The organism is Enhygromyxa salina (assembly GCF_000737335.2).
GTDB lineage: Bacteria > Myxococcota_A > Polyangia > Nannocystales > Nannocystaceae > Plesiocystis > Plesiocystis salina_C.
In genome coordinates, this window is record NZ_JMCC02000009.1 from 1 (window position 1) to 57,671 (window position 57,671).

At 65.8% G+C, this 57,671-nt stretch carries 47 protein-coding genes and 1 pseudogene (1 of these 48 running past the window's edge); 24 read left to right on the forward strand and 24 right to left on the reverse strand.

Annotated elements, in window-relative coordinates; genetic code table 11:
- A partial coding sequence (locus DB30_RS41215; RefSeq protein WP_205632907.1) for a hypothetical protein occupies positions 1 to 200 on the reverse strand: 200 nt, incomplete at its 3' end.
- Positions 201 to 567: 367 nt separating this feature from the next.
- A complete protein-coding gene (locus tag DB30_RS04230; RefSeq protein ID WP_052546682.1) occupies positions 568 to 1,770 on the reverse strand; it encodes a tetratricopeptide repeat protein in 1,203 nt (400 codons plus the stop codon).
- A gap of 102 nt (positions 1,771 to 1,872) precedes the next feature.
- Between DB30_RS04230 and DB30_RS04235 the strand changes: the two genes are divergently transcribed.
- Positions 1,873 to 2,598: a YebC/PmpR family DNA-binding transcriptional regulator gene (locus DB30_RS04235; RefSeq protein WP_052546683.1), complete on the forward strand. Its 726-nt coding sequence runs from the start codon at positions 1,873 to 1,875 to the stop codon at positions 2,596 to 2,598.
- A gap of 263 nt (positions 2,599 to 2,861) precedes the next feature.
- Complete coding sequence (locus tag DB30_RS04240) at positions 2,862 to 3,830, forward strand: formylglycine-generating enzyme family protein (protein ID WP_165703618.1); 969 nt, start codon at positions 2,862 to 2,864, stop codon at positions 3,828 to 3,830.
- 189 nt (positions 3,831 to 4,019) lie between these two features.
- Here the strand turns inward: DB30_RS04240 and DB30_RS04245 are convergent, their stop codons facing one another.
- Positions 4,020 to 5,213 carry a hypothetical protein gene (locus DB30_RS04245; protein WP_146658012.1) on the reverse strand — a complete coding sequence of 398 codons (1,194 nt, stop codon included), beginning with the start codon at positions 5,211 to 5,213 and terminating at the stop codon, positions 4,020 to 4,022.
- A 263-nt stretch (positions 5,214 to 5,476) separates the two neighbouring features.
- Between DB30_RS04245 and DB30_RS04250 the strand changes: the two genes are divergently transcribed.
- Positions 5,477 to 6,967 (forward strand): serine/threonine protein kinase, encoded by a 1,491-nt coding sequence (locus DB30_RS04250; protein ID WP_165703619.1) that lies wholly within the window; start codon positions 5,477 to 5,479, stop codon positions 6,965 to 6,967.
- Between the two features lie 8 nt (positions 6,968 to 6,975).
- Positions 6,976 to 8,247 (forward strand): PEGA domain-containing protein, encoded by a 1,272-nt coding sequence (locus DB30_RS04255; RefSeq protein WP_146658013.1) that lies wholly within the window; start codon positions 6,976 to 6,978, stop codon positions 8,245 to 8,247.
- A gap of 8 nt (positions 8,248 to 8,255) precedes the next feature.
- Here the strand turns inward: DB30_RS04255 and DB30_RS04260 are convergent, their stop codons facing one another.
- Positions 8,256 to 11,279: a hypothetical protein gene (locus DB30_RS04260; RefSeq protein WP_146658014.1), complete on the reverse strand. Its 3,024-nt coding sequence runs from the start codon at positions 11,277 to 11,279 to the stop codon at positions 8,256 to 8,258.
- Positions 11,280 to 11,284: 5 nt separating this feature from the next.
- Positions 11,285 to 12,133 (reverse strand): formylglycine-generating enzyme family protein, encoded by an 849-nt coding sequence (locus DB30_RS04265; RefSeq protein ID WP_052546689.1) that lies wholly within the window; start codon positions 12,131 to 12,133, stop codon positions 11,285 to 11,287.
- Positions 12,134 to 12,287: 154 nt separating this feature from the next.
- Between DB30_RS04265 and DB30_RS04270 the strand changes: the two genes are divergently transcribed.
- The 3 genes from DB30_RS04270 to DB30_RS04280 all read left to right on the forward strand — a co-directional run bounded on the left by DB30_RS04270 (position 12,288) and on the right by DB30_RS04280 (position 19,067).
- Positions 12,288 to 14,447: a M3 family metallopeptidase gene (locus DB30_RS04270; RefSeq protein WP_052546690.1), complete on the forward strand. Its 2,160-nt coding sequence runs from the start codon at positions 12,288 to 12,290 to the stop codon at positions 14,445 to 14,447.
- A 32-nt stretch (positions 14,448 to 14,479) separates the two neighbouring features.
- Complete coding sequence (locus tag DB30_RS04275) at positions 14,480 to 18,049, forward strand: DEAD/DEAH box helicase family protein (RefSeq protein ID WP_052546691.1); 3,570 nt, start codon at positions 14,480 to 14,482, stop codon at positions 18,047 to 18,049.
- 70 nt (positions 18,050 to 18,119) lie between these two features.
- Complete coding sequence (locus tag DB30_RS04280) at positions 18,120 to 19,067, forward strand: glycosyltransferase (protein ID WP_165703620.1); 948 nt, start codon at positions 18,120 to 18,122, stop codon at positions 19,065 to 19,067.
- On the opposite strand, the gene DB30_RS04285 is transcribed toward DB30_RS04280, so the two are convergent.
- Entirely contained in the window at positions 19,068 to 19,382 is a 315-nt protein-coding gene (locus DB30_RS04285) for a hypothetical protein (protein ID WP_052546692.1), read from the reverse strand.
- A gap of 92 nt (positions 19,383 to 19,474) precedes the next feature.
- Here DB30_RS04285 and DB30_RS04290 point away from each other — a divergent pair, with 92 nt between their 5' ends.
- The 5 genes from DB30_RS04290 to DB30_RS04310 all read left to right on the forward strand — a co-directional run bounded on the left by DB30_RS04290 (position 19,475) and on the right by DB30_RS04310 (position 24,330).
- Entirely contained in the window at positions 19,475 to 20,248 is a 774-nt protein-coding gene (locus tag DB30_RS04290) for a glycosyltransferase family 2 protein (protein WP_052546693.1), read from the forward strand.
- 201 nt (positions 20,249 to 20,449) lie between these two features.
- A complete protein-coding gene (locus tag DB30_RS04295) occupies positions 20,450 to 21,598 on the forward strand; it encodes a choice-of-anchor L domain-containing protein (protein WP_052546694.1) in 1,149 nt (382 codons plus the stop codon).
- A 55-nt stretch (positions 21,599 to 21,653) separates the two neighbouring features.
- On the forward strand, positions 21,654 to 22,169 hold the full coding sequence (locus tag DB30_RS04300) for a class I SAM-dependent methyltransferase (protein ID WP_052546695.1): 516 nt from the start codon (positions 21,654 to 21,656) through the stop codon (positions 22,167 to 22,169).
- Between the two features lie 91 nt (positions 22,170 to 22,260).
- Positions 22,261 to 23,886, forward strand: a complete 1,626-nt coding sequence (locus DB30_RS04305; protein ID WP_052546696.1) for a protein kinase domain-containing protein — start codon at positions 22,261 to 22,263, stop codon at positions 23,884 to 23,886.
- Positions 23,887 to 23,946: 60 nt separating this feature from the next.
- The gene (locus DB30_RS04310; RefSeq protein ID WP_146658017.1) at positions 23,947 to 24,330 is read left to right on the forward strand and encodes a hypothetical protein; all 384 of its coding nucleotides are present in this window, start codon (positions 23,947 to 23,949) and stop codon (positions 24,328 to 24,330) included.
- Here the strand turns inward: DB30_RS04310 and DB30_RS04315 are convergent.
- Complete coding sequence (locus tag DB30_RS04315) at positions 24,275 to 25,489, reverse strand: glycosyltransferase (RefSeq protein WP_052546698.1); 1,215 nt, start codon at positions 25,487 to 25,489, stop codon at positions 24,275 to 24,277. The two genes, DB30_RS04310 and DB30_RS04315, sit on opposite strands and share 56 nt — an antisense overlap.
- Before the next feature lie 281 nt (positions 25,490 to 25,770).
- Here DB30_RS04315 and DB30_RS04320 point away from each other — a divergent pair, with 281 nt between their 5' ends.
- The 7 genes from DB30_RS04320 (at position 25,771) to DB30_RS04350 (ending at position 34,216) form a co-directional block, all read left to right on the forward strand.
- Positions 25,771 to 27,285 (forward strand): efflux RND transporter periplasmic adaptor subunit, encoded by a 1,515-nt coding sequence (locus DB30_RS04320; protein ID WP_052546699.1) that lies wholly within the window; start codon positions 25,771 to 25,773, stop codon positions 27,283 to 27,285.
- Positions 27,282 to 30,383 (forward strand): efflux RND transporter permease subunit, encoded by a 3,102-nt coding sequence (locus DB30_RS04325; protein WP_052546700.1) that lies wholly within the window; start codon positions 27,282 to 27,284, stop codon positions 30,381 to 30,383. The genes DB30_RS04320 and DB30_RS04325 overlap by 4 nt, the downstream gene beginning before the upstream one ends.
- 74 nt (positions 30,384 to 30,457) lie before the next feature.
- Positions 30,458 to 30,742: a hypothetical protein gene (locus DB30_RS04330; RefSeq protein WP_052546701.1), complete on the forward strand. Its 285-nt coding sequence runs from the start codon at positions 30,458 to 30,460 to the stop codon at positions 30,740 to 30,742.
- Positions 30,739 to 30,996 (forward strand): hypothetical protein, encoded by a 258-nt coding sequence (locus DB30_RS04335; protein WP_052546702.1) that lies wholly within the window; start codon positions 30,739 to 30,741, stop codon positions 30,994 to 30,996. The genes DB30_RS04330 and DB30_RS04335 overlap by 4 nt, the downstream gene beginning before the upstream one ends.
- Positions 30,984 to 31,409, forward strand: a complete 426-nt coding sequence (locus tag DB30_RS04340) for a hypothetical protein (RefSeq protein ID WP_052546703.1) — start codon at positions 30,984 to 30,986, stop codon at positions 31,407 to 31,409. Before DB30_RS04335 ends, DB30_RS04340 begins: the two co-directional genes overlap by 13 nt.
- A gap of 31 nt (positions 31,410 to 31,440) precedes the next feature.
- Positions 31,441 to 32,994 carry a sodium/proline symporter gene (locus DB30_RS04345; RefSeq protein ID WP_205632908.1) on the forward strand — a complete coding sequence of 518 codons (1,554 nt, stop codon included), beginning with the start codon at positions 31,441 to 31,443 and terminating at the stop codon, positions 32,992 to 32,994.
- Positions 32,995 to 33,061: 67 nt separating this feature from the next.
- Positions 33,062 to 34,216, forward strand: a complete 1,155-nt coding sequence (locus tag DB30_RS04350; protein ID WP_146658019.1) for a hypothetical protein — start codon at positions 33,062 to 33,064, stop codon at positions 34,214 to 34,216.
- 7 nt (positions 34,217 to 34,223) lie between these two features.
- Here DB30_RS04350 and DB30_RS04355 read toward each other — a convergent pair whose 3' ends face one another.
- Entirely contained in the window at positions 34,224 to 34,628 is a 405-nt protein-coding gene (locus DB30_RS04355; RefSeq protein WP_052546705.1) for an FHA domain-containing protein, read from the reverse strand.
- Positions 34,629 to 34,728: 100 nt separating this feature from the next.
- On the opposite strand from DB30_RS04355, the gene DB30_RS04360 reads away from it, so the two are divergent.
- Positions 34,729 to 35,013, forward strand: a complete 285-nt coding sequence (locus DB30_RS04360; protein WP_052546706.1) for a hypothetical protein — start codon at positions 34,729 to 34,731, stop codon at positions 35,011 to 35,013.
- Here the strand turns inward: DB30_RS04360 and DB30_RS42965 are convergent.
- The 4 genes from DB30_RS42965 to DB30_RS04380 all read right to left on the reverse strand — a co-directional run bounded on the left by DB30_RS42965 (position 34,961) and on the right by DB30_RS04380 (position 39,380).
- Positions 34,961 to 35,485 carry a DUF4215 domain-containing protein gene (locus DB30_RS42965; RefSeq protein WP_338082182.1) on the reverse strand — a complete coding sequence of 175 codons (525 nt, stop codon included), beginning with the start codon at positions 35,483 to 35,485 and terminating at the stop codon, positions 34,961 to 34,963. The two genes, DB30_RS04360 and DB30_RS42965, sit on opposite strands and share 53 nt — an antisense overlap.
- 122 nt (positions 35,486 to 35,607) lie before the next feature.
- Positions 35,608 to 36,924: a VCBS domain-containing protein gene (locus tag DB30_RS04370; protein WP_146658020.1), complete on the reverse strand. Its 1,317-nt coding sequence runs from the start codon at positions 36,922 to 36,924 to the stop codon at positions 35,608 to 35,610.
- Positions 36,925 to 36,950: 26 nt separating this feature from the next.
- The gene (locus tag DB30_RS04375) at positions 36,951 to 38,270 is read right to left on the reverse strand and encodes a DUF4215 domain-containing protein (protein WP_146658021.1); all 1,320 of its coding nucleotides are present in this window, start codon (positions 38,268 to 38,270) and stop codon (positions 36,951 to 36,953) included.
- A 147-nt stretch (positions 38,271 to 38,417) separates the two neighbouring features.
- The gene (locus tag DB30_RS04380) at positions 38,418 to 39,380 is read right to left on the reverse strand and encodes a hypothetical protein (RefSeq protein ID WP_165703621.1); all 963 of its coding nucleotides are present in this window, start codon (positions 39,378 to 39,380) and stop codon (positions 38,418 to 38,420) included.
- A gap of 79 nt (positions 39,381 to 39,459) precedes the next feature.
- Between DB30_RS04380 and DB30_RS04385 the strand changes: the two genes are divergently transcribed.
- Positions 39,460 to 40,053 carry a hypothetical protein gene (locus tag DB30_RS04385; protein ID WP_146658022.1) on the forward strand — a complete coding sequence of 198 codons (594 nt, stop codon included), beginning with the start codon at positions 39,460 to 39,462 and terminating at the stop codon, positions 40,051 to 40,053.
- A gap of 79 nt (positions 40,054 to 40,132) precedes the next feature.
- Here the strand turns inward: DB30_RS04385 and DB30_RS04390 are convergent, their stop codons facing one another.
- Genes DB30_RS04390 through DB30_RS04410 form a run of 5 tightly spaced genes read right to left on the reverse strand, consistent with a single transcriptional unit; the run spans position 40,133 to position 44,988 of the window.
- Entirely contained in the window at positions 40,133 to 40,978 is an 846-nt protein-coding gene (locus tag DB30_RS04390; protein ID WP_146658023.1) for a hypothetical protein, read from the reverse strand.
- A 26-nt stretch (positions 40,979 to 41,004) separates the two neighbouring features.
- A complete protein-coding gene (locus tag DB30_RS04395; RefSeq protein WP_146658024.1) occupies positions 41,005 to 41,847 on the reverse strand; it encodes a hypothetical protein in 843 nt (280 codons plus the stop codon).
- Positions 41,848 to 41,852: 5 nt separating this feature from the next.
- A complete protein-coding gene (locus DB30_RS04400) occupies positions 41,853 to 42,869 on the reverse strand; it encodes a PAAR-like domain-containing protein (protein ID WP_052546713.1) in 1,017 nt (338 codons plus the stop codon).
- Entirely contained in the window at positions 42,866 to 43,882 is a 1,017-nt protein-coding gene (locus DB30_RS04405; RefSeq protein WP_146658025.1) for a hypothetical protein, read from the reverse strand. The genes DB30_RS04400 and DB30_RS04405 overlap by 4 nt, the downstream gene beginning before the upstream one ends.
- On the reverse strand, positions 43,879 to 44,988 hold the full coding sequence (locus DB30_RS04410) for a DUF2169 family type VI secretion system accessory protein (RefSeq protein ID WP_052546715.1): 1,110 nt from the start codon (positions 44,986 to 44,988) through the stop codon (positions 43,879 to 43,881). The genes DB30_RS04405 and DB30_RS04410 overlap by 4 nt, the downstream gene beginning before the upstream one ends.
- Before the next feature lie 379 nt (positions 44,989 to 45,367).
- Here DB30_RS04410 and DB30_RS04415 point away from each other — a divergent pair, with 379 nt between their 5' ends.
- Positions 45,368 to 45,505, forward strand: coding sequence for a hypothetical protein (locus tag DB30_RS04415; protein ID WP_153258221.1), 138 nt, complete (start codon positions 45,368 to 45,370; stop codon positions 45,503 to 45,505).
- A gap of 20 nt (positions 45,506 to 45,525) precedes the next feature.
- Here the strand turns inward: DB30_RS04415 and DB30_RS04420 are convergent, their stop codons facing one another.
- The 7 genes and pseudogenes from DB30_RS04420 to DB30_RS04445 form a co-directional block, all read right to left on the reverse strand.
- On the reverse strand, positions 45,526 to 46,614 hold the full coding sequence (locus tag DB30_RS04420; RefSeq protein ID WP_052546716.1) for a DUF4238 domain-containing protein: 1,089 nt from the start codon (positions 46,612 to 46,614) through the stop codon (positions 45,526 to 45,528).
- A gap of 125 nt (positions 46,615 to 46,739) precedes the next feature.
- The gene (locus DB30_RS04425) at positions 46,740 to 47,609 is read right to left on the reverse strand and encodes an ImmA/IrrE family metallo-endopeptidase (RefSeq protein WP_240480163.1); all 870 of its coding nucleotides are present in this window, start codon (positions 47,607 to 47,609) and stop codon (positions 46,740 to 46,742) included.
- A gap of 75 nt (positions 47,610 to 47,684) precedes the next feature.
- Positions 47,685 to 47,870 (reverse strand): annotated as a pseudogene (locus DB30_RS43015) (helix-turn-helix domain-containing protein); the annotation flags it as partial.
- Positions 47,857 to 48,489, reverse strand: a complete 633-nt coding sequence (locus DB30_RS04430) for a hypothetical protein (protein WP_052546718.1) — start codon at positions 48,487 to 48,489, stop codon at positions 47,857 to 47,859. The gene DB30_RS04430 and the pseudogene DB30_RS43015, both read right to left, overlap by 14 nt.
- A 443-nt stretch (positions 48,490 to 48,932) precedes the next feature.
- Positions 48,933 to 50,237, reverse strand: a complete 1,305-nt coding sequence (locus DB30_RS43020) for an RCC1 domain-containing protein (RefSeq protein WP_146658027.1) — start codon at positions 50,235 to 50,237, stop codon at positions 48,933 to 48,935.
- 83 nt (positions 50,238 to 50,320) lie between these two features.
- Complete coding sequence (locus DB30_RS04440) at positions 50,321 to 52,162, reverse strand: 2-hydroxyglutaryl-CoA dehydratase (RefSeq protein WP_205632909.1); 1,842 nt, start codon at positions 52,160 to 52,162, stop codon at positions 50,321 to 50,323.
- 86 nt (positions 52,163 to 52,248) lie between these two features.
- Positions 52,249 to 55,869, reverse strand: coding sequence for a BadF/BadG/BcrA/BcrD ATPase family protein (locus tag DB30_RS04445; protein ID WP_146658028.1), 3,621 nt, complete (start codon positions 55,867 to 55,869; stop codon positions 52,249 to 52,251).
- 291 nt (positions 55,870 to 56,160) lie between these two features.
- On the opposite strand from DB30_RS04445, the gene DB30_RS04450 reads away from it, so the two are divergent.
- Positions 56,161 to 56,523 (forward strand): hypothetical protein, encoded by a 363-nt coding sequence (locus DB30_RS04450; protein ID WP_052546720.1) that lies wholly within the window; start codon positions 56,161 to 56,163, stop codon positions 56,521 to 56,523.
- Positions 56,524 to 56,760: 237 nt separating this feature from the next.
- Positions 56,761 to 57,671, forward strand: the beginning of a protein-coding gene (locus DB30_RS04455) for a putative inorganic carbon transporter subunit DabA (RefSeq protein WP_052546721.1). 2,215 nt of this gene lie beyond the right edge of the window; 911 of the gene's 3,126 nt are visible here — the first part of the coding sequence; the start codon lies at positions 56,761 to 56,763; the stop codon falls past the right edge of the window.

Consider the following 57,671-nt stretch of genomic DNA (forward strand, 5'->3'; position numbering starts at 1 on the left):
GACGCGACGCGACGCGACGCGACGCCACGCGACGCCACGACGGGCCGTTGCACGCCACGCCACGCCTCGCCGGGCCGTTGCACGCCGCTCGGATGCTCGCGTGCGGCAGCGCCCAGGTCGACGTCGTACTCGGGGAGACGGGCCGGAGCACTCGGACGCGCGCTGTCGCTGCACCAGCTCGACCGCTCGAAGGCGTACAATCGACCACCGCAAGCATCGAGTGCAACCACCACGACCCGCATTGGTGGACCCCAAGACGCCCCTCGATCCCGAGCGCGTCGCTGCCCTCTCGAACGACGAGAAGCGCACAAGAGACCCGTGAGGGTCGCTCCGGGCACAATAAGAGGGCGTTGCGAGTGCCCCACCGAAGCCACAGCCCGACCTCGCCGACAGCGATCCATGACAACGCAAATTAGCGTCTTGAGCCCTCCGTGCCCGGAGCGACCCTCACGGGTCGTGCGCGCTGCCCCATCAGCACATCGACCCCCGCACCCGCACCCCACCGACGCGATGTCCATGCAGAGGTCTACATGCTCGACGGTCCGAGGCGGAGCCTCGCCAAAGGTCTCAGCGGCTTGCCGCGGCCTGTTCTGCGCCCTGCTTGTTGCCAATTAGCAAGGTTGCGCGGCACTGCGCCTGCATCGTCGCCGGCACCTTCTTCATGATCTTTTCAACGCAAGCCGCGACCTGCTCCGAGGGATCATCAACATGCAGCACGTGGGTCTTGCCGCCATCAAAGTCCCAGCGCACGATCGGCGCGGCGCCCTTGGGCGCGCACTTGTCGAATGCCTTCTTCTTCTCGGCCAAGGTCCCGGCCAGCGCCATCGACCCAAACAACCCGCCGCCGCCCGACAGCCGGCACTGAAGGTCCATGATCGTCATGCCGTTGACATCCATTGAACCAACGTTGAGGTTCGCGCCCACGACGGCGTTTGGATCTTGGGCGGCCGCGAGCTTGTCCGCGCCCGCGCAGCCGTCTTTGTCGCCAAGCTCGCAGGCCTTGCGCATCCACTGCTCGCCAGCCGCGAGGTCCTGCGCCGCCCCATACAGCCCTTCGCCGTGGACCGCCCCGAGGTTGTAGCAAGCCTCCGCGTCACGCTCTGCGCAGGCGCGCTCGAACAGCCCGAGCGCGAGCTGAACCTCGCCAAGCTTGGACAGGTAGATCACGCCCGCGTTCTTGCAGCTGTCCACGTCTCCAAGTTCGCAGCCGCGCGCGAACACCTTGGCCGCGGCCGACAGATCTTGGTGGTCCGTGACGAGGATGTTCCCCAACAGCGAGCAGGCCTGGCGCTCGTCTTGTTCACACGCCCCCGCGAGCAGCTTGGCGGCCTTGGTGATGTCCCGCTCGACGGCCTCTCCTTCGTAGTAGTCGGCGCCCAACAACCCGCAGCTGCGAGCCGAGCCCGCGCTGCACCCACGCACGTTGAGATCGTGAACCACGCCTTGGGCGGGCGGGGGCAGGTGCTCGGCGCGGTAGCTGGTCGCCAAGTTGGCGCAGGCTTCCGCGTGGTCCATGGCGCAGGCCCAGGTGAGCAGTGGGATCGCGTCCGCGGGCGTGGGGCTGAGCAGCAGCAGCGTGCCCTGCTCGGCGCATGCCTCGAGCTCGAGCTCTTCGCAGGCCGGGGGCGGCGGAGCGGTCTGGGGCTCGACTGGCTTGGTCTCGGCCGTTGGCGTAGGGTCTGGCGGTGGCGGCGGCGGGGTGTCGGCGCGCTTGCAAGCGCTGGCGAGCACGAGCAGGAGTGCCGAGAGTGGGAGGCCGAGCCGACGCATCCCCCATGGTACCCGAGCGAAGCAGCCGTCGGAGCCCAATCGGGGCTAGCCGGGCTCGTGACGCTGGTGTAGAAGCCGGCCAGGAGCGAACAGGACAGCGATATGGGCCGCACCTTCGAGAACCGAAAGCTAGCGATGTTGAAACGCGGGGACCGCGACGCGAAAGCGTTCACCCGCGCCGGCCGGCAGATCAGCATGGCCGTGAAGGCCGGTGGTCCCGACGCCGACAACAACCCGGGCCTGCGCCGCGCGATCCAAAACGCGCGAGCGGTCAACATGCCCAAGGACAGGATCCAAGGCGCGATCGAGAAGGCCGCCGGGCTCGGCGATGTCGACGAGTACAAGACCGTGTTCTACGAGGGCTACGGGCCCCACGGGATCGCCATGATGGTCGAAACCGCGACCGACAACCCGACCCGCACGGTGGCCAACGTTCGGTTCGCGTTCAAGAAGGAAGACGGGAACCTGGGCAGCACGGGCAGCGTCGCGTTCATGTTCGACCAGTTCGGCGTGTTCCGCCTCGACCCCGAGGGCCTCGACCGCGATGAGCTCGAGCTCTTGCTGATCGACCACGGGCTCGAGCAGCTCGACGACGGCATCAACGACGACGGCGACCCGGTGTTGGTGCTGCGCTGCGCTCGTGAGGACTTTGGCAACCTGCAGGCGGGCCTCGACGCCAACAAGATCGCCGTTGCGTCGTCTGGCTTCGAGTGGGTGCCGAAGACGACCACCGAGCTGTCGGACGACGAGACTGACGCGGTGCTCAAGCTGATTGATCGGCTCGAGCAGGACGACGACGTCCAGGTTGTGTTTCACAATCTGGGCTGAGCGATCGAGCTCGCGTCGGTCGCGGCCGAAGTTGATGGGTGTGGACCGCCACGCGCGCTCGCGAGATCCGCGAGCGCGGGCTGGCGGCCGTCGCACATGGGTGCGTTGGCGGGGCGCAAACAAAACGGGGTTCAAGTATGGGCGAACTCGTGCGTGCTTCGCTGATGAGTGCTACGCCGCGCCATGGTTCGTGCTTGCTACGCGCAGATCGTCGAAGACACTCAGGAGACAATGGCACAATGCGTCATCAGAGCTTGGGAGCAATGGGTGCAGGGGGGGCGTGGCTCGTCGCGCTCGCGCTGACATCCTGTGGGCCCAATGTGCCCAAGGGGTCGCAGGATACCAATGTGCAAGGTGACGGCGATGGGGAACCCGGTGACGGCGACGGCGACCCTGGAGACGGCGACCTCGGCGACGGTGACGGTGACGGTCACGAGCCGCCCTGCGAGTCCATGCACGAGGGAATGGTCTGTATCCCCGCGGGGCCATTCATCATGGGCTCGAATGGGCTGGGGTTACTCAAAGAGCGCGAGATTCCCGAGCAGGTCGTGTATCTGTCGCAGTTTCATATCGACCGACACGAGGTGACCTTTGGTGAGTATCGGCTCTGCGTAGAGGCGGGGAACTGCTCGCCGCCTGTGGCGGAGGACCCGAACGATATTCGGACCTCTGGCTGTCGCTGGGGGACCGAGGGCATCGACGCCTATCCAGTCGCCTGCGTGGACTGGCTGCAAGCGCTGGAGTACTGCAACGCACGGGGCGCTGAGTTGCCCACCGAGGCACAGTGGGAAAAGGCCGGGCGCGGCACCGACGGCCGCCACTACGCTTGGGGGAACGAAGGGCCTACTTGTTTCTACGCCAGCATGGCGAATGAGACGATCGGGGACCAGGACCCGTACGAAGGGTGGGGATGCGACACCGGGATGCCGCAGCGACCGGGGAGCCACTCGCCGCAGGGTGACAGCCCGTATGGCGTACAAGACATGGTCGGAAACGTGAGCGAGGTCGTCGCCGACTGGCTTGGGCCTGGGCAGCTCAACCTCGGGACGGATCCCTCCGGTCCCGAGAGCGGCCCATTCAAAGTGCGGAAGGGAGGATCCTACATCGCCACCCAACTGTACGACTCCAATGGCGGCTATTTGCATTTGGCTTGGCGGGGTCAGGGCGGTGGACCCCACCCGGGAGCCCATTTGGGAGCGAGCACCGGATTTCGCTGCGCCATGTTCGAGTGACCGATCAGCGCCAACACCGAATCAGTCGGCCTGGAATCTCACGACAATCACGGCGATGGCCTCGAGCACTCGAGTCTCACCGCACAGGTCGCGGCCGCAGGGCCGGGGTGGCTTCGAATTTTGCTTCACCACGCCCAGGCCACGATCGCCGAGAACCAAGACAACGAGCCGTGAAGGCTCACCCAAGCGTCACGGGTTCGCAGCGCTCGCAGGGGTCGCGAACACGACCCCCTTGCCTTTGACATTGGCGGCGAGCCACAGCTCGCTGCGATCCGACAGCATCGCCGCGCTGATCGACCCTGCCCCCTCGGGCAGCGCGACGGTGTACCACACCCCCTGCCCATCGCGGTGCAGCAGCTTGCCGTTGCCGATCACCCACAGCCCACCGTCGTCGGCCGGCCACAGCCCTGTCGGTGGATGCAGCAACGACTCGAGCTTCCAGTTGCCGCGCTCGTAGTGCAGCAAGTGCTGACCCACGGCGCCGTCACGATCGACCGTCGCGACCACCGACACGGCGTTTTGCTGGCGCACGACCTGGGTCGAGAAGCTCCACAGGCTGCCGTGCGGGAGCTTCTTGGCGTTGTCGTCCACGCACTTGCGATCGTCACAGTTAATCTGGACATAGATCCCGTTGGGCCGCTCGCTGATGTTGTAGAGGCCGCCGCCGCGGGTCTCGACCACGTCGACGATCACCTTGCCCATGCGCGGCCCAGTCTTGGGGTTGTCCTTGCCGCCGATCCGCGTGAGCCGGGAGCCCTCGCGCACGAGCACGGTCCCGAGCGAGCCCTTGCGCACGACGTGGGCCCCGGCGATCCAGCGTGGTTGGCCACGAAAGTCGCGGGGGATCCACTTGCGGTCCGCGTCGAGCTGCAGCAGCTCGTGCTCGAAGCTCAGCGGCTGGCCGGGGGTGATCGGCTGCTGGGTGCTCGTGACCAACCATGCATCTTGGGGCCAGTCGCCAAGCAGCTCGCCAGTGGGGAGCTCGAGCCCGGCGCGGGGTCGCAGCTGCCCGCTGTCGTCGAGGTCGTAGTAGCCGTTGGCTCCGCGCGCGAGCACGCCAGTCTGGATGTAGACGAACTCGAGCGGGGTCGGAAACTCAGCGACCTCGCGCCAGCTCAGCGTGATCGGGGTTGGTGTCGCGGGCGTGGCCGGGACGGTGTTGGGCGCGGTCGTGGGGCCGTCGATCTCGATCACCGCCTCGATCGCGAGCTCGCCGTCATCCGACTCCGAGTCGGTCCCGTCGGACTCCGTGCCGACCAAGCTGGGATCGTCGCTCGCGGCCGAGCTGTTTGGCACTAGCGGCTTGCCTGGATCTTTCGCGGCCTGCTCGTCCGCGTTCGCGGAGCAGCCCAGCGAGAGCGACGTGAGTACGACGGCCAGCATCGGTGAGCAGAGCTTCCACATCGCGTCGCGTAGCTTACCAAGGTCAGCGCCGCAGCTGGTCCCAACGGGTTTTGGGCGGTCCTTCGTGGCGGTGAGGGGGCTGTCGACGCAACAGCGAGACGGGCAACGCGCGATATCGCCGCTGCGCGTGGTGGGTTATGCTGGGCGGCCAGTCTCGACGACGAAGCGATGAACCAAAGCTGCAACGCCGAAGGCTCCGCGAGCCCGCTCGCCAGGCTGGGACCGATCCCGATCGGGAGGCCGTGGGATTGAACGCGGACATCTCGGATGCGCCAACGGAAGCAGCGGTCGACAGCGCCGAGCTTGCCGGAATGGTCGAGACCAACCCCGAGCTCGAGGGCATGGCCGAGCGGCTCGAGGAAGGCCGGGAGATCGCGGGTCGCTATCGGATCATCCGGCACCTTGGCTCGGGGGGCATGGGCAACGTGTACCTGGCCGAGCAAACCACGATCGGCAAGCTGGTCGCGGTCAAGACCCTCAGCGTCGAGCTCAGCCGCCGCAAGGTGCTGCGCGAGCGGTTCTTGCGGGAGGCCCGATCCGCGTCGCAGATCCGCCACGTCAACGTTGTCGACATCACCGACTACGGCAGCACCGAAGAGGGCGCGCCGTTCATCGCGATGGAGTACCTCGAGGGCGAGGATCTCAAGCAGATCCTGCACCGCGAAGGCCGGCTGAGCTTCGAGCGAGCCCGCCGGTTCATCGTGCAGATCTGCAACGCGCTTCAGGCCGCGCACGATCAGGGCATCGTGCATCGCGACGTGAAGCCGGCGAATTGCTTTTGCGTCGAGCAAAGCGGCACCAGCGATCTGATCAAGGTCGTCGATTTTGGCATCGCCAAGACCACCACAGAGGGCGACAGCTCGGAGCTGACCAAGACCGGCGTGATCGTGGGCACCGCGGCGTACATGGCCCCCGAGCAGGCCCGGGGCGACGCCAACGTGGACTCGCGGGCCGATGTCTATGCCGTTGGCGTGATGCTGTTTCGCATGCTCACGGGCAAGCTGCCGTACTCGTCCAATCATCCGCTTGGCATGATCACCAAGCACCTGACGGAGCCGATCCCCTCGCTGCGAGAGTTCGCGCCAGAGGCCAAGCTGTCGGCGGCCGTCGAGCGGATCGTGCACAAGGCGTTGGCCAAAGATCGCGAGCTGCGCTGGCAGAGCGCCGGGGAGCTGGCGCGGGCGCTCGAGCAGATCGAAGAGCCAACCGCGACCACGGGCCGGCGCGACGTGTGGGTGGGGGTGGCGTTGGCTGGGGTGTTGGCGGTCGCCGGGCTCGTGTTTGCGGTCTCGCAGGGGCACCTGACAGCCAGCGCCAGCCTGACGAAGACCGAGCCGCCAGGGACCCAAGTTGTCGCGCCAGCCAAGCCGGAGCCGGTGAACGAGCCAACGCAACCGGAGCCGGTGGACGAGCCGGTGGACGAGCCGCCCAGCGCCACTGTTGTCGTCACCCTCGAGGGGGCGCCTGCGGGCGCGCAGGTGTTGATTGACGACCGGGTGGTTGGATTGGCGGATCAGCCCTTTACCCTCGACAGGAGCGAGGCAACGGTGAGCCTGCAGATCGTCGCCGAAGGTTACGAGCCCTCGGCCGTCGTCGTGGTGCCGGTCGCGGATCTGACGGTGCCGGTTGCTCTGGAGGCGGAGCCCGAGAAGGCCGAGAAGAGGGTCAAGAAGATTAAGAAGACCAAGCAAGAGTCGGACGCCGGCAAGGTCGACAAGGAATTGGGTTATTGACCGGGCCATTGACCGGGCCATTGGGGGGCGTGGGCTTGCTGGCGTGGCTCGCGTTCGCGCCACCTGGCGATCCGGCCGAGCGGAGCGCCGACACCTCGGACTTGCTTGGGCCAGCGGCGGCGCCATCAAAGCACTCGGGGCCCGCCTACGTGGACGTGCTCGAGCCCTTGCCCGAGGAACTGCGCAGCGAGGACGACGCGCGCTTGCTCAAGGAGTCGGCCAAGACCGCGTTTCGAGACGAGCGCTTCGAAGACGCGATCGAGTTTCTGGCCGAGGCGTACCGAACCTTCCCGTATGTGACGCTTCTGTACTCGCTGGGCTCGGCCCACCGCCGCGCATACGAGCGCGACGGCGACACGGAGCATCGGCGTCTGGCGATTCGTCGCTATCAACAATACCTGTCGGCCGCGCCGGACGCCGAGAGCGCTGATCTGGCGCAGAACTATCTGACCTCGCTGCTGGCAGATCGCGACCTTGGCGACATGGAGCTCGAGGTCGTGACGCGGATCCTGGTCTCGACCACGGTTGAAGAGGCCAGCATGCAGATCGACGGGGGCCCGCCGCTGCCCGCTCCGGGGGTGATCAGCGTCGAGCCGGGGCATCACGAGATCCTGGTGCGCGCGGCGGGCTACCACGACTTCGTGCGCGGCTTCGACGTGCCCGAGGGCACCACATTCCAGGTTCAGGCGGAGCTCGAAGACAAGCCGGCGGCGCTCGCTGTGCAGGGGCCCAAGGGGGCCCTGGTGTTGCTAGATGGTCGGGCGATGGGGGAGCTGCCGCTCTCGCACCCGCTCGAGGTGGAGTCTGGGCCGCACGTGGTGAGCGTGACCAAGAACGGGTACCGGGCGTACTCGAAAGACGTCACGTTGGAGCGCGACGGAAATAGCTTGGTGCGGGCGTCGCTGGATGTGTCCAATCAGCGGTTTACGTCGTATTTCTTCATGGGGCTTGGGGGCGTGGCGTTGGTGAGCAGCGGTGTGCTGGCTGGGCTGAGCGTCGAGCGGCAAGGGCGGGCGTTGACGCTGGAGCGGCAGCGCATGAATGGCCAGGTCTCAAACCCACAGTACGACGCGTACTTGGAGCTGGTGCACTCGCGTAATTCGTTGCGAACGGGGGCGGTGTTCACGGGGTTGGGCGGGGCCGCGCTGCTGGTGACGGGGGTGATGTTGTACGTGTTTGATCGGCCGCAGCTGGGCGCAACGCGGGGCGTGGCGCGGGTGACCGGGGCCCCGGTGATCGGCGCGGGGACAGCCGGGTTCACGGCTGTGGTGCAATTCTGAGCGCGAGCTCAATCATTGACCGGCTGGCCAAACAACACCCGGCTAGCGATCGCCACGTCGTCCACCCCGTCCCCATCAAAGTCGCCCACGTGGCCAATGCTACGCGGGTCCAAGTCAGCGATCTCAATCACCCCCCGCGGGTCCAAGGTCTCCGAGCTAAACCCCACGTTCAGCCCCCAGATCATGTTGGTGCCGACGAGGTCCCCGGTCACGACCTCCCGGCCCGCGGAACCGTCGAGCTCGACCCACCGCGCCCAGTCCATCCGATTGGGGCGATCGCCCTCATCAGCCTCATCGCCCGGCTCGAACAGCGGAAAGGTCGACAGCGCGTCCAACGACAGGGTGCCGGTTCCGGTGCCCCGCAGCAGCTTGATCTCGTTGTTGAGCGTCACCCAGGTCAGATCGAGCATGCCGTCGCCGTCAGCGTCGGCGACCTCGATGAAGGGATCCTCGCCGTCGCCGAGCCCACGGACGGCGCCCTCTGCCACGAGCAGATCAACGACCTCGAAGCACAGCGTCCGCGACTCGAATTTGTTGGCGCCAACGTGGGCCAAGAACACCCCGCTGCACAATGACGTGGTTGGCGTGGTCTCGATGCGTGGTCGCAGCACCGCGATCTCGAGCGCCGTGTCGGTTCGCCCGATCACCAGCGCTTCTTCTACTTCTGGCGTGCCCTTGTCCTGCTCTAATTGGCCAAGCTCGATCGCCACCACGGTCGTGTGATCCGGCGTGGCGCTGGGCAACACGCTTGACAGCTGAATCAGGGGACCCACGGAGTCGTAGGCCGGGCCAAGATCGGCCTCGCCGCTGATCGCTCGCAGCACCCGCAGGCCGCCGTCTTCGCTGGCCTGGGCCACGCCCAACCCCCACCCGAACAGGTCCTCGTGTAGATCGTCGGCGTACGCCCCGGCGGCGAAGCGCACGTGGCAGTCCTGCCGGGTGACGCAGCTGCCGGGCGCGGTCAGAGCCAGCGCGGGCCACTGACCATCACGAAAGATCGTCAGCCGCCCGTCCCGCTCGGCGCCCAAGCTCGCGCTTGGTAGCCCTTCGCCAAACACCCGCAGCAGGTCGAAGCCAACCGGCGAGAAGCTGGTTGCGCGGGCCGGATCGTAGGGAGGCCCCCAGATCACTTGCAGCGAGGACTCGCCGCCAAACACCAGATCCACCGTGAAGTCCCCGTCGATGTCGCCGGCCACGACCTGCTCGATCTGGGTGCTCTCGATCGTGTGCAGGACCAGCTGCGTGCTCGACTCGTCGCGCCAGATCAGATCCAGGAAGTCGATCGGTGAATGATCCGGCGGCTGACCCGTGACCTCGCTTGGGGTCGAGTTCTTGTCGATCGTCGCAAACCCAAGCTGCCCGTCGCCGCGCAGGTCAACGACCGTGGCCAGCGATCCGGTCGTGCGCCAGTTCCGGGCGACGTCTGCACGCGTCACCGTGGCAGCGTCAATCAGGCCGTCGTTTGTCACCAGCAGGCAGGCGTAGCCCCACTCTGGCTCGCCCATGGGCCCAACCGGCGGACCCGCGAGCACGGCCTCGCTGGCGATGAGGCACTGATCCGCAGGGTCGGGGGTGCTCAGCGCGACCACGCCCGCGGTCAGCAAGAAGTCCACGTAGCCGTCTTGGTTGACGTCGGCGATCGCCCGGGGCCAGGTCGCGTGCTCGATCTGAAACTCGGGCTCGATCAGCTCCGTCGCCCAGCTGTGCCCGCGGATCAGCGGCGTCGTCAGGTCGGCGAGATCGTCCAGCCCGGTCCCGTCTGGGGCGCTGTTGAAGTGCCCGTTGCCAAGCCCGTAGACCACGTAGGTCTGCGGGTCGTCGAGGGTTGCCGGCTTGTTTTGGATGACGTTGAGCAGCAGGTCCGGGAACCCATCGGCGTTGACGTCGGCTTGGCCGCTGATCTCCAAGCTCAGCGTGTCGTCGAGCCCGGACACGCTCACGCTCGCGATTGAATCAACGGCGCCAAGCGGCGCGACCGGGACGCTTTGGTTGAGCTGGTTGGGCCCGGCGCACAGCGGAAAGAAGTTGACAAGGTTGCCGGGCGAGCCCGCGTCGCTGTAGCGGTAGCTGACCGCCAGGGTGTCGCACGACCGGCCTTGATCCCAGCGTGCGAGCGCGGCGGTCTGCGAGCGGTGATCATTTGGCAGCCGAAACAGCGGGATGAAGCGGCGATCCTCGAGCACGGCGAAGCGCGTGCCAAACTCGTCGCTCTTGCTGAGCAGCAGCGTTTGGGTGCACCCGCCGATGTCGCAGATCGCCTGGGGCACCCCGCGTGGGTTGAAGGCCGTGTACAGGTTGCGGGTCTGCGGGACGGCGCCGGAAGAGGTGAAGGGCGCGGTCACCAGCTCGACAAAGGGGTCGGCGAGCTGCCGGCTCGAGTTGCCGGTGAACACCCGCACGGTCAGGTCGTCGCCGATCAGCGGCAGCACCAGATCGTTGACGCCATCTTTTGTCATGCGCGCGACGATCGGCCGCACGGCGGGCGAGTCGCTGATCCGCCGGCGGGCGGGATCGACGAACAGATCGGCCAGCACCCGCCCCTCGGTGAAGAACGCGACCTGGGCCTCAGCTTGCGGCCCGCGAACGATCACGTCGTCGCGGCCGTCGCCGTCTAGATCGCCAGCGCCGCGGGCCAGACCGGGGAGCGACACGAGCTCGAACTCGGCGTTGGGCCTGCGACACACGCCGTCGGTGCCACAGCCCCAGCCTGGTGGGCACTGCGACGCGCTCGCGGTGGGGTCACAGGTGAGCCGGCACGCGACGGCGCTGCCAGGTGCGCCGCAGCTTGCGTTCTCGCCAAACGCGCTCGCCGAGCCGTCGCAGTCCTCGCCAAGCTCGGGCTCGAGGATCCGGTTGCCGCACACGCCACGATCCACGGTGGTCAGGTCAGCGCACGCGAACGCGCCGCCGACCGTCAGGCCGAGCAGCCCGGTCAACCCGAGCAGGCCGGCGACCCCCAGCCACCCCGGTTTTGACTGTACGTGGCCTTGCCCTCGCGCGCGCCGACACCCTTGCTTGGCTCGGGCTGGCATCGCGCTCAACGGTCTCGAGCGCAGCGGACCCCGTAGATCCGCAGGGCCGACTCAGGCGCCGCCGAGTTGCGCTTGGAGATGCGCTGGGCTGGGAACCCGGGCGGGACCGTGAACGCGCTGCCCTTCACGCCGTGCTCGTTGCCGCTGTCGGGCCCCTGTGGATCGTCCTCGCCCTCGCTGTTGGCGTAGTAGTTGGCGCTGTAGAAGTCCGACACCCACTCCGAGACGTTGCCGGTCATGTCGGCGATCCCGAACGGTGAATCGCCCGCGCGCAGCGAGCCAACCGGCGAGGTCGAGTTTCCGCAGGTGTCGACGGCCGCGAGCTCGCAAGACGGGGTGTCGTCGCCCCACGGGTACAGCTGCAATTGATCGCCGCGGGCCGCTCGCTCCCACTCGGCCTCGGTTGGGAGCCGTAGACCTCGCCACTCGCAGTACGCGGTCGCCTGATTCCAGCTCAGGCAGTTGACCGGGTGATCGTTGCGATCGTTGCGCGACAGGTTGCAGTCTGGGTCGTCGGCGGTCTCCTCGCAGGCGTCGACGTTGACGCACTTGCGGTACTCCGCGACCGTGGCCTCGTACTCGTCGAGGAAGAACGCCGACACGTTGATCATGCCGCCGGGGCTCTCGTTGGCGTCGCAGTCGTCGTCGCCCATGAGGCAGCCGCGCCACACCTCGCCGGCTGGGATCAGGATCGTGCCAAGCGGAACGAACAGCGGCCCGCCGTCGGTGTCGCCGTCGCCCCCGGAGTCCGTCCCGGTCTCGTCTTCCGCGGGCGCGTCGTCGCCCGTGCATGCCATACACATCAGCGCTGTCGACATCAGCAGCGCGGTGCAGAGGCGCAAATCGCAGATCATCGGGCAATCGTTCCACCGACGGCCGCCGCGGTCAATAAGCGTGCTCGGGTCGAGCAGTGGGCCCACTGACACGTCCTGTCGCCGCCCCTTGGGTCGACCGCGAACAGTGCGAAGGTGTCTGTGGGGGTCAAAACATATACAGTCTCAGCGCCCCATGCGTACTTCGTCACTGGTCCCCCTGTTTGCTGGCGCGTTGCTCCTGTCTGCGTGCGCACATGATCCCGTCCCCGACCCGCAGCCGCAGCTCACCGACGGCCCCAAGGAGACGCCCGTGCAAGATGACAACCCGTTGTTCACCGCCAGCACCCTGCAGTACCAGGCGCCCGACTTCGCTGCGATCGAGCTCGACCACTTTCGCCCGGCCTTCGAGCGCGGCATGGAAGAGCACACCGCCGAGATCGAGGCGATCGCCAACGCGGCCGAGCCGGCCAGCTTCGACAACACGCTGGTCGCGATGGAGCGCAGCGGCGAGCTGATCGAGCGGACCGCCAGCGTGTTCTTCAGCTTGACCGGGACCGTCTCGAACGAGGGGCTGCGGACTCTGCAGTCCGAGCTTGCGCCGCTCCTGTCTGCGCACGCGGACTCGATCACGCTCAACCCCAAGCTGTTCGCGCGGGTCGAGGCCGTGTACCAAGCCCGCGATCAACTCAGCGGCGAAGACAAGCGCCTCGCCGAAGAGGTGTACGCCCGCTTCGTACGGGCGGGCGCCAAGCTCGACGAGGCCGCCAAGGTCCAGATCCGCGAGATCAACAGCGAGCTGTCCAAGCTGACCACGGACTTCTCCCAGAACTTGCTGGCGGCCAGCACCAACAGCGCCGTGATCGTAGAGGACGTCGCCGAGCTCGCGGGGCTGTCCGAGGCGGACATCAAGGGCCTCGCCGCCGCGGCGACCGAAGCCGGGCACGAGGGCAAGTATCTGATCAACCTGCTCAACACCACGCGCCAGCCCGTGCTCAGCAGCCTCGAGAATCGGGCGTTGCGCCAGCGCGTGTGGGAGGCTTCGGCCCAGCGTGGCGTCGCCGACAACGGCCCGGCGCTGCTGCGGATCGTCGAGCTGCGCGCCGCCAAGGCCAAGCTGCTTGGCTATCCAACCTGGGCCGCCTACGTGCTCGAGGAGCAGATGGCCAAGACCCCCCAAGCGGTGCTGAAGATCCTCGACGATCTGGCCCCAAAGGCGGCCGCCAAGGCCAAGGCCGAGGCCCAGCAGATCCAAAAGGCGATCAAGGCCGACAAGGCCAAGGCCGGCGGCAACTTCGAGGTCCAAGCCTGGGACTGGGCCTACTACGCCGAGAAGGTGCGGGCCAAGCAATTCGACCTCGACGAGGCCGAGATCCGGGCCTACTTCGAGCTCGAGAACGTCCTGCAAAACGGCTTGTTCTTCACGATGGGCAAGCTCTACGGGATCCGCTTTGAAGAGCGCAAGGATCTGCCCGTGTACCACCCGGACGTGCGCACCTTCGAGGTGTTCGAGGAGGACGGGACCAGCATCGGTCTGTTCTACGCCGACTACTACGCGCGCGAGGGCAAGCGCGGCGGGGCGTGGATGAACGCGATCGTTCCGCAGACCAAGCTGCTGGGGCGCAAGCCGGTGATCGTCAACGTGCTCAACATCCCCAAGCCGGCCAAGGGCGAGCCAACCTTGCTGACCTTCGCCGAGGCCACGACCATGTTCCACGAGATGGGGCACGGCGTGCACGGGCTGTTCTCCGACGCGGTCTACCCGAGCTTGGCCGGGACCTCGGTGCCGCGTGACTACGTCGAGTTTCCTTCGCAGTTCGAAGAGGACTGGCTGATCGACCCGCTGGTGATCAGCAACGTCGCCAAGCACTACGAGACCGGCGAGCCAATCCCCAAGCCGCTGCTAGACAAGCTGCTGGCCTCACGCAAGTTCAACCAGGGCTTTGACAGCTTGGAGTACCTTGGGGCCGCGCTGCTGGACATGGAGTGGCACTTGATCTCCAGCGGGGCCGCGATCAGCGACGCGGCGGCGTTTGAGGAACAGGCGCTGACCAAGCACGGGGTCAACTACGCCCCGGTGCCGCCGCGCTACAAGTCGACCTTCTTTGCGCACACCTTTGCTGGGGGGTACTCGGCTGGGTACTACGCGTATCTGTGGACTGAAGTGCTGGCGGCGGATGCGTTCGCGTACATGGGGACCCAAGGTGGGCTCACGCGGGCGAATGGGGATAAATTTCGGGAGCTGATCTTGTCGAAGGGGAACACGGTGGATCCGATGGCGCAGTACGTGAGCTATCGGGGGCAGGAGCCGACCGTGGACGCGCTGCTGAAGCGGCGTGGGTTGGTTGGGGAGTAGCGGGGACACCGGGGCGGGAAGGCTGAACTTGGATGTCCGTCTTCTCGTCGATCTCGCCCGATCTGTGGGTCGCTGACAACGAGCTGGCCTTCGCGATCCGCGACGGCTACCCGGTCAGCGCGGGCCACACCCTCGTCATCCCCAAGCGGGTCGTTGCGAGTTGGTTCGAGGCCACCGAGGCCGAACGAAGCGGGCTGTTGCAGCTCGTGGATCGCGTCAAGGCCGACCTCGATCGTGAGCTGCAGCCGGACGCCTACAACATCGGCATCAACGACGGCGCGGCGGCGGGCCAGACCGTCGCGCACCTGCATGTCCACGTGATCCCCCGCTGGAACGGAGACGTGGATGATCCCCGCGGGGGTGTGCGCTTCGTGATCCCAGCGCGGGGGAACTACAAGGAGCCGGGGCGCTTGCCGGAAGCCAAGCGCGATCCCGGGCCGTGGCGCGCGGACGCGGCGACGGGGATCCCCGCGCAGCAGCTTGCGACCGGCGGCCCCCGGGATCCCTTCTACGGCCACCTGCGACCGGCGTTGCTGCGCGCCGATGCAATCTACATCGTCGCGGCCTTCGTGCAGGACAGCGGCGTTCAGCTGCTCAACGACGCCATCGATCGCGCGCTGGCCCGGGGCGCGAAGCTCCGCGTCATCACTGGCGACTATCTTCATATCACCCAAGCCCAGGCGCTTCATCAGCTGCTGGATCGAGCCCAGGACGCTGACAGCGCTGACGAGACCGCGGGCAGCTTTGGTGTTCGCATCATCGAGACCAAGGCGCTGGGAGGCCGCGCGTTTCATCCCAAGGCGTGGCGCATGGAGGGGCCCTCGCTCGCCGTCGCGTGGGTCGGGAGCTCGAACTGGTCGAGGTCCGCGCTGACCCACGGGGTCGAGTGGAACCTCCGGGTCGAGCGCGCGAATCAGCCGGGTTCCTACCGAGAGCTGGTCGTGGCCTTCGAGGAGCTGTGGGCGGCCGCGCGTCCGCTCGATCTCGCGTGGCTGCAGGACTACGCCCGCCGGGCGGCAAGCGATCCGATCACCCTGCCGCCCGCGGAGCTGGCGGACCCAGACCCGACCGCGCCGGCTGAGCCGCGCGGGGTCCAGCTCGAGGCGCTCGAGGTCCTCGCCAACGCGCGGGCGAGCGGACGCAGCCGCGCGCTGGTCGTGCTCGCGACAGGGCTGGGCAAGACCTATCTCTCGGCCTTCGACGTGCGCGGCTTCTTGGCGGACGAGGTGCACGACGTGCACGAGGCCGGTGGACCGCCGCGGGTGTTGTTCGTGGCCCACCGCCGCGAGCTGCTGATCCAGGCGCGCGCGAGCTTCCGCCGGGTGTTCCCGACCGCGTCGTTTGGGTTGTTCGTTGGCGACGAGGCCCAGCTCGACGCGCAGTTTGTGTTCGCGTCGATTCAAAAGCTCACGCGCCCGCGCACGCTCGAGGCCCTGCGGCCTGACGCGTTTGCCTACGTCATCATCGACGAGAGCCACCACGTCGCGGCCGACTCGTATCGGCAGCTCCTCGCTCACCTCGAGCCGCGCTTCTTGCTTGGCCTCACAGCAACGCCCGAGCGGGCCGACGACGCCGACGTCGCCAGCTTGTTCGACGACCACGTCGCGTACCGGGCCGATCTTGGCGAGGGCATCGCGCGTGAGCTGCTGGTGCCGTTTCGCTACCTCGGGATCCGCGACACGATCGCCTACGATCAGCGCCAGTCGTGGTCGCGCTATACAACCCAGCTGCTCGAGGGCCTGGCCACCAGCGAGGCCCGAATGGACAAGCTGTGGCGCGCTTGGGTGGAACACCCCGGGCTGCGTACGCTGGTGTTTTGTGTGTCGATCGCCCACGCGGACTACGTTCGAGACTGGCTGCGCGAGCGCGGCGTCGCGGCCGAGGCCGTGCACACCGGTCCGCGCTCGGGCGACCGCGAGCAGGTCCTGGCCGAGCTCGAGGCGGGCGCGCTGGAGGCTCTGGTCGCCGTCGATCTGTTCAACGAGGGCCTGGACGTGCCGCAGATCGATCGGGTGGTGATGCTGCGCCCAACGGCGTCGCCGGTCGTGTTCCTTCAGCAGCTTGGCCGGGGCCTGCGGGTGGCGGAAGGCAAGCCGTTCTTGCAGGTCATCGACTTCGTCGGCAACCACAAGGTGTTCTTGCAGCGGGTCCGCACGCTGCTGTCGCTGTCACCAAATCCGCCGAGCTTGGGCGAGTTCTTGGGCGATCGAGCGGCGTTGCAGCTGCCCGCGGGGTGCGAGCTCGAGCTCGAGCTCGAGGTCATCGACATGCTGGCGAAGCTGCTGCCGGCCGGGTCGCGCAACCAGACGATCCGAACCTACCGCGAGCTCCGCGACGCTCGCGGGGTCCGGCCGACCCCCGGCGAGCTCGCGCGTCTGGGCCTCAACCCGGCGTCCGTTCGCAAGCAGCATCAGCATTGGTATGGGTTCGTGGAAGCAGAGGGGGATCTCAGCCCAGGCGAGCGAAAGGCCCTGAGCGAGCACGACTGGTTGCGCCAGCTCGAGGTCACGCCGATGACCAAGTGCTTCAAGATGGTCGTGCTCGAGGTGCTGCTCGCTCACGACGCGCTGTTCTCAGGCATGGCGATCGAGCAGCTGTGTCGCGCGTGCCATGCCTGGTTGTTGCGCAACCCGGATCTGCTCACGGATCTCGACGGCGTCGGGGCGCTGGACGATCCGCGGCGGCCCGATCCCGAGCAGTGGCGTCGCTACTGGGAGAAGAACCCGATCGCAGCCTGGGTTGGCGCCAAGCGTCCGTGGTTCGTGGTGCAGGACGGCGTGTTCCGGTTTCGCAAGCGGGCGCCCAGTGATGTCGCGGTCACCGAGGCGCTCGAGCGCTTGACCCGACACATCGTCGACTGGCGGCTCGCAACCTATCGCCGCCGCCGCGCCCCTCACGAGGACGCGGCGTCGTCGGTCATCGCGCTTCCCGTTCGGGGGATGCTCGTCGCCTATCCAAGCTTGCAGGCCGCGGCGGGCAGCGCTGGCCCCAGCAGCGTTGGCGCCGAGCCTGAATGTGTCCGCCTGCCGATCGAGGCCCGGCCGGATCACTTCGCCGTTCGCGTGACCGGCCACTCGATGGACGGCGGGCGCTCACCGCTGCACGACGGCGACTGGGCGGTGCTCGAGTGGGCGCGCGGCTTTGGGCTGGCTGCGCTGGTGGGGCGCGTGGTCTTGATCGGGCGCGGCGACGCTGACGAAGGGTACAGCCACCACCTCAAGCGCGTCGTTCGTGACGACGGCGGCCTGCGCTTGCGCTCGGACAACCCGGCCAAGCCCGATCTGCCGATCGACGCGACCACCGTCGTGATCGCGCGCCTCGTTGGCAGCGTCACGCCCGAGCAGCTTGGGCCCACGGTGGGCAGCGTCGTGCGCGACTGGGCCCAGGCGTTTGGGATCTCCGAACCACCGCGGGCGCCTTGGTCGCGGATCGATGGGCACCTCTTCATCATGGTCGAGCGCCTCGCCGACTCGGGGCAACTCGAGGTCCCGGTCGGCGATCGCATGCCCGGCGAGACCGCGTTTGTCTTGGCCCGCAGCGGCGACGCGTGGCGCTACGAAGGCGTGGGCCGGTGGCGCGAGGGGCGTTGGCGGATCACTTGAAATCACCCCCGCAGCCCCCGGTGGGCGGCCGATTCTGGCTGGACCAAGCCGCCTGTTAGGCTCCGGCCCCGTGATTCCAGCCGTCGCGCACTTCATCTGGTTCGGGCCGCAGCTGCCGTGGGTGCACGCGCTGTCGATTCGCTCGGCGGCGCTGCGCGGCGGCTTTGATCAGGTGATCCTGCACCACGCCGACGACCTGTCGCGGTCGCCGGTCTGGGCAGAGTTGCACGCGCTGCCGGGGTTTTGTGCGCGGCGGATCAACGCAGACGAATTGCTCGCCGCGGTCGGCGACGGGGCCCAGGCGCTCGCGGGCATCTACGCCAAGCTCGAGGCCCCGGCCGCGCGCGCCAACTTGCTCCGGGTGGCGATCTTGATGGGCGAGGGCGGGGTGTACCTGGATCTCGACACGGTCACCGTGCGCCCCCTGGACGCGCTGCGAGCCGAGCACGGCGCGTTCTGTGGCGAAGAGCGCGTGATCTGGCCCGCCGCGGTGAAGCGCTCGCAGAACCTGACCATGCGCGCGAGCAACCTGGCGCGGGCGGGGGCGCGGGAGCTCTATCGGGTGTTGCCCGGCGGGTGGCGGGGGTTTCGATCGATCGAGGCGCTGTACCCCGCGGCGGCAAACAACGCCGTGGTCGGGGCCGAGCGTGGCCACCCGTTCGTGCGGCGGCTGCTGAACAACATGCTCGCGGTGCCCGAGTCGCGGGTGCTCGTGCGCTTTGCCCTGGGCACGCACCTGCTGCAGGACACGCTGGCCCACGCGCGCGAGGGTGACCTGCGGGTGTTGCCGCCGCGCTACTTCTATCCGCTTGGGCCCGAGATCAGCCAGCACTGGTTTCGGATTGGCGGATCGCCGCCGCCGCTGGATCAGGTCATGAGCACAGACACGCTGGTCGTGCACTGGTATGCCTCGGTGCGGACCAAGTCGATTGTGCCGAAGATCGACGCGGCCTACGTGCGCGCCCACGCCGACCGCCAGCTGTTTTCAGCGCTGGCGTTGCCGTTGCTCGGGGCGTGATCACAGCGACCCGGGGTCAACCTCGACTCCGGCGATCACCTTCATTGCCCGGATCACGACGCGCTGGGCTTCAACGTGGGGTTCCGAGTCGTAGGCGCCCACGTCGGCGTGCTGGTGTTGGGCCTCGTTGATGACCCGGAGCGCCCTTGCCTGGACCGACTGGGCGTCGCGGAGCTTGGCGTCTGCGATCAGGTCGACCGCTTCCTTCGCGGCTTGGGTCAGAGCTGCGGCGGCAACACCGGCGCCCGACATGTCGCAGTAGAGCTGCCAGTCCTCTGGCGTACTGGGGATCTTCACCTGCTTGTATTCGATCATGATTCTGGCTGTGTAGTCGGCGCTTCTTGGGAACTGATCCCGCCGGCGGCCGCGCTGGCCCGGCGCCGAGCCACGCAGTACCCTGCGCCGCGATGCCCCGCCGCGTGCAGCTCAGCGCCGTAATCCCCGTCCGCGACCGCAGCGGCCCGCGCCTCGACAATTGCCTCCGCTCACTCCGTTGGCAGCAGCTCGAGCCCGGCGCGCTCGAGATCGTGATCACCGACTACGGCAGCAGCGCCGAGCAAGCCGCCGCGCTGCGCGACCTGTGCGAGTGCTACGGCGTCCGCCTGGTCCGCGTCGACGCCAACGGGGTCTGGAACCGGGCGCGCGCGCTCAACTACGGGATCCAACAGGCGACCGGCCGCTACGTATTTTGCACCGACGCCGACATGATCTTCGCCCCCAACTTCGTACAGACGTTGCTGGACACCCAGGCGGCCGAGCGTGACGCCGCGTTCGTGGTCTGCCACTGCCGTGACCTCCCCGAGCGCCTGGCCGAGCAGACCTGGACCCTAGAAGACTTCCCGCAGCTGCTGGCGGCGGCGCCGTTTCGCAAGGCAACGGGCACCGGCGCGTGTCAGGTCGCGCGCCGCGAGTTCTTCGAGCGCGTGCGTGGCTACGACGAGGGCTTCTCGTTCTGGGGCCAGGAAGACAACGACATGCGGTTTCGGGCCGGGCGCGCCGGGTTGCGCCAGGTCTGGGTCCAGGACCAGACGGCGATGCTGCACCAGTGGCACCCCAGCGAGCGCGGCAAGCAGCCGCTTCGCAAGTCGCTGAACGACGTCCGGTTTCACCTGACCAAGCGGGTCACGGTCAAGAACTGGCGCGGTTGGGGGGAGCGGTCGCGGCCGCTGGGCCTAGGCTGAGTCGGCTCATTTATCGTACTGATGGTATTTGAACTCACCGTTCGCGGCGAGTTTGGTGGTCAGTCGATGGCCGGTCCATCTATTTTCCAAGCGCGTCAATATCTTGGTACGCTAGCCAGTACGCGCCGCTATTGGGCGGGGATTAGCGCCATGTACACGCCTCGACCATCTTCGTTTCTTCGCCTGTCCATCAGCTCCTGCGTGACCCTGGCGCTCGTGGCTGGATGCGGTTCCCCGACCGATTCCGGCTCCGGCTCCGGCGGCGCTGACGGCATCGGCGGCGTCGATCAGGGCAATGACACGCTCAGCACCGAAGACGGGCCAACCGACACCGGCGACGGCGACAGCGACACGGGCGACGGCGACGCCGACACCAACACCGGTGACGGCGACGCCGATCCCACAGATGACGACAGCGGCGGCAGCGGCACCAAGTTCGATCTCGCGGGGATCCCCGACGGCGGTACCAACGGTGGCTGCGCGGCGCCCATCCACAATCCCTGCGACAACGACAACGATCCGTGGCACGCGATCGGGGTCAACTGCCCAAACGAGTACGCGATCACCACCGCGTACACCGGTCACGTCGACGCCCTGTATGTCCACACCGGGCAGCTCGGCACCTACAACCCGGCCACGTATCCACCCCTCGAGGGCGAGAAGATGGTGATCTTGTCCAGCGGCATCGCCCAGCAACTCACCATTCCGGGCCAGTACGCCTCCACCTCGCACGTGGGCAACGACCCGCTCAACCTGCCGGCGCCGCTCACCCCAACGCCGGTCGACAACGGCCTGATGGTCGACTGCGTCGCCAACCCAAACTTGATCGGCACCGGCGACTGCTCCAACACGATCCAAGAGCAGTGGAGCCAGGGCAACGGCGCCTACGACTACGCCGAGATGCGCATGACCGGCGAGGTCCCGTTTGGCGCGACCGGGTTTAGCTACAACCTCGCGTTCTTCTCGACGGAGTACCCGGGCTTTTATCAGTCCAGCTTCAACGACATGTACATCGCGTGGCTGCAGAGCGAGAAGTGGACGGGCAACGTCTCGTTCGACGACGACGGCGCGCCGATCTCCCTCAACGCCGGTTTCCTCGACTACAAGGACGCCCCCAACCCCTACGACTGCAACGCGCCCTGCACGGCGCCGGAGCTGCAGGGCACGGCCATGCAGGGGCACGCGGGAACCAAGTGGCTCACAACCAGCGCAGGCGTCGAGCCCGGCGAGGACTTCACGATCGTGTTTGCGATCTTCGATCTCAGCGACAACATCCTCGACAGCGTGGTGATCCTCGACAACTTCTCGTGGAACTGCGAAGGCGGCCCGCCGATCACGGTCCCGGGCTGACGCGGTGTTTCACCCGCAGCTCGTTGGGCGCCGCTAAGTTCGCTACACCTGCGTCGTGGGCTCCCTCGTCGACTACGACAAGCACTACCGGAAGGGCCGGGGCCAGTGCGGCGACCCCTTCCCGGAGTTCGCGGCGTTCTTCGCCGGCTATGACCGGCGGCGCGCCCGGGTGCTAGGCTGCGGCCAAGGTCGCGACGCCCTGCTCGCGGCTCGACACGGTCACGAGGTCGTCGGCGTGGACCTGTCTGAGATCGGGATCGCACAGATGGTCGAGGACGCCGAGGCCGAGGGGCTCGACGTGACCGGCGTCGTCTCGGACGTGTTGAACTTCCGCTCGCGCCGCAAGGTTGACGTGGTCTTGCTCGACCGCGTCCTGCACCTGCTGCTCGATGACGACGAGCGCGGAGTCTGTCTTGGCAGGGCCGCGGGCTTCACCCGTAAAGGTGGGTACGTCCTCGTCGCCGACGTGCCCAACAACCGAGCGCTGATCCACGGGTACTTCGACGAGCGGCCCCAGGGTTGGACGGTGGTGAAGCGGACGAAGAACTATTTGTTTGCCCGGAAGAATTGACGCCACGCTCCCACGCCCCTGAGGACCGCCCTCCGAGTCCGGTTCTCTCCCCTCCGACCCCCGATGCGAGTCGGTGCTATAAACGCGGTCCATGACAGGCCGCGAGCCGGATGAACCAGTTGTCAGCGACCGACAAGCCGCGTTTGCGGACCTGATTGACTCGATCATTTTCGAGCCATCGGAGCGGCTTGATCGCACACAGGGCGAGATCGCTCGGGGGGGCATGGCTTCGGTCGAGGCCGCGATCGATCGCACGCTTGGGCGGCGCGTGGCGATCAAGCTGATGCTCGAGGAGCACCAGCGCGCGATGCTGGCGGTCCGCAGCTTCATCCGCGAGGCCCAGATCACCGGACAGCTGGATCACCCCAACATCGTCCCGGTCCACGAGCTTGGGGTCGACGCGAGCGGGCGCTTGTTCTTCACCATGAAGCTGGTCGAGGGGCGCACGCTGCTGCAGCTGATCGACGAGCTAAGGGCCAACCAGGATCGTTATGATCGGCGTGGGTTCAAGGTCTCGACCACGGTCGAGCACGATGAGCTCTTGCGGTTGATCGACGTGTTCCTCAAGGTCCTCGACGCGGTCGCGTTTGCCCACTCGCGCGGCGTGGCGCACTGCGACATCAAGGCCGAGAACGTCATGGTTGGCGACTACGGGCAGGTCTATTTAATGGACTGGGGAATCTCCAAGGTGCTGCCCGAGCGCGAGGTCGCGGCGCCCTTCGTTCGACCCACGCGGGTGCGCAATACCCTGCCGCCGGGGGCGGACCGCGCCAACTTGGTCATTGGCACGCCCGCGTACATGAGCCCAGAGCAGGCTCGCGGTGAGCAGCGCGAGGTCGACCACCGCACCGATGTGTTCGCGCTTGGGGCGATGTTGTTCGAGATCCTGACGGGCCATCCGCCCTACCAAGGGCACGACGCGGCAGAGGAGCTCGAGCAGGCGAAGGCGTGCAAGCCTGTCCTGCTTCCGCACTTGCCGATCGTTCGCGAGCTGCGGAGGATCGTGGGTGTGGCCATGCACGCGGATCCAGCCCAGCGCTATCAGAGCGTCGAGCTGTTCCGGGCCGACCTACAGGGCTTCATGCGGGGCGGGGACAATTTTCCGCGTCGACGGTTTGCCAAGGGCGAGTGGCTGATCCGCGAGGGCGAAGAAGGGGACGCCGCGTTCATCTTGATCTCTGGGCGCTGCGAGGTGTTCAAGCAGGTCAACGCAAAGCAGGAGTCGCTGCGCATGCTCGGGGCGGGCGACGTGTTTGGTGAGACGGCGATCCTGGCGTCGTCACCCCGGACGGCCAGCGTGGTCGCGCTGACCGAGGTTGTTGCGATGATCGTGACCGCGGATGTACTCGAGCGCGAGGTCGACGCGATGAAGCCGTGGATGGGGTCGTTCATCGGCGCGCTGGCCCGGCGGTTTAGCGATGTCGAAGACCGCGCGCTGAAGAGCAGCGCGTCCGGGCGCGGGAACGCTGTGGAAATTGCAAATCACGCGTTGATGACCCTCGAGACCTGGGGGCAGCCGGACGCAGAGCTTGGGAAATCGATGAGCGTGTTGAGCCTGTGCAAGTCGATCGCCGGGGTTCATGGGATCAGCGAAGACGCGGTGCTGAAGGTTCTGCGCCAGTACTCGCAATTCGAGATTGTGTTGACCCTCGATGTGATCTCGCTGCGAGATCAGCGGGGGTTGATCGAGGAATTGGGCCGGTTTGTGCGCTACTAGCCCCAAATCAAGCGCAGGAGCATGACGTCAAAGATCACACGGCAACACGAGACCACGAGCATGCCCGAGCTTCGTGGGTTGGTGTGCTCGGGGTTTCTGGGGGTGCAAGATGTCGGCGGACGGCTCGGCGTCATGTACATGGAAAGTGCGGGGGTATGGCATCGATTCTTCCTCGACGCAGGATTGCTGTTCTGGGCCGAGGGACCGGGCCCCGACGCAGAAGAAGACCTGCTCGCGGGTGACGAGTACGTGGACTTGGGCGCCCAGCTTGGTGTGATCGGCGAAGCGATCGGTGAGATCGTGATGGCGAACTGCGTGTTGACCCTAGAATTCGCCAACGGTGCTCGGCTCGTATTGGAGCAGGGCGTACTGGATGTCTACGCCCAACTCAGATCCCATGAAACCCAGGCTCGACGCCCGCCCCGCTGCGCTTGCGCTCGATGATCTCCCGATAGAACCGCAGCTCCCGCTCAAAGGTCGCCTCCCAGCTGAGCTGCCTCGCGTATGCGACCCCGCGCTGGGCCCGGGCCTCGAAGCCGTGATCGGTGATCAGCGTCTCAATCGCGTCTGCCAGCGCGGGCGCGTTGTTGTAGGGGACCGTCAACCCGCCTTGGCAATCATCGACCAATTCGCCCGCGCAGCCCTCGTTGGCGGCCACGACCGTCAGCCCCGACGCCAGCGCCTCTGCGGTAGACAGCCCAAAGGTCTCGAACTTGGACAGGCACGGGCAAATGTCGCAAGACGCAAAGTGAGCGGCGAGCTGCTCGCGCGAGTCGAGGTAGCCGACAAAGTGCACATGCTCGTGGTCGCGCGCCGCCTGTTCAACCAAGGCTTGCTCGGGCCCGGTTCCCGCGAACACCAGCGCGGGCACGGGCCTCACGCGGTCGCTCAGGATCTCGTACGCACTCAACAAGTTGCGCAGCCCCTTCTCTTCGGAGAAGCGATGCGGAAACAGCATGATCGCTCGATCTTCGACGCCACCGCGGAAGCGCTGGACCAGCTCGGCGTCGCGCCGGTCCGGGCTGAAGGTCTGGGTGTCGACACCCAGCGGTGTGTAGTACAGCCGCTCGAGCCCGTTGCGCTGCAGGTTGCGGCCCACCCACTTACTCGCGACGAAGATCGCGTCAAAGCTACGAAACGCGCGGCGCATCCACCACCAACCAAATTGCTCGCCGTAGGGCTCGAGCGAAGGATGCAGCATGCGCATGCCCAGGCCCGTGTAGGTGCGGGGAAAGTCGGCGTGCCAGAACCCAACGAGCGCTGGCGCCGGGTTGATCGCCGCGGCCGCGAGACGCACCAGCGGCGGCAAGAAGATCGGTGAGCCACACTCGATCACGTCGGGCCGGTGGCGCTCGACGACTTTTCGCAGACCCCGGCTGATCACGATGTTCCGGTACTGCCCGCGCGACGGCACGCTGTCGCCGATGTGCTCGAACACCACGTTCTCGCTGATCTGCTCGCGCTTGCTGGTCTTGCCAGGCAGCGCGAACACAAACCGAACGTCGTCGCGGGCCCCGAGCACGCGGGCCTTCTCGAGCTCGTAGCGACGCACACCGCCGCCGGTTGGACTCCAGAAGTTGTTGACGTCGAGGACCGTCAGCACGCGCTCGCGAGTAGCCCAGTTGCCACGGGCGGGCAAGCAAGCTGCGGCTGCGTGCCACCTTGCTGCCATCGGGCACGCTCAATCGATCGCGCTCACCGACGGCGGCGACGTGGCGTTGTCAAATGTGATCGTTGGCTGCCATTCACACGACAGCTCCGCGTAGCTCGGCGTAGCGGGACTGTGTGATAAACCCGCAGGCCTGAGCGTTTACTCGGGCTTTACGTAACGGGGCCCGCACAGCGCCGAGTTTCGCGGACACTCCGTCGCGACACGGTGACTCCATGCCAGACCTCAAGCAGACCCTCCGGCGCGCGATCACCTTCGTCGGTCTCACGGCCCTCGGTGTCGGCAGCTACCTATGGCTAACCCGCACCGCCGCGTCCCCCAAGCCCCGCTCCTCGCGCGAGCAGGGGCAGCCCGTTCGAGTCATTGAAGTCAGTGAGGCGGCGGCGGTGCCCCGGGTGATCGGCTACGGCGAGGTCGCGGCCCAGCGCAGCTGGCAGGGCCTCGCCGAGGTCGCTGGGACGATCATCGAGATGGGACCGAACGTCCAGGTCGGTCGGATCGTCCGCGAGGGTGACATCCTGTTCGAGGTCGATCCAGAAGAGCTCGAGCTCGAGAAGCGCCGGACCGTGGCAAGCGCCAAGGGGGTCCGCGCCCAGATCTCGGAGCTCAAAGCCCGCGAAGCCAGCGCGAAGGCCAGCCTCGCCGTTGACGCAGAAGTGCTCGCGTTGGCAAACAAGGAGCTCGAGCGAACCGAGTCGCTGTACCGCCAGGGCACCGCGTCGCTCAGCGAGGTCGAGGCGGCTGAGGCCTCGGTGTTGAGCGCCAAGAAGTCGGTGGTGTCGCTGCAAAACACCCTCGCCGAGCTCCCGGCGTCGCGCCGCATCCTCGAGGCCCAGCTCGAGGAGGTCGACGTCGGGGTCACCGGCGCGGAGCTGGTGCTCGCGCGGACGCGGATCGTCGCGCCGTTCACCATGCGCATCAGCGAGCTCAACGTGACGACCGGCCAGAGCGTCTCGTCGGGTCAGGTGCTGATCGTTGGCGAGGGGCTCGACGTGCTCGAGGTCACCGCTCGGCTTCCGCTTGGCGGGATCGATCCGCTGCTGCCAGCCCGGCCGGAACGGTCCCGACCCGGTCCCGCTCCGGGCTCCGACGCGGCGGCGTCGGATCCTCCCCCGTCCACCGAGGCGCCGGACGAACCCAACACACCCGCGTCCACCAAGACACCGTCTGAACCCGACGCCGGTCCGCCAGCCGATCCCGCGGCGGGGTCCGAGCAGCCTCGCCCCGGCCGGTGGTTTGACCGCGTCGCCGAGGTCGTCACGCCAACGGTTCGCCTGCGCATGGCCGGCGTCGACGCGACCTGGCCCGCTCGCTTCAGCCGCTTCGCCGGGGTCGACCCGCTCACGCGGACGACCGGCGTCGTCGTCGAGGTCGATCGCTCGCAGCGACGCGAGGGCTCGCGGGACATCCAGCTGTCAGCCGGAATGCACGTGTCAGTCGAGTTCGTCGGCGCCGCGAAGCCGGGCTGCCTGGCCCTGCCGATCGACGCCGTCCACGACGGCGTGGTCTACGTGGTCGCCGACGAGGACCGGCTCGAGCGCCGTGACGTCGAGATCGCCTGGTCGCAAGAGGAATTCGTGTGTGTGGAATCGGGCCTCGCCGTTGGTGAGCGCGTCGTCGTCAGCGAGGTCGTGCCCGCCGTCAACGGCATGCGCTTGGCCCCCACCGTCGACGCCTTCGAGACCGCCCGCTTGGCCGGGCTGCTCGGGACCGACGAGGGCGCGCAATGATCGACTACTTCGCGCGGCATCCGACGGCGGCCAACTTGTTGATGGTCGCGCTGGTGTTGATCGGCGTGTTGTCCCTGCCGGATCTGCAGCGCGAGACCTACCCAGAGTTCGAGTCCGACGTCGTCCAGATCCGCGCTTCGTACCCCGGGGCCGACGCCGAGACCATGGACGAGACCGTGGTCGCGCGGATCGAGGACGTGCTCGGTGGGCTCGAGGGGGTCGGGGCGGTGACGGCGAGCTCGCGCGAGGGGTCGGCCACGGTCTCCGTCGAGGTCAGCGAGGGCGTGGAGATCGAGACCGCGCTGACCGACATCAAGTCGGCGGTCGAGACCATCAACGACTTCCCGACCGACATGGACGATCCGACGGTCACGGCCCAGAGCCGGTCGCGGAGCGTGGTGACGATCGCAGTGACCGGGCCGATGTCCGGCCAAGATCTCAAGCTCTACCTCGAGCGGCTCAAGCGAAGGCTGCTCACCTCCGACGCGGTCTCGCAGGTGAGCATCGCTGGGTTCTCGACCCACCGACTCGAGATCGCCCTCGATCAAGCGGCGCTGTATCGCTACAACCTCGACACCTCGGCGGTCGCCGCCGCGGTCTCGGCCCAAAGTCTCGACAGCCCGCTCGGCGAGCTGCAGACCCGCGGGCGCACGTTGTTGGTCCGCTATGATGACAAGCGGGTCACGCCCGACCAGCTCGCTCGGATCGTCGTCTCCACCGGAGAGACCGGCGGCGAGGTGCTGCTCGGCGACGTCGCCACCGTCGCCGACACCTTCTCCGACGAGGCCGAGCAGACCTACTTCAACGGCGAGCGCGCGGGCATGCTGGTCGTGAGCAAGGCGACCAACGAGGACAGCCTCGAGGTGTTTGCCGCCGTCGAGCAGTTCGTCGCCGAGCAAGACGAGATCAAGCCCGAGGGCGTCACCTTCTCGATCACCAACGATACGACCTCGGTGATCGAAGAGCGGCTGGGGCTGCTCACGGTCAATGGGGTCCAGGGTCTGTTCTTGGTGTTCTTGACCCTGTGGTTGTTCTTCGATCTTCGCCTCGCGTTCTGGGTCGCGGCCGGGGTCCCCGTCGCGTTCCTCAGCGCCTTGTGGGTGATGTCCGCGACCGGTCAGACCCTCAACATGATGACGATGATGGGGCTGCTCGTCGCGATCGGCCTGTTGATGGACGACGCGATCGTGCTGGCCGAGAACGTCGCAACCGAGCTGCACGCGGGCAAGCCACCGCTCGAGGCCGCGACCAAAGGGGTCAAGGACGTCGCCGGGGGCGTGCTGTCCTCATTTGCGACCACGATCTGCGTGTTCGTGCCGCTGTCGGCGATGGACGGGCGGATTGGTCGGACCTTGCAGGTGATCCCCGCGGTCTTGATCGCGGTCTTGGCCATGAGCCTGATCGAGGCGTTCTTGATCTTGCCGAGCCACCTCGGTCACTCGCTCCGGCCCCACACAACCCGCGGCCCGCTGCGCGCTCGCTTCGACGCCGGGTTCGAGCGCTTGCGTGAAGGCGGGCTCGGGCGGATCGTCGATATCGCGGTCCGGCGTCGCTACGCCGCGGTCGGGCTGGCGCTGGCGGCGTTCCTGGCCGCGCTCGGGGCCGTGCAAGGCGGCAAGCTCCGCTATCAGGCGTTCCCGGACGCCGAGGGCGACGTCGTCGAGTTCCGGCTCGAGATGCCTGCAGGGACCTCGCTCGAGGCGACCAAGCGCGAGACCGATCGTGTGATCGCCGCGGCCCAACAGGTCTCGGATCAGCTCAGCGCAGACCAGCCCGAAGGCCAAGCGCTGGTCAAGAACAGCTCGGTCCGGTTCAACTACAACCCGAACGTCGATGACGCCGGGCCTCACGTGGCGACGGTGACCCTCGATCTGCTCAGCGTCGAGGTCCGCTCCGTGACCTTGTCCGAGTTCACGAGCGCGTGGCGTGAGCAGCTTGGGCCGATCCCCAACGCCGTCTCGGCGACGTTCGGGGCCGGCGGGCGTCGGGGTCCGGGCGGCAACGCGATCGAGCTGCGGGTCTCCGGCGACGACCTCGAGCGCATCGACGAGGTCGCGGATCGGATCAAGGCCTACTTCGTCGACTTCTCCGGGGTCAGCGATCTTGCCGACGACCTCGAGCTCGGCACGGCCCAGATCAGCGTGCGACTGCGGCCTGGCGTGGGGACCCCGGGCCTGACCGGGGCCAGCGTCGCGTCGCAGGTCCGCGACGCCCTCGCGGGTGTATCGGTCGAGAACCTGTTCGAGGGCGGCGAGCAGTACGAGGTGTTTGTCGAGCTTCAGCGCAATGATCGGGACACGGTCGGCGACCTCGAGACCCTGCCGATCAGCCTGCCCGACGGGACCCAGGTCGCGCTCGGCTCGATCGCCTTTGTCGAGCAGTCACGCAGCTACGGCAAGGTCAGCCGCCACGAGGGCCTGCGCACGGTGACGGTGACCGGGGCCGTCGACCGCGAGCAGCTCAACCTCAATTCGCTGATCGATGGGTTCCGCGCCGACGCCTTGCCCGCGCTCGCGGCCGAGTATCCAGATCTCGACTTCTCGGTCGGCGGCGAGGTCGAGGACTCAGCGGCGACCTTGGGCTCGATGGCCCACGGGATCGTGCTTGGGCTCCTCGCGATCTTCGTGGTGCTCAGCCTTCAGCTGCGCAGCTACGTCGAGCCGCTGCTGGTCATGCTCGCGATTCCATTCGCGTTTGTCGGCGTCGTCGTTGGCAGCCTCGCGCTTGGCGACCCGCTCAGCTCACAGTCGATCCTTGGGTTCGCGTCGCTCGCGGGCATCGTCGTCAATGATTCGATCCTCCTGATGATCTTCATCAAGCGCGCGCGGGTCGACGGGCGGTCGGCCGTCGAGGCGGCCACGATGGCGAGCCGGGATCGGTTTCGGGCCGTGCTCCTGACCTCGGCCACGACGATCGCAGGCTTGGTCCCGCTGATGTTCGAGACCAGCCGCCAGGCCCAGATGCTGATCCCCGTGGCGACGAGCATCGTGTTCGGGCTCAGCGCGAGCACGGTCTTGGTTCTGGTGTTGATCCCGGCCGCGTACGTGGTGCTGGACGACTTGGGGTGGCTGCGAGCCGACGACGGCGAGCATAAATAGACGCTGTCGCGGACGGCCAAGGCCAGCACCTGCGCTGGCCTTGGCCGGCCCGGCAAGCGCGGTACCATTCGCCGATGGCGAAAGCCTCGAGCGAGGGTGATGAGCAGACGCTGCTCGCGGACGGCCCCGCCGAAGAGCCGAGCGCTCCCTCAGATCCACGCGCGCGACCGCAACTCAGCCGGGGCTCGGCGCTGGGTCGCTACCTCGTGCTCGAGCGCGTTGGCGTGGGCGGCATGGGTGAGGTGTATGCCGCCTACGATCCCGAGCTCGACCGCAAGGTTGCGATCAAGCTGCTACGAGCGCAGCGCGGCGCGGGCTCAACGAGCACCAGTGGCGCGACGCGGCGGGCGTCGCGTTGATCAACGACAGCGACGACGATCCCACCCGCTCGTGCGTCGCCGCCGAGCAGCTGTTGGCAGGCGCGTGGGACGACGCCCGCAAGCAAGAGATCCACGCGGCGATCGAGGCGAGCGGGATCGAGTACGGCCCCCAGACTTGGCGGGCGCTCGAGACCACCCTAGACGCGTACACCGGTGAGTGGTTGGCGATGCACCGCAACGCGTGCGAGGCCACCTACGTGCACCACCAGCAGTCGACCAGATGTTTCACCTGATCGAGGCGCGCGACGGCGATGGTCATGGCGATGGCGCAGTCGAGCTGGCCAACCGCGCGCTTGCGCTGTCCCGCCAGGTCCACGGCGACGCACACTCCAAGACCCTGGAGCTGACCCTCGATGTCGCTTCGGTCAAGCTTGGGAGCGGGGACATGGCGGGCGTGCGGGCGTTGGTCGAGCCGACCCTCGCCGCGCTCGAGGCTGGCGACGAGCTGCTCGAGACGGGCCGCGCGAAGTTTCTGCTCGGGCAGGCGCTGTATGGCTTGGGCCAGCGAAAACTGGGTCTAGCGCAGGTGCGCGCCGGGCTGGCGCTGCTCGAGGCACAGGACGCCGCGGCCGTGTTGGCCGGGCAGGACCGCAGCGTGACCCTGCTGATCGAGAAGCTCGTGGCTTGGCTGCGCGCCCGCGAGTAGCCAAAATTCCATGTGTTAGCCTCCGTCGTACATGATCGACACGGGCGAATCGTACGAGATGGCCTTCAAGCTGGCCGGTATCGTGCTGTACCTGGGCGTGCTCCTGGGGATCGGCGCGGCGGCCTCGCGGCGCATGAAAAACATGCGGGACTACTTTGCGGGCGGGAAGAACCTCGGGTTCTTGGGGATCGCGTTCTCCGCTCGGGCAACCGGCGAGTCCGCGTGGCTGTTGCTCGGGCTCACGGGCATGGGGGCGTTTGTTGGGGTCAAGGCGTTCTGGGTGGTGCTTGGCGAGGTCTTGGGGGTGATGGGCGCGTGGCTGCTGATGGCTCGCCGCTTCAAGCGGCTCACGGATCGCTATGACTCCATCACGATCCCCGACTATCTAGAATCTCGGTTTCGTGACAAGGGCCAATTGTTGCGCCGGGTCGCCGCGATCGGCCTGGTGGTGTTTGTGACGATCTACGTATCGGCGCAGATCCACGCGACCGGGGCCGCCTTCGAGGGCTTCCTTGGCTGGAATTACTATGTTGGCGCGCTCGTGGGCTTTGTCGTGGTGTTGATCTACATCATGTCGGGTGGGTTCGTGGCCGTGGTCTGGTCCGACATCTTTCAGGGGCTCTTGATGTTCCTGGGCCTGGTGGCCCTGCCAATTGTCGGCTTCGTGGTCGCCGGTGGTTGGGGGACCGTGAGCGCGGGCCTGACCAGCATCGAGCCCAACTTGCTGAGCTGGTCGGGCGAGGGCGCGTGGACCTTGGGCGCGGTGTTCAGCGTTGTTGGCCTGGTTGCGATCGGCGTGGGCTTCATGGGCTCGCCGCAGATCTTCGTGCGCTTCTTGGCGCTGCGCGACGAGGGCGAGATCAACAAGGGCGCCGCCGTGGCGATCCTGTGGACCCTGCTGGCGGACTCAGGCGCGGTGCTGACTGGGATGGTGGGCCGCTACTTGATGACGGGGCCGGGCGACGACGTGGAGGCGGTGCTGGGCCTGAAGGCCGAGAACGTGCTCCCGCAGCTCGTTGAAGAGCTGCTGCCGCTGGCGCTCGTTGGGCTGTTCATTGCGATCGTGCTGTCGGCGATCATGTCGACCGTCGACTCACTGTTGGTGCTGGCCGCGAGCGCGGTGGTCCGCGACTACCACCAAAAGGTCCGGCACCCCGAGCTGCGCGACGAGTCGTTGGTGTCGCTGAGCCGGTGGGTGACGCTGGGGCTCGCGGTCGCGGCGTTGGCGATGGCGTTTGGTGTGGCCGGGATAACCGGCAGGCAGTCGGTGTTCTGGTACGTGTTGTTTGGCTGGTCGGGGATCGCCGCGACTTTCTGCCCAACAATCATCTTGTCGGTGTTCTGGCGCGGCATGACCAAGCGTGGGGCGCTGGCGGCGATGATCACCGGGTTCTTGGCGGTGCCGCTGTTCACCTTCGTGGTGCCGAAGCTGGGCGCGCTCGGGGCTGTGATCGCGCAGCTGAGTGAGCTGCCGCCTGCGATGGTGTTGTCGATCTTGGCCGGCGTGGTGGTGAGCTTGGCTGATCGCGCGGGGCGTGAGCAATTGGGTGAGGTCGCGAAGGAGCTGGACGAAGCCGCGGCGTAACCGTGTTTACGCGGGTGGATCTCGAAGCCCGCGAGGCTCGCGCAAACTTCGTGTACGATGATTGCGCGTGACCACGAGAGCCGAAGCGGACAGGCGTCGCTGGTCGCGGGCGAGCGCATGTTCGCTCGCGCTGCACCTGGCGCTTGGGTTGCTCGCGTGGTTTGGCTTCGCCCGGCCTGGCGCTGCGGTCGTGTCGATCCGGTATCTCGAGATGCTGCGAGGGGCCCCGGGCGACGAACTGTTCACGCCTGGCGCGTTGATCGAGTTCGAGCTCGAGCCGGTCCCTGCGCCCAAGCATTCGAGCGAAGGCGTGGGCGCTGGGGCGGCCGCTGCAGCTGGGCCGGGCAGCGCCACCGAGTCGCGTGCTCCGGACGACGCCCGAGCCAAGCCGGGGTTACCGAGCGAAGAGCTCGAGCTGCGCGAGGTCGATCCCAACGCTGGCCTGTTGCGCGCTCGCCATGCCGCTCGCGGTCTTGGTGGCCGCGGCGAGACGGCTGGGGTCGATCCGCGTCGACTCCAAGGTTCGCAGGCGCTGTACGACGGGGCGCCCTCGGGTCGCGCCAGCGAGGGCCCGAAGCGCCCGCGGCCCAAGCACAAGCCGGACTACAAATTCGAGCGCGTGGGCGACAAGTGGATCTATCGCCACCCCGACGGCTCGTTCATGGCGACCGTGCAAGAGGACGGCGGCGTGCAGTTCCGCAACAAGCTGATCAAGATCAGGGCGGGCTCGATGCCTGGTGTGCGCCGCGACGGAGAGGAATTCGTCACCCTCACCGTGGAGCACGACACGGTCGGCATCGTGCGCCTGGCTCGCGGACGCGAACCCAACGAGCGCGTCAAGGCCGAGCTACTCGCCGCCACCCTCGAGATGCGGATGGAGATCGCCGAGCAGTATCAAAAGCAACGATTGATCGAGGAGCTTGGCGAGCTCGAGCGTGAGCTAGATGAGATCTGGAACGCCAGCGCGCGCAGCGTGGCGGCGCGCAAGGAGCTGTTGTTTCTGCGCTGGGACGAATGTGATGAGGCCGCGTCAAGCGGTGACGGGGAAGCCTCGGGGATTGATGATAGCCGCCAGGGAATGGCGCGCGCGGCCCGGCGCAAGATCACGCGCTTCATTGCCCGCGTCGCGCCGCAGGACGGACCGGACGCGTTTACTGAGCAGGAGCTGGCGGACATGAACCGGCGCCGGGTGAGCACGCAGGTGTTTGCGCCCTATGGTTGAGGACGGGTCAGGCAGTCCAGAAGACCAGACGGTATTTGCCGAGTTGGATTTCGTCGCCGCTGGCGAGGGCCTGCGCGTCGACCGGTTCCCGATTGACGTATGTGCCGTTGAGGCTGCCGACATCGATGATCTCGAACTCGCTACCTTCCAACCGAATCTCGGCGTGACGACGGGAAACCGTTCCGTCGTCGAGAAGGAGATCGCTATCTGGGTGACGGCCGATACTCGATAGCTCATTGGAGATTCGAAACTGAGAGGCTGCGTTTGGCCCATCTTTGACAACCAGCAGCGCCTCGGCTTCCTGTAGCGTATCCACTTCGCTGGGCCGGGACTCGGAAGCGCCTGAAGCGTCCTCGGAGGACGTCAGGAAGTCTGCTCGAAAGACCAGTGTTTTCTCAGTGTCGGTGCTCATTCGAGCATTTATAGCGACTGACGATTTGCCTGTCCACAGAGGGGCCCATACCTCTAGGGGCAGAGCCCCAGCTGCGTTCGTACTCGCGCTGGACCACGCGATGGACCCAGAACTGCGGTTGGGTACTGGGGGTCGGGCAGCGCCGCGGGGCTTCGGGCTGGTGCTCGAAGCCGGCGTGGGCCTCGAACGGCGGCGGGTCTCGTCGAGCTCGAAGCAGTCCGGGATCGAGGTCATCCAGGTCGACACGCTGGTCTTCTTCTACGGTGGGGGCTTCGACTTGGGGGGCGCCGGGACGGAGCGTGCGTTCGAGGTGATGGGCGCCGCGCGTCATGTCACTGGCTGTCACGTGGTCGTCGAGGCCGCAGCGCGACGGCCAACAGGCTAATCGCTGCGAGGTATCCGAACCCGGCGGAGCCTACGCGCTCGAGGCTGCAACTACAGCCATCGCCGGACGGTCCATGCGTACCACCGGTGTCGCTGCCACTCCCCGCGGACTCCGTCCCCGTTTCCTGATCCGGCTCGATAAGGCAAGCGTCGCAGCCGTCGCCCCCCACCGAGTTGCCATCGTCGCATTGTTCGGCGGCCTGCACAATGCCATTCCCACACAGCACGGGTCGCGGCTGAAAGAGGCGAACCATCGAGCCTCCCATGTTGCTCCAGAGACCGACCCCGTACCCCCACTCATTGTGAGGATTGCCGGCTTGCTCGACTCCATCGGGCGTGAGGCCGGGGTAGTCCCCCAGCGCGAACCGCCGCTCACCAGTGCCCCCAAGCAGGCCTTGACCGTCGTCCAACAGGGTCACTGGTCCGAACGTAGACACGTGCCCCAGAACCTCGGTAGAGAGCACCGATGCCATGTTAGCCCGCGGGTTCACCAACACCTCGGCCACGCCGTAGTCCGGCCCACCGAACGTCGACGTAGAAAACGGGATGAGACACCGCCCGCCCTCGCAGGAGGGAGCGCCAACTCCGAATGCCTTCAGCCTACGAGCGGTATCACCTCGCCCGACGATACGCCATCACCGTCGAAGTACAGGATCTGAATCTCCGTCGTCACACGATCCAATGTAGTGACGACAAAGCTGTCGGTCGCCTGATCGTATCCCGCTGCCAGACGATTCGTCGCGACCTGTTCAGAATAGTTCGAGTACTGCCACACGAGACTGTTGCTGCCTCTCACTGCGGTCCGCAGTGTGAGCATCACCGAATCCTGCTGCTCACCGGCCATCCAAGCAACGAACACTCGTTCCTGACCATCATCTTCAGACATCGCTACGGCGGGCAGTGACCACGCGAGCCCCTCCGGGCCAGGGTCAACGACACGGTCAGCGATGTTCGCTGGACTCTCCGTGCCAAATTCATCGAGGACCAAGTTCAAGACCCGACCATCGGTCGCGGTAGTAGCGATCGATTGGGTGCCAGACGTCAGGCGATTCGAGACGACTGCCGTCCGGGACACGCCCATGTCCCTCAACGAGGACCCCGAAGCTTCATTCGGGTAGTTGGGGTAAGTCAGGTCATCCCACCAGGAGATCTCGTAGTTGGGCGCCGCCGCCCCATAGATGTATTCGAGACCTTCGACATCGTCGCGCCTCCAAGATCGGTATGCGACAAAGGACGCCGGAGGGACGGTATGCATGACTGCCACTGTGCCTCCAACTGGGCCGCCGTGGATGTTGTTTCCTGCCTCACACTCTGCCTTTGTGCGATCCGAGTGCTGGAGTGCGAGGGCGTGGCCTAGTTCATGAAACAGAACCTGGGCCATATCAGGGTAGGCATCGAGCGCCCAGGGGGTGTTCTCAGCGCAGTCGAGCAGCACAAACCCCACCGGATCGTCGAATACCGATGCCGGGCCGGTGCCACGTATACCGAAGCTTGCGCACGCGAGTGCCGCATCGCCTTTGCAGACTGGCACAAGGTCCGCGCATGAGAGTCCATGGACCGTAATTCCAGCTGGGAGAGCTGAATGAGCGCCAACACCGAAAGGTACCAGGGCAGGGTTATAGGACTCGTTGGTGAATCCAGCAAAGTAGAGTTTGGGTGCTCGGGTGGATTCATTGTGTCGAGCTATAACCTCCAGCAAAATCCTCGCAACATCCTCTGGGCTCTCGCCCGTATTGGAAACTGGGTAAATCGGCGAGATGCTGACCCACACCGGCACTCTGAGGTCAGCGAACTCATTTGACCAAAACGATGCGTAGTCGAGAGGCCCGACACAGTACGCCTCAGCCCGTTCGGCGAATGCGATCAGGCTGAAGGCAATAATACACTGAAGAACCCTCTTGGAGTGGTACATGAAGAAACCTAGACACTCGAGAGCCGTCAAAGCGCCACCAGGCAGGACCTCAACCAGTTGTTGTCATCGACGTCGGGATCGATCGGGTCACCAATGGTGCGGATCTCCCCTTCCGGATGCTTCGCCAACACTCGATGAGCGTAGGCTTCCTCGATCACGGTCGACTCCCAGCGCTGCGCCCCATCCGCTCCAATGCCGACGAGCGACCCATAGTGTGCATCGTCACCCGCCCGGTTCATCGCGAGCATCACGCCGTCATTCGTGCCGATGGCTCCTCCCCACTCTGGAGTGATTGGGTCGGTGCTCGTCCATTCCCAGCCCGTTTCCCCGCTCGCCGGAGCCAGCCACAACTGCGCCAGCGGGTCGATTGGTGACATGGGGGTGATCCTACCCGAGACGAACCATCGGCCAGCGGTGTCCAAGACGGCCTCATAGGCACCCCGCGCGTACTCAGGGTCGTCGGTGTTGCCAACGAGACGTCGCCCGATTTCGGTCCCGTTCTCATCGAAGCGGACAACCAGAACCTCCGTCTTGGCTTTGAGCATGATGTCACCATCATTGTGAGGAGTCGTGCTCACGGTTATGACCGCGATGATCTCATTCGATGCTCGAGCGAAGGCGCTCACGACATCGTCATAGCCGAGGTAGTCGTCGATGAGGATGTCCGTGGTGACGCCCGATTGGGGGTCGTAGTGGGCGAGCCACGCGTCTCCGCCGATGCTGCCACCAACCCAGACGCCCGACTGCACCGGCATGATCGCGGTGGCTACAACTGGGGCACCACCCCCGGATTCGATCTCGAGGGTACCGTTCTCGCTGCCAGATTGGTTGAAGTGAATCAGGCGATCCGGGTGGTCCGTGACGGAGGCCAACACCCAGAATCCGGTCTCTCCATCAGCTGCAAGATCTGTCAACCGCACGTCGGTGTCGGGGATTGCCACCTCTTCCGCCCACATTCGCTCACCGGATTGGCTAAATCGTGCGATCCATCCTCGAAGCTTACTCTCTGTGAACGTCCACCCTGGGGGCGTCCATCCGCTGGCCACAAAGCTGCCGTCTGGCAGCGGCAGCAGGTCACCAACCCAATTACCATCACCCGGCCCATCGCTCACCCGGACATCCACGCAATCGTAGAGAGTTCCCGATGGAACACACGCGGCGCTGCATCCGTCGCCGCCGATCAAGCTGCCATCGTCACACAGCTCGTTAGGTCCCAGCACCCCGTCGCCGCACACAGGCGGCGACCCCTCATCACCTGGGCCGCCAGGGCCACAAGCCACGCCGATCAACAGGAGCGGAGCGAAGAACCACACGCGCTCCTTAAATCTTGGTTGCCGCGCATTCATCGACCCAAACTACCAGCGGGCGTCCTTTCGCGCTAGCGCGCACTGGTGCGTAGACGCACAGTCCTGTCGGCGTATTCGTGGCCTGCCCGTGCCAGTTCCAATGGCAGTTCATCCTCCACTTGTCTCCAGATTTTCGAGTGGGTCCACTCAGGGATAGTCGAACACCTCGAAGCGGATGAGCTCCTCTTCGAACGCCGCAGTCGGCTTGCGATCGACCGCGTCGAGCACTGCGGGGGCCAGTTCGATCGCGGAGAAGTAGGTGGCGTCGTCGCTCAGACAGCCGTGGTTGCTGTAGTTGAAGCTGACCAGCGCGCGCCCGGTGACGCGGTCGACCTGCACTGCTTCGAGGTGTGGCGAGTTGTCTGAAAACTCATCGGACCACTGGCGCCATTCGGGGCGCGGAGTCCGTTGCAGGACCTCGACGCCGCGGATCCGCGCAATGAAGGACCCGGCGTGATAGCGCAGCTCCACGGGGCGCTCGCTGGGGGCGAGGTGGTCCATGGCCTGATCGACATAGGGCGAGAGTTCCACATTGTCTGGATCGGAGATGACCACGGGGAGGGGCTCGAGCGGCCGCCAGTCCTGCTCGCCCAGCTCGGCGTCGAGGCGTTGAACGGTTGCGAGCACAGCTGCGATCGAGGCCTCGCAGCCGGCGAAGTCGTCCTTCCATGGGTGGTCGGTGCCGCGATCGTAGATGAGGTCGGTGCGCTCGCCGAGCGCCTCATCGAAGTCGAAGCGCTTCACGTACAGGGTCTCGATGTCGGCTTCGCCGTTGCCGATCGGCCCCAACGCGAGCGTGACGATCGTGCTGCCGTCCGCGCTGATCGCTGGGAAGCCACGGCTCTCGACCAGGTAGGGACACAGTTCCAGCTCGCGCTCGTACTCGCTCAGGGCCACGCGCCGGAGCCACAGCTGCGGTTGGACGCTGGGGTCGGGCAGCGCCGCGGGCGCTTCGGGCTGGTGCTCGTAGCCGGCGTGGGCCTCGAGCAGCGGGGCGTCCTCGTCGAGCTCGAAGCTGTCGGGGGTCAACCCGGCCTCGGTGCAGGCGAAGCTGGCCAGGGCGATCGCAACGGCCAGACACTGTGGCACCGGACGTGGGTTCGCACGCATGGGTGACGCACGCGCGAGCGGCCGGCCTGATTCCACGAATCAGGGGCTGTGGTGGGGCCAGTTGTGTTACACGGCGAACATGGCCCACGTCGTCATGCACTGCGCCCAGTTCCCGTCAGACGAGGGCGCGATCGCGGCCGCCGAGGCGCTCGAAGGGCTTCGGGCCGCGCTCGTGAAGTGGGAACGCGACAACCACAACGACGGGACCAAGCCGGCCGCGCCCTGCCTCGAATTCGCGACGCGGCGCTCGTTCATCTGGCCCTCCGATGGGGTCATCAGCCTCAAACATGGGGCGGACGAGATCGAGGTCCTCCAGGTCGACACGCTGGTCTTCTTCTACGGTGGGGGCTTCGAGTTGGGGGGCGCCGGGACGGAGCGTGCGTTCGAGGCGATGGGCGCCGCGCGTCACGTCACTGGCTGTCACGTGGTCGTTGAAGTGGGGGAGGCGGCGGCGGCGGCTCGCGAGTTGGCGGCGTTCCTCGACGAGGAAGACTTCGCGGGGCAGTACTCGCTCGTGGAGGGGGACGTGAAGATCGAGGGGTTCTTGCACAGCATCGCCTTTGTCGGTGCCGCGGCGAGGCACACGCTTTGCTTCGATGATTCCGGCGTTCAGGATTGGGCGTTCGTGGCTGCGGCGCCGCAGCTGTCGGGTATGGGGCCGCGGCTGCGCTGAGGCGTTTGTGCGTGCGGGCCAACAATCAGGCTCTGCGCACAGTTGCCACCATGGCGTTCGGAACATCCGATCGAAGCGGTCAGGGCACTGGGTGGCCGAAGAAGTAGCGGACGCCGTCGCGGTACTGCGCGGCCGCGGGGCTGTCGAGGAAGGCTTCGGCGATCGCAGCGGCGGCGAGGGGCTTGAAGACGCCGCGACGGTCGAACATCGCGGTGCAGTCGATGCCTGTGGAGGCTTCGAAGCGGTGGCGGGTCCAGGAGGGGAGAGACATGCCGAGCGGACCGGCCGGTTCGATGAACATGCGGGCCATTCGACGTACGCTGGTTGGCTGTCCTCGCCACAGCAAGATGTCTTCGCCGCCGTAGCGCTCGGCGAGCGACTTGCAGTGTTCGAGTGCACAAGCCCGATACTCGCTGACGTTGGCGAAACTGTCGAGATCGTCAAACTTCGAGAGCTCCGCTTCGTCGATGACCTGGGCGATGAACATCAAGATGATGTCGTTGTCATCGTCGATATCGCTGATGTTGGCCTCGTAGGCGTCGATGAGCGTGGGGATGTCGCCGAGCCGCCCGCGGATTGCGACCGCGTGGCACCACGAGTAGGTCAGCTCATAGTTCACGTGATTTCGCGCGATATACTCGACGAGTTCCTCAAAAAGCGATGACCGACCCGCATCACCAAGAAGATCCGCACATGTGTTGTAGGGGATGTACTCGTGCTCCTGGTCAACGAGTTTGGGGATCTGGTCGACGAATCGAAACTCTCCGCGGCAGGCGTGCTGAAAAGCAGACATCCAAGCCCGAGTAGGTTGTTTGTGTGGCTCTTGGTCAAATGGGGTCACGGGCTCGTGCGGCACGCCGAAGTAGCCTCGGCCCTCCCAGTTGAGCCACAGCGGCGTCTTGGCTGCTTTTGAGGAACGACTCATCGCAGTGATGTTACGGATGAGCTGGGTCAGGGCACTGGATGGCCAAAGAAGTAGCGGACGCCGTCGCGGTACTGCGCGGCCGCGGGGCTGTCGAGGAAGGCTTCGGCGATCGCAGCGGCGGCGAGGGGCTTGAAGACGCCGCGACGGTCGAACATCGCGGTGCAGTCGATGCCTGTGGAGGCTTCGAAGCGGTGGCGGGTCCAGGAGGGGAGAGACATGCCGAGCGGACCGGCCGGTTCGATGAACATGCGGGCCATTCGACGTACGCTGGTTGGCTGTCCTCGAAAGAACAGGACGTCCTCACCGTATCGCTCGGCGAGTGTTTTGCAGTGCTCTAGCGCCGAGGTTCGATAATCGTCGACGTTGGCAAACTTGTCGATATGGTCGAATTTGGAGAATTCAGCCTCGTCGATGACTTGAGCGATGCGAATGAGGATAATGTCGTTGTCATCGTCAACTGGGTTGGTGTAGGCTTGGTAGGCATCGATCAGCGTTGGGATGTCGCTGAGTCGTCCATGGATGGCAACTGCGCGGCACCACGAGTAGGCTAGTTCGTAGTTCCAGTGATGTTGAGTGATGAACTCGACGAGTTGATCGATAGTCGATGCACGTCCCGCATCACCCACAAGGTCCGCGCACGTATGATAGGGGATGTACTCGTGCTGCTGGCCCACGAGTGCTGGCACGTGATCGATGTACCGGAAGTCGCCGTGGGATGCGTGTTGAAAAGCAGACAGCCAGGCCCGCGTGGGTTGGGTGTGTGGCTCATGGAAAAATGGAATTACGGGTGCGTGCGGCACCCCGAAGTAGCCGCGTTTCTCCCAGTTGAGCCATAAGGGCTTCTTGATCTTCTTTGTGGGCCGAGTCATCGTGTCTATGTCTGGAAGCGGTTAAATCGAGCGTCGATGTTTTGACAGGCGTGGCAGAGCTTCGCATTCAACTGCAGATTGTTCTTGCCGGTCGGGCACCCGCCCGCGGTCTTGGGCGTGAGGTGGTTTGACTTCCGTGCCTGGTTGAACTCAGAGTCGCTCAGTGGCCTTCCGAGTTGGCGTTCGAGCTGCGGGCGGTGAAACTCGGGAGCGGGCAAGCCTTGCTGAAACTGGTAGCGCGCGCGGAACCCGTCCCAGCTATCCTTGATGTCCTTCCTCTGCGTGTCCCGCTCCGTTGAACCCTTGGGGTGACGAGCATAAAAGACATCGCAGGGTGGATTTGGCAAAACCTTGGTCTTACCCACGCAGGCACACCCCTGCCGGGTCATCGCGTCCCTGATGAGCGCCCGATATGCCTGTTTCTCCACGTAGCGCTGGTATGGACTCCAGTTCCCGGCAGTCGCCCTCGCTTCGATCTCGGCCTCGTACCACTCGTCCCGACTCATCGGCTCACCCGTGGCATGTTTTGGCTTCTTGCAGCACCCGCACAGATTCTTCGCAATCGCCTTCTCGGCGGCCTTGACCATGTCCAGGGTCGCGGTATTGAGCCACGGCGGCGTGCTCCCGGGATAGCTGGCGTGGTTGGAGGTCGTCAGATCCAGATGGCGACAGACACCCAAACTCTCGAACATCACGTCGGTCGACCAGGCGCCAAAGTAGGTCTTGCCGGTGATCGTGTGCGTGAGCAGGCTGCCGCCCAAGGGCTTGGTCGCGGCCTCGTTGCCCAACGGCTTGGTGGCGTAGTAGCTCTGGTCGGCGAGCATGACCGGCTTGCCGCCGATCTTGACCCGCTTGCTGCCGCCCTTCATGTCCCGGGCGTGGGAGGTGTTGGCGTACGGGACGGGCACGGGGCCAGCGGGGGCGGCAGGCGGGCTCAGGCAGACGTCGGGGACGGCGGCGACAGACTTGCCAGCTTGGGCCTTGGCGGCGATCTCCATCGAGTTGGCGTAGACCTTGCTCATTGTTGACCTCCCTGGGTCGATTCGACGATCACGGCGCCGCGCGGGCCGTGGTGGTCGCGGGCGAACACAATTGTCCTTGGGCCCGCTGCGTAGCGGCGCTGGTAGGTTGCGACGGCCTTGGCCACCCCGCAGAGCGGACCCGCGACGCCGATCTCACCCAGCACGCCGCCCGGCAGCAACAGCGGGAAGCTGTGCTTGCGCCGCTCGAGCCGCCGCGACACCAACAGCGCTTGCTCGTTGAAGTCAAAGCTCTCGCCGGCGGCGTCGCTGATCCGGGTGTCCATGTCGGCGAGATCATAGCCGCAAGCAGCGAGCGCGTTGGTGGCAGCTTCGAGGAGGCCGTCGCCGCGATGCGGCTCGTCATTCCATAGCGTCGCCGGCTCGAGGCCGAAGCCGGGCGCGCCAAGGCAGGCGAGCGCGCGCTCGGGGTAGCGATCCAGCAGCAGACACGCCGCGGCCTCGCCCGGAATCACGCCGTCGGGGTCATGAGGGCGGCGCAGACGACCCACGCGCTCGAGCTCGAGCAAGCGCAGTGGACTGACAAACGAGTCCGCGGCCGCGACGACGCAGCCCGCGACCTGACCCGTGGCCAGCACGGCCTGGGCATGCGCGAGCGCCTCGAAGCTGGTCACCGGGCCGCCAACAAACACGCGTGAGGCATCGAGTGCGACGGGTGACTCGAAGCGCCCCACCAGGTTCGGGAGCACGCGCGAGAGATCGGCGTTGGCGAACGAGCTTGGCAGCACCACAAAGACGGCGACGGGCCGGCCGTAGCGCGCGGGCGCGACGGCCTGATTCAAGGTTCGAGCGAGCAGCGCGAGCACTCGCTCGCGGCCGCTGAGCCCAGGCTCGAGGTCCGGCATCATCGAGGCGTAGTAGGGCTCGCCCTGTTCGTCTTCAAAGTCGAGCTCCTGCGCCACATTGAGGGCACAACGAATCGCGGCGCAGGCGGTCGGGGCCGTGAGTCCAACCGGGCAGACGAGCCCCGTGGTCCGAACGAAACACCGGCTCACGAGCCCTCCTGCGTGGCCTGCTTGGCGAGCCACGAGGTCGCGTCACCGAGACGTGTGAACACGGGGCGGCCGTCACGGAAATCGATTGGCTCGCCGGATGGCGTTGGACCGATCCAGATCTCCCGTAGGTGTGAGGGCTTGCGAGGCAAGGGGGTCCGCGCGCGCCAGGTCAGCGTTGCGAGAGCCAGGTGCGGCTCGAGGACGATCGTGTCGAGCTCGGGCCGCAGCACGACGCTGCGATTGGCGTAGACCGCTCGCACGGGTATGTCGAGACTTGGGACAATGTATTGAACGACGGCGTCGTCAGCCATGTGCAAGCATCGAATGAGCTCGCCGTCGCGCAGCCGTGGGTGTTGCTGATCTTCCGGCGCCGACTGAAAAAACCGCGGGTTGAAGTCTGCCGGTAGAAACGGCCGACGGTCTCGCTTCCAGGTCTCGTCAAAGGTCCCTGCGTAGGACAGCCTGGGCAGCGAGGACCGACCCACGTGGCCGAAGCCGACGGGCGCGGGCCTGTCGGACGCGGCGGTGATGCGCGCACGTGGGTCTTCGAGGTTGGGGAGCGGGGCGCCGTCGAGCCTCGAGCCGCGCGGTGCGACCGAGAAGCCGACGCCGCTGAGATTTCTTCGCTCGGCTTGAATGGATGCCGGACCGCGCGGAGCGTCGAGCCCACCAAAGGCGCGATCGAAGCGCAGTGGCAGCTCGACGAAGGGCACAGGGGGCGAGATTCGCAGCTCACCCGCGACGTGGACAAAGCGGCGCTCGCCGATCACGAGCACGTCCTTGGCCCGACCCGCGACCTCGAGCCGGACGAGCAGCTCTTGCACGGGCACCCGACCCGGCGCGACGGCAATGCCGACCACCAGCACGTCCGTCAGCGGCTTGTGCAGGGCGAAGTCGTTCTCGTATCGAAGCGGGGTCTGCTCGGGATCGCCGTAGTGCTCGTCGGTCTCGACCAGCGGGCGCTGCTCGCTGGCAAGCTGCAGCGCGCCGCTTGGGCTGGTCTTGAAGGTGCCCTTGACGACGACGACGCACCATTGCCGGGCGTCGGCGTCGGTCTGGGCGTTGACGCCTGCGACCATCGCGGTGGTGTTGCGGGTGATCTGCATCAGTGCACGGGATGGCCGAAAGGTAGCTGTACCAGGTCACGTGGATAGCGAGCAAGAAGGAGCCTCGGCGTGCAGGGACACAGCACGCTGGCAGCACATGCGCCGAAGGCACGCAGGAGGTCAGCTTGGGTTGAAGCCTGGCACGAAAAGCCAGCAACGGCACGAGGTCAGCGCGGTATGTAGGTCGGCCAAGTTCTGACGTTCGGACCTCCGTTCGATGCTCCACTTCGAGACCTACGGGCTGGGCGCAAGTCTACGCCAGCAGGCTCGGTGCTGGCGACCTGGCTGACGATGTCGCCCAGAACGTGTTGCTCGACATGATCTCACGGCCGCCCCGCTGCGCTGTCGACCGAGCGACATCCAACTGCTGGTAACGAACATGGGCGACGACATTCTCAAGGCCAGGCTGAACTCGAGCCCAGCGTCTATCGGCGGCGAATGGGCGCGGATCTTCAGCGGCGTCTCCACCGAGGTTGTTGCCAACGAAGCGCTCGTGATCGGTCATCGCGCAACGTGACCATCTCGACCGCGAACGAGTCACGGCCGGCGGACGCGGAAGGTGCCTGGCTCCAGCGGGGCGCAAGGTTCAATACCTCGCGGACGAAGGTGCTTGCGCCACTGCGATCCCCGCTCGTGGATCGGAGTTTTCTCCGCGCGCTTGCGGAGTCGGATCATGCTCAACTTCGGGCGAACGACCGGCACCGGGAAGAACATGTGCATCAGAACTCGCCGAATTCCGTTCGCTCGGGGCTGCTCTAGCACTTCGTCCGCCTTCTCGAATTTGATCCTAGGGGACAAACGGACGCGCGCCACGGCTCGAGCAAGGGAGTGTGCCTCCTCGTCTCCAAACCACGGTCCGAAGTAGATGTTGCGTCCCGCCTGGCTAGCGATGACCTTGTTGATCTGCTCGGCATCGGACGACGTGACTGGCAGCATAGCCCGTTTCGGGGTGACCCCGTAGACCTTTCCGTCGTATAGCAGAAGGCAACATGAGGGTGTCAGCGGGTAGAACACCTGGAGACCCGAGCATAGGACCCCGGTCACGCCAGCCCACGTCACCGATTCGGCGTAGGTGTTGTAGAGCGCGACGGGATGATCGGAGGTCACGAAGGATGGGTTAGCTGCGGTCAGCAACAGCGGCTGAAGATCATCCAACCCCATCGCGGCGTCTAGCGCCGACGACAGCGAAATCTGAACGGGATTGGTTGCCTTCACGCGCATCGCCGACAACGTCGCCTCATCGAAACGACCATCCTCCGCCAACAACTGTCGAGTACTTTCGTCGAACATCTCGTCCGTGAGCGTCGCGGCGGCTTGTGTTCGGTTGTGCTGCATGGCGATGAAGGTCATCACTGAAACCCAGTCCTCCGTGTTGCGTTGCGGGATCCAAGGGTCTTCGTGGACGCGTCGAAAGATCGGGGCGAGTTGAGCTTCGTGAGTTGCGAATGCCCGTTCGAGTTCACCATCGGCGCCATAGAAGTTGTTTCGATAGCACTGGCCCTTGATGCTGGCGCCGCGCACGAGTTGCCCGCTGGACAAGTTGAGCAGGTCAACCTGCCTTGACCCCGCTCCGAACTTGCTCAGGTAGAACTTCGGAACGTAGTGCTGTCGTCGATTCTCTCCCATCTCGACCTCACAGTGTGATCACGGGTGGCGCGCCAATCTGTATGCGAGCCATCCCGACTTGGACCAGGAACCCCGACATGGTCGGTGCCAGGACGAGCCGGCACCGACCTCGGCCGCGGCCTCGACTACGCTCGTCGCCGCGCCTCTTTCGCGGCTACGAAGGAGACAACCTTGCCGGGTTCATCCGGGGGTTGTCCATCCGGCGCGTCGATGCCCGTGATCTCGGACAGCTTCTGGCGGCTCACCGACAACGTGCTGGCAAGATCGTCGAACCCCAGGTTCATCCTGGTTTGGAGAACAGCGAGCGCCGCATGGACCACCTCAGGTCCCGTGATGGGGAACTCGCCTGGTTCAGCCTTGCGCCATCCTTTCGCCGAAATTGCCTTGTAGAACCTCTGGTACTGCACGGCGGAAATCAGCGCCAGGTCGTAGGCGCGACGGACCATCGCTTGAAGACTCACGCGCCATCGCGCCTTGAGCTTCAACAGTGCCGTCCAGTTGATGCGACTCGTTCGTGGGAACTCCTTCACGAAACCGGCCCGTGGCATGAGGTAGGCGCTTGCGAAGCGGTCCGCTTGCCTTTCGGTCTCGCGGTCGCCGGTCTCGACCCCCTCGTGAATCACGAGGTGCCCAAGCTCGTGCGCCGCGTTGAAGACCGTCCTGGACCCGCTGTCCTTTCGATTCAGCACGACGAGCTTGCGGCCCGTTGGACCAATTGCCGAGAAGGCATCGACCTTGGCGACATACCCCTCCACCATCAAGACCATCACGCCGGCGTTCTCCAGCGACCTGATCATGTTGTCGATGGGACGGTCGAGGCCCAGGCCCCACTTCATCCGGCAGGCTTCGGCCGCGCGTTCGATGTCTTCAACAGCGTTCACTGCGCGCGTTGGTACGTTGTCCGGCGGCAGGTCGAGATGCCGGTCCAGGAAGTCCACGAACTCGGCGAACAGGGTGCTGTGGGCGAGGGCCTTGTTCTTCTCGGCGACGGCCATTCGGTTTCGGTGCCGAAAGTGAACCTCCTCCTCGTAGAACTCGCCAGGGAGATCCGTGTAGAAGAAATTGGGGGTCACACCAAGGCACTCAGCAAGCGCAGCAGCAACGACGGGCGTTGCTTCCCGTGTCCCCTTCTCCAGACGGGAGACGAGACTCTGATCGAGATACACAGCCTTCGCCAGCGAGGACTGGGAGTGTGTGGCGAGAAGTCGAGCTATGCGGAGACGGCGTCCTGAGAAAGTTGGGTCAGTCTTCGTCATCGGCGGCCGACTCGTCGTCTACCAGGCGAAGTCCAACCTTTGGAGTTTCCTGTCGAACCGGCTCGCGGATGTGCGTGGCGGCGTTGGCGAGGATGACAGGAACGTTCTCCGCCCGGATGGACCACTTCCAGATCATCTCTCCAAAGGAGTCGAGTTCCTCGAAGACGAACTCCGCGATGCGGTTGTCTTCATCCGGGATCGTTCGGATCCGAAGACGCGCGTCGGGAAGGTCGCTCTCAATCTTGTCCTCCTTCAGGTACTCCAACGCGAACAGCATCTGCTGGACGGCGCGCTCCTGGGAGGAGACATCCAGCACTCGCGCCGGCGGATCTGTGTCGGCGTCGGCTCGGTAGAGACGGATGGGAAGGCCGTGAACCGCGAACACGCCACGCTGAAAGTGGACCTCGTCGATGTACTCGTGGGTCCGGGAGAGGTCACGAAGGGTGCCGCGCCAGCGGACGTAGAACGCGACGCCCTGGCTGAGCGCGTCATCGTACGGGTGGGTGAGGTCGTCGATGACGCCGTCGCGGACACGGACAGCTTCCTCAAGGAGGTCCAAGAGGTCGGCTCGGGCGTGTCGCCACTGGTCGAAGTGCTCCCACGGGGGACTCTGATCCATGCCTCGACCTGTACTCTTTCGTTCGGACTATCGCAAGAAATTTATGACATCGCGTCCATACAATGACAGTCGAGTGATTCTATGACGCGCCAATGACGCGCGCCGATGACGACGGATGAGACATCCGATGCGGGTCGCAGGGTGCCTGAACAACGCGCATGTCCCGCGCTTGGCATACTCGTCTGGCGGCGAGGGGCATCGCAGACGGGTCACCCGTTCGGCGCGATGTCGCCCCGAACTAAGCCGGCCCCGTGCACCCGAGGCACGGCTCGACGATCACAACTCGAGCAGAATCGGGTCGGTCAGGCCGCGAAGTCGAGTTCGAGCTGGCCAGCTGGGGCTGGCCTTGGTCGCGGAGGCGCCCTGTCCGAACAGAGGTCAAAGTCCTCGCGCCGAGCGGATAGAACATGCGATGGAGGTCGGGTACGTGAACTGCGCAACGCTCATTTCAGCGTGCGGATAGGCAGGCGCAGTGGGCCCTGGCCCGGTCGGGTGGCGAAGAGGCTCCCAACTTCACCCCGTTCGGCGCGGTCTCGCGCCGGGCCTGCCTTGGTCCCTGAGCCCAAGTCACGGCTCGACCACGGCCTGGTCAGGGTCGTGTCGTTCACGCGGCAAAGTCGAGTTCGAGCTGGCCAGTTGGGGCGGGCCTCGGCCGCGGTGGCGGCCGAGGACCGAGGCCCAAGTCGGTGAGCACACCCGCGATCTCGTCGGGCTTGTTGGCGTTCTTCACCAAGCGCATCGCACCTCGGCAAAGCGGGCAGGTCATGATGTCGACCGCGAACACACGCCCAAGAGTGTCGAGTGGGTTGCTTGGTGATCACCTCGAGTTCGGTCACATCGCCGTCGAACAACAAGCGTATTAGACGCCCCTGCGCGGCGACGTGTACGACCGGGCCACCAGCGAGCTGGATCGGGTCGACCGAGGCTGGGGTCTCGTCGTCACGGATTGAGTCGACATCAACGCCGAGTCCCAGCAGTCCAAAGCCGGCAGCCCCCCAGCAGCGGAGGCGGCCACCTTCCAAAATTGCACAGGTTTGATCCGAGCCCGCCGCGAGCGCACGAACTGAACCTCCAACATCCACGCGCCGGAGATCCTTTGGCAGCTCACCGCTCTCGTGAGCCAGATTTTCCGTCCAGGCGTAACCAGTGGCTCCCGCCGCGCCACTGCCCCAGCACTTGACATCGCCGGTCTCGAGGAGCGCGCAGGCGTGATCGGAGCCTGTCACGATCTGAACGACGCGGTCGGCACCGAAGTCGAGTAGCGGACCGGCGAGTAGCGTCTCGTCGTCGCCGAGCCATCCGGTCCATGGAAATCCCAATTTGCCAACGGCACCACCGCCCCAGCAGCGCGCGCTCCCGTCCGCGAGGGTGAGGCATGCCACAGAGGTCCGAAGCGACATGTCGGTGATCCGCTGACCGAGGTCGAGCAGCGGCACGGTGGACGCGAACTCGTCGTCACCATAAGCGGACCCTGGAAGGCCAAAACCGAGTCGACCATGGTCGTTGCGGCCCCAACATCGGAGCTTCGTGTCCTCGATGACAGCGCAGGCCTTGGAGGCGCCAGCGTAGATGCGTGGTGGAGTCGCTGGCTTGGGTAGTTCATCAGTCGTGTCACCGTCACCACAGCCAGTCAGCAGCACACCAGCCCACCCAAGCCAGTGAGCGACGCAGGAGGCCTGACGAAATGCGGCCCGCCGACGGTGAGTGCTGCGTTCCATGTGGCTCTGGAAACTGCGGATCAACAACATTAGAGCTATCGTGTCTTCGCGCCTCCCAAAAGCTCGCGGCCCCCGGCGAGCGCCGAGAGCCGCGTAGACCACCCAACCGCTAATCAGTGAACCGAGCGCGCCGCGAAGCGCGAGCCGATCACCGGCAGCTTCTCGAGCGGCACCCGCTGCTGAAGTTGCAGCACCGCCTCTTCGCCAAGCTCGCGCGCGACCACCTTGGCCCCCCGCGCCAGCGCAGGCGAGGCCTCGCGGGTGGCGTTGGCAAACCCAACCGCGTCATCCGCGAGCTTGCGAGCCTTGTTCACCCCCCGCTCCCACGCGGTGGTGTTCATGTGATCACGGACGTCATAGACCATGCGCGCGGCCTTGCACGCGGCGATCTTTCGCTGCGTGGGAAAGTACAGCGTGTCGCTGAACTTCGGGGTCTTCGCAATATAGTCGTTGACCTGATCGAGGGTGAGCTCGCAGTCCTCGAGCGCGCTCTCGAGCTCCTTCTCGGCGGCCTTTTGGGCCTTGAACAAGAACATCTGCACGCGCGAGTAGAAGTTCACGGCCCCGTCGCCGCTGGTCTCGACGGCGCAGAAGATCGTGCCGGGGTAGCGCTCGGCGACCACGGACTGCACGCCGTCGCTGATGCCCGAGCTGGGCATGCAGCCGAAGGGCTTGACGCTCAAGGTCATGTTGGTCTTGCGATCCACGAAGTTGCTGATCGTGTTGGCGACCTCCATGTGGCCCTCGCCGCCGCGCAGCTCGGAGCTGTAGAAGCCCTTGGCGGTCTCGGTTCCGTGGGCGACGCTGTGCAGGTGGTAGTCGTGGTAGCCCATGATCTCCGAGTAGGTGGTCCACCCGGCGCGCACGGCCTGCTGGGCCATCCATAGCAGGCTGCGCTTCTTGAACGCGCCAAACCGGCCCTTCTCTTCGAGGCCGCTCTGGGGGTCGTGCTCGCGCAGCAGCTCGCGCTGCTCGAGGTCGGCGACCTCTTCCCAGATGTTGTAGAGCAGCCACTCGGTCACGAACTGGATCTTGACCTCCGCACCCTCCTGCTCGAGGAAGCGCTGCATGTAGTAGTTGCCGTCGCCCTCGGTGGTCATGGCCCAGAACTCACCGGTGATGCCAACGAAGGGCCGGACCTTCATGTGGTCGACCTCGACCGAGGCCATGATCTTCTTGGCCTTGTGGAGCGCGGGGATCAGCGGCTTTTTGTCGGTGAAGGCGTCGTAGCAGACCTTCTTGGCCTGCTCGAGCGCGATGTTGGTGGCCCCGGGCACGCGCTCGTAAGGGCGAATGCGGTAGCCAAGGCCGTTGATCACGTCGCCGATCAGCAAGCCACGAATGATCGCGGCGAAGAATTTGGGGCTCATGTCGAGGCCGCTGTCTTCACCGGTGGCCTGATCCACGCCGCCCTTTTCTTGGAACAGCATGACGCGGAATCCGTCAAAGCCGGCGTCGCGCAGGGCCTTGCGGTACTCGGTTGCGTACATGCCAAACCGGCACGGACCGCACGACCCAGCCGTGAAGAACACGAACTTGTCGATGATGTCCTGGGTGGCCATGCCCTTCTCGTCGCGCAGGGCGGTCAGGTACTTCACCAGGTTGCCAACGGTGTAGTACGTGGGGTTGCACTGGGCGCGATTGCCAAACTCTTTGCCGAGCCGCAGCGACTCGTTGTCGGGCCGATCCAGGGCCAGGATGTTGTAGCCAACGGCCTTGACCGCGGCTTCGATCAACATGTCTTGCGCGACGGTGAGGCCGCCAAGCAGCATGGTGATCTTGGCCTTCTCCGACTTGGTGAAGCCAAGATCAACCATCTCGTCGGTCCAGAACTTGGTGTCTTCCAGGCCAAGCCGCTGGCGCTCTTGCTGCTCGAACTCGGCGAGCTCTTTTTCGATGTCTGCGATCTGCGACTGGCCGTAGATCGGGAGCTTGTGCGAAATGACGTCGTTCATCGGGATCCTGTGGTGGCCCTGTGCTGGCAGGGCGAGCTGCGAAGTAGAAGTGGGTGGCTGCGTGAAGCGGTGGGAGAGAAGATTTGTCAGGGGGCGACGGACTCGGACTTGTCCCGACGACCCAGGCGGATCTGGACCAAGTTCTTGGCCTTGGAGAGCAAGCGCTGGCCGGTCTGGACCGCGGGCTTGGGCACGTACTCGCGGACCCGCTTGCGCACGGCCTCGAGCGCCTCGTCAATGCCGGGGTCGCGGCGCTGCATCTTGCGCAGCTGCTCTTGCTTGAGCTCGAGCAGCTCCATGCGCTTGTTCTCGATCGACTGCAGGAGCTGCTCGCGCTTGGCGGAGGCGTCTTCGAGCCGCTCTTTGTGGAGCGAGAGCGAGTGGGTGTAGGTCTTGACCCGGATCTTGATCGAGCCGCCGGGCTTGTTGGCGTCGAGGTCGTGCAGCGCGGCGGCGGGGACCTTGGCGGCCTGGATGATCGAGTCCACGAGCCCATAAGTGGGCGCGTCGCTGCCACACTTGAAGCTGCTCAGATCCAGGATCGCCACGTTGGGGTGGTGGGCCGCGAAGTTGGCCGCCCAGACCCGCTGGGCGCTGTTGGCCAGGTAGTTCTCGGGCCACACGTGGCTGATCTCGAGCGGCGAGCCAATGTCGCCGTTGTCGAGCTCCTTTTTATAGTAGCGATCCAGGTATTCGCGGCTCTTGGGGATCGAGCGAATGCTCAGGATTGGGTACCCGAGCGCCTGAAACTCTTCGGGGATCGAGTGACCAATGCCGGGATCACCGTGGTAGGGGCGGGCGAGCACCAAGATTGCGATGGAGTTCTCGGCCTCGGCGGTGTCGAGGATCGCCTGGCCCTTGTGCTCCATGTCGGCGTTGAAGGCGTCGAGCGCGGCAAAGCCCTGGCGGCAGGCAAAGTCGCTCTCGTCTTGGGTGATGCCCAGGCGCGGACCCCAGGTGTCGAACAGGTTCTTCTTGAGGAAGTTCTGCTCTTCCATGTTGATCGGGTCATCGACGTACTCGATGTCCCGAACCGCGAAGAAATCCAGCTCTTTGGTGAACGCGGCCCGCATCACGTTGGGGGTGCCAGCGACGATTGGGCACACGCCGTTGTTGTGGGTGTCGATGATGAACCCGGGGATGAAGGTCTTGACCGGGAAGTAGATGAAATTGAGCGGCCGCTGCTTGTCGGGCAGGTGCTTGTGAAACAGCAGGTTGTGGATGTGGGCCTGGCAGACCTTGGCCGGGAAGCAGGGATCGATCGAGCCGTAGCGGCCGCCCTCGGTCCACAGGGTGTCGTCGGTGACGTCGCTGAACACGACGTTTTGCTTGGGCACGCCGAGGGCCTCGAAGTAGGCCCGGAAAAACGGCGCGGTCGAGTAGAAGTTGAGCACCCGCGGCATGCCAATGCGGACCCGCCGGAGCCGCTCGTGGGCGTCTGAGCGCTGGAACGGGCGGCGGATCTTGCGACGCTCGATCTTGAGGACGCCGGCGGTGACCTCGACGTCGTCGATCATGGTCCCAGCCGCGGGCATTGGCGAGGTGTCGTAGAAGTGCATGAACGCCTTCTTTGCCTCGTAGGTGACCATGTTGGGGTACTGCGACGCGATCGCCTTCTTCGCGCGCACGACCTCGAGCATGGCCTCTTGGCTCTCTACGGTGCCCTTTTCACACGAGAAGCCCGAGATGTAGCGCGACAGGCTGCCGTCGGGGCGCTTGGTGTCGATGAAGGTGCGGCTGCACTCGTTTGGGCAGAAGTGGCAGGTGGTGGACTCGTCGTTTTGGGTGGTGAACTCGAGCCCAAGCGTGGCTTCGATGCCGATGAAGCGGGTGGTCTTGGTCCGCTCGTAGCGGCGCAGACACTCCATCGCGGCGCCGATCGCCCCGGCCTCACCCGTGTGCGGGTGGACGAACACCTCGGCGTCGGGGACCCGCTCTTTGATGTAGTCGACCTGGGCTTTGACGGCGGCCAGGTTGTACTGGGTGCCACCTTGCAGCACGAATTTGCGCCCGAGCGAGGCCATGCGCGGGATCTGGACCACGTATTGCCACACGTTCTTGGGCAAGACTTGGGCAAGGCCGGCGAGCAGCTCTTGCTTCTGAAACCCCTCTTTTTGAAAGTTGACCCGATCGGTGTCGAGGAACACCGCGCACCCATAAGAGAACTTGGGCGCGAGCGAGGCCTCGAAGGCGTTCTCGGCGTACTCGGTGATCGGGATGCCAAACTGATCGGCCATTGCCTGCAGCAACATGCCGTTGCCGGCGCTGCACGAGTTGCTGAGCTTGAAGCCCTGGATGTCGCCGTTGCGCATGAACAGGACCTTGATGTCCTGCCCGCCGATGTCGCAGATCACGTCGACGTCGCCGAAGAAGTGGACCGCGCTCATCATGTGGGCGACGGTCTCGACGATGTTGACGTCGGCGAGCGCGACCTCTTCGAGCACGTCGGCCGCGTAGCCGGTCGCGCCAAGGCCCAGGCACTCGATTGTGGCGCCCTGGGCGTGCACCTGGTCACGCAGGGATCGCAGCAGATCCTTGGCGTCGACGATTGGGTTGCCCTTGGACAGCTGGTAGGCCTTGGCGACGATCTCGCCGTCTTCGCGCACGAGCACGGCCTTGGACGAGGTCGAGCCGCCGTCGAGGCCGATCACCGCGCGAACCACCGAACCCGGCTCGAGCACGGCCGGCTTGAACTTGGGGATTGTGTAGGTCTCGCGGAAGCTGTCGGTCTCGTCGGTGGTGGCCGACAGCGGCGGCCCGGCCTGGTCGCCAAGCTTGGCCCGACGGCCGTTCCTGATGAACTCTTGCAGGGGCGCGAGGCCCTTGAAGCGCGCGCCCGAGTCGGGCAGCGACATGCCGTAGATCGCGGCCCCGAACGCGGCATAGAGCTCCGCGTTGTCGGGCACGAAGATCATCTCGTCGATCGTCATGTCCGCGGGCGGGACGAACCCGCGATCGCGCCAGGTCTCGGGGATGCGCTTCTTCCAGCACTCTTGCAAGAACGGCAGGTAGGTGTTGGGGCCGCCAAGCAGGATGACCCGCGGCTTGAGCGTGTTGCCGCGGGTGAGCACCGAGAGGTTCTGCAGCACGATCGCGTCGGCCAGCGAGTTGAGGACCTCGTCCTTGGGAATGCCCGACTTGATCAGGTTGACGATGTCGGTCTCCGCGAACACGCCACATTTGGCCGCGACGTGGTGGAGCGCGTGATCACTGAAGTGCAGGCTAGTAGCGAAGCCCGGCTCGGCGCCGACCTTGATCATGCACTTGTCGATGGTGGCGCCCGTACCCGAGGCGCACTTGTCGTTCATCGACGCATTCGCGGTGAGGTTGCCTTCTTGGTCCTGCTTGAAGACGATGATCTTCGCGTCCTGGCCACCAAGCTCGATTACGGCGCGGACGTCGGGGTAGAGGTGCTCGACCGCGAGGGTGACCGCGTTGACCTCTTGCACGAACTTGGACCCGGTTGGCTCGGCGATTGGGCCGGCGCCGGATCCCGTGCAGAACATCTGGCAGGGCTCTGCGATTAGCTCTGGGTGGGCCGCCAATATGGCCTCGAGCAATTCGAGGACCTTCTCTGGCTGTTTGGTGTGGTGGCGCTGATAGTCGCTCCACAGGATTTCGTATGAATGTCGGTTGATGACGACGGCCTTCACCGTTGTCGAGCCGATGTCCATTCCAATGACGAGGTCGCTCTGATCTGCTCGCATGCTGGGTTCCAGAAGCTATCGATTGGCTACAACAACTCACCCGAGGAAAGCTCCGCTGGTGAGCGCTCGCTCGCCGCTGGAACCGCGTCTGTCCCGCATCGGCTTGGGATTTGTGTACCGGGAAGCGCGCGGAATCTACAGCGCACGTTTTGCGCGAACCGCAGCTCTTGCTGGAACTCGCTGAGGTTGCGTGATCTAGATCACCGATCCTCAGCGTCGTATTGATCTGAAGGACAAGGTGGCTGGGCGCTTGACTGTTGTTGCGAGCGTGCCAGTATCCGCGCAGGCAAAATGTACGAGCCTGTCTACGGCTTCCGCTCGAGCAAGCTGCTCGCCGTCCTGCTGGGCATGTTGCTCTGGCTGCCGGTGATGGGCCCGAAGCTCGCGGTACCTGGGCAGGCGGTCGTCACATGCGCTGATGCCGGGGGGACCGGGGTCGGCGAGGTTGGCGGCGACGCGGTTCCAACTGAGGCGCGCGAGGGCGAAGACGGCGAGGGCGCCAAGACGTCCGCCGATCGGACCCAGCTGTGCGGGCCTCGGTCCAGCCTGCTCGGGGGCGGCTCCATTCGGGTTGGGGTTGGTGCGTACGAGCGCGAGCGGCTGTCGTCTGGCCACGGCGTGCAAGCGCGCGGCCGCAGCCCCCCTGTCGTCTGAGCGGCTCGTTTCAATGCGATCTGGCCAATGCGAGCCAGCCCGCGCTGGGACCGAGTCGAGAATGTGTCTGGTCCGCAATGTGGCGGGCCCGCGCGCATGTCCGTGGTCCCTTCCACGAATGCCGCGCGCAGATCCATTGCTCCGCTGACAAGGGATATCTCCATGCAGTCGATTTTGTCGCTGTCTTCGGACGCGAGCTCTAGCTCCGTCCACCCACGGCCCCACACGGGCGCGGTCGTGTCTGTTCATTCCAGTGCCGCGACGCTGAGCGTAGCGCCGGCGCCAACCCAGGCTTGCGAGCAGCTCGAGCACGCGCTCGAGCACGCGGTCCACCTGCTGCCGGACCAGGCGCCGCTCGAGATGTTCGTGCACCACAACACCTTGCACGCGCTCGCGCACCTCCCTTTTCACGAGGCGCTGCGCACGGCTCACGCGGAGTATGGGGCGCGGGTCTATCGGGGCGAGGCGGGGTTTCGTGAGGACCTGGCGAGCGGGCGGATCAAGCCTGCGGAGCTCGACCACGAGCTCGATCGCTACTTCGTACAGACCGGCCAAGACCCCGCCGAGCGGATCGGTGACCTGTGCACGCGACGCTCGCTCTACGGTCTGGCGCTGCGGGTCGACCTGAGCGTGCCGACCCGCGCCGCGCTGCGCTGGCGGGTCCGCGAGGAGCAGTTTGATCGGCGCTTGCGCGCGATGGAGCCGGACGCCGCGCGGGCGACGATCGCTCGCGGCCAGACCTACCTGCGCGGCGTGGTGTCGAACGCGTCGCCGCCCGAGCTCGCGCTGCGGTTCTTGGGTCCCAACGGGGTGCCGGAGCGGATGGACGAGCGCTACGCGATCCCGCTCGAGATCGATGAAGTGCTGGGGGCGCTCGATCGGGATCCCGAGCCGTTGGTCGCGGGGTCGATGTGGCAGACCTGTCGGGTGTTGGCGCGGGCGTGTGGGCGCCGGCCAAGCACCCGCGCGCGCAGCCAAGTCCAGACTGCACGCGACGCGATCTTGGCCAGCACGGGCCACGACATATGGCAGCAGGTGCTGCCCGAGCTGCTTGGCTGGGCGGCGGCGTATCTCGAAGAGGGCTTCTCCTACTGGCCGATGCCCCATCGCGAGGCGGGCTTCTTCAACGTGGTGCGCGAGCTGCTGTT

Coding starts and splice junctions, on each gene's coding strand:
- DB30_RS04230 (WP_052546682.1), bottom strand. CDS start 1,770: ATGCGTCGGCTCGGCCTCCCACTCTCGGCACTCCTGCTCGTGCTCGCC.
- DB30_RS04235 (WP_052546683.1), top strand. CDS start 1,873: ATGGGCCGCACCTTCGAGAACCGAAAGCTAGCGATGTTGAAACGCGGG.
- DB30_RS04240 (WP_165703618.1), top strand. CDS start 2,862: ATGGGTGCAGGGGGGGCGTGGCTCGTCGCGCTCGCGCTGACATCCTGT.
- DB30_RS04245 (WP_146658012.1), bottom strand. CDS start 5,213: ATGCTGGCCGTCGTACTCACGTCGCTCTCGCTGGGCTGCTCCGCGAAC.
- DB30_RS04260 (WP_146658014.1), bottom strand. CDS start 11,279: ATGCCAGCCCGAGCCAAGCAAGGGTGTCGGCGCGCGCGAGGGCAAGGC.
- DB30_RS04265 (WP_052546689.1), bottom strand. CDS start 12,133: ATGATCTGCGATTTGCGCCTCTGCACCGCGCTGCTGATGTCGACAGCG.
- DB30_RS04270 (WP_052546690.1), top strand. CDS start 12,288: ATGCGTACTTCGTCACTGGTCCCCCTGTTTGCTGGCGCGTTGCTCCTG.
- DB30_RS04275 (WP_052546691.1), top strand. CDS start 14,480: ATGTCCGTCTTCTCGTCGATCTCGCCCGATCTGTGGGTCGCTGACAAC.
- DB30_RS04285 (WP_052546692.1), bottom strand. CDS start 19,382: ATGATCGAATACAAGCAGGTGAAGATCCCCAGTACGCCAGAGGACTGG.
- DB30_RS04290 (WP_052546693.1), top strand. CDS start 19,475: ATGCCCCGCCGCGTGCAGCTCAGCGCCGTAATCCCCGTCCGCGACCGC.
- DB30_RS04305 (WP_052546696.1), top strand. CDS start 22,261: ATGACAGGCCGCGAGCCGGATGAACCAGTTGTCAGCGACCGACAAGCC.
- DB30_RS04310 (WP_146658017.1), top strand. CDS start 23,947: ATGCCCGAGCTTCGTGGGTTGGTGTGCTCGGGGTTTCTGGGGGTGCAA.
- DB30_RS04320 (WP_052546699.1), top strand. CDS start 25,771: ATGCCAGACCTCAAGCAGACCCTCCGGCGCGCGATCACCTTCGTCGGT.
- DB30_RS04325 (WP_052546700.1), top strand. CDS start 27,282: ATGATCGACTACTTCGCGCGGCATCCGACGGCGGCCAACTTGTTGATG.
- DB30_RS04330 (WP_052546701.1), top strand. CDS start 30,458: ATGGCGAAAGCCTCGAGCGAGGGTGATGAGCAGACGCTGCTCGCGGAC.
- DB30_RS04340 (WP_052546703.1), top strand. CDS start 30,984: ATGTTTCACCTGATCGAGGCGCGCGACGGCGATGGTCATGGCGATGGC.
- DB30_RS04345 (WP_205632908.1), top strand. CDS start 31,441: ATGATCGACACGGGCGAATCGTACGAGATGGCCTTCAAGCTGGCCGGT.
- DB30_RS04355 (WP_052546705.1), bottom strand. CDS start 34,628: ATGAGCACCGACACTGAGAAAACACTGGTCTTTCGAGCAGACTTCCTG.
- DB30_RS04360 (WP_052546706.1), top strand. CDS start 34,729: ATGGACCCAGAACTGCGGTTGGGTACTGGGGGTCGGGCAGCGCCGCGG.
- DB30_RS42965 (WP_338082182.1), bottom strand. CDS start 35,485: ATGGCATCGGTGCTCTCTACCGAGGTTCTGGGGCACGTGTCTACGTTC.
- DB30_RS04370 (WP_146658020.1), bottom strand. CDS start 36,924: ATGTACCACTCCAAGAGGGTTCTTCAGTGTATTATTGCCTTCAGCCTG.
- DB30_RS04375 (WP_146658021.1), bottom strand. CDS start 38,270: ATGAATGCGCGGCAACCAAGATTTAAGGAGCGCGTGTGGTTCTTCGCT.
- DB30_RS04380 (WP_165703621.1), bottom strand. CDS start 39,380: ATGCGTGCGAACCCACGTCCGGTGCCACAGTGTCTGGCCGTTGCGATC.
- DB30_RS04385 (WP_146658022.1), top strand. CDS start 39,460: ATGGCCCACGTCGTCATGCACTGCGCCCAGTTCCCGTCAGACGAGGGC.
- DB30_RS04390 (WP_146658023.1), bottom strand. CDS start 40,978: ATGAGTCGTTCCTCAAAAGCAGCCAAGACGCCGCTGTGGCTCAACTGG.
- DB30_RS04395 (WP_146658024.1), bottom strand. CDS start 41,847: ATGACTCGGCCCACAAAGAAGATCAAGAAGCCCTTATGGCTCAACTGG.
- DB30_RS04400 (WP_052546713.1), bottom strand. CDS start 42,869: ATGAGCAAGGTCTACGCCAACTCGATGGAGATCGCCGCCAAGGCCCAA.
- DB30_RS04410 (WP_052546715.1), bottom strand. CDS start 44,988: ATGCAGATCACCCGCAACACCACCGCGATGGTCGCAGGCGTCAACGCC.
- DB30_RS04415 (WP_153258221.1), top strand. CDS start 45,368: ATGGGCGACGACATTCTCAAGGCCAGGCTGAACTCGAGCCCAGCGTCT.
- DB30_RS04420 (WP_052546716.1), bottom strand. CDS start 46,614: ATGGGAGAGAATCGACGACAGCACTACGTTCCGAAGTTCTACCTGAGC.
- DB30_RS04425 (WP_240480163.1), bottom strand. CDS start 47,609: ATGGCCGTCGCCGAGAAGAACAAGGCCCTCGCCCACAGCACCCTGTTC.
- DB30_RS04430 (WP_052546718.1), bottom strand. CDS start 48,489: ATGGATCAGAGTCCCCCGTGGGAGCACTTCGACCAGTGGCGACACGCC.
- DB30_RS43020 (WP_146658027.1), bottom strand. CDS start 50,237: ATGTTGTTGATCCGCAGTTTCCAGAGCCACATGGAACGCAGCACTCAC.
- DB30_RS04440 (WP_205632909.1), bottom strand. CDS start 52,162: ATGAACGACGTCATTTCGCACAAGCTCCCGATCTACGGCCAGTCGCAG.
- DB30_RS04445 (WP_146658028.1), bottom strand. CDS start 55,869: ATGCGAGCAGATCAGAGCGACCTCGTCATTGGAATGGACATCGGCTCG.
- DB30_RS04450 (WP_052546720.1), top strand. CDS start 56,161: ATGTACGAGCCTGTCTACGGCTTCCGCTCGAGCAAGCTGCTCGCCGTC.